At 71.4% G+C, this 53,784-nt stretch carries 53 protein-coding genes (1 of these 53 only partly in view); 20 read left to right on the top strand and 33 right to left on the bottom strand.

What is annotated here, in order from left to right; all coding sequences use genetic code 11:
- The 5 genes from IH80_RS0116575 to IH80_RS0116555 all read left to right on the top strand — a co-directional run.
- The coding region (locus tag IH80_RS0116575) for a thioesterase domain-containing protein (protein WP_030961244.1) at positions 1–898 on the top strand (898 nt) is incomplete at its 5' end.
- 64 nt (positions 899–962) lie between these two features.
- Positions 963–2,237, top strand: a complete 1,275-nt coding sequence (locus tag IH80_RS0116570; RefSeq protein WP_030961243.1) for an MFS transporter — start codon at positions 963–965, stop codon at positions 2,235–2,237.
- 37 nt (positions 2,238–2,274) lie between these two features.
- On the top strand, positions 2,275–3,627 hold the full coding sequence (locus IH80_RS0116565) for a PLP-dependent aminotransferase family protein (protein ID WP_199819268.1): 1,353 nt from the start codon (positions 2,275–2,277) through the stop codon (positions 3,625–3,627).
- 30 nt (positions 3,628–3,657) lie between these two features.
- On the top strand, positions 3,658–4,908 hold the full coding sequence (locus tag IH80_RS0116560; RefSeq protein WP_030961240.1) for a cytochrome P450: 1,251 nt from the start codon (positions 3,658–3,660) through the stop codon (positions 4,906–4,908).
- Positions 4,905–6,026: a hypothetical protein gene (locus tag IH80_RS0116555; protein ID WP_030961239.1), complete on the top strand. Its 1,122-nt coding sequence runs from the start codon at positions 4,905–4,907 to the stop codon at positions 6,024–6,026. The genes IH80_RS0116560 and IH80_RS0116555 overlap by 4 nt, the downstream gene beginning before the upstream one ends.
- Positions 6,027–6,308: 282 nt before the next feature.
- Here the strand turns inward: IH80_RS0116555 and IH80_RS0116550 are convergent, their stop codons facing one another.
- Complete coding sequence (locus IH80_RS0116550) at positions 6,309–6,620, bottom strand: hypothetical protein (protein WP_030961238.1); 312 nt, start codon at positions 6,618–6,620, stop codon at positions 6,309–6,311.
- 849 nt (positions 6,621–7,469) lie between these two features.
- On the opposite strand from IH80_RS0116550, the gene IH80_RS0116545 reads away from it, so the two are divergent.
- A complete protein-coding gene (locus tag IH80_RS0116545; RefSeq protein ID WP_030961235.1) occupies positions 7,470–8,453 on the top strand; it encodes a helix-turn-helix transcriptional regulator in 984 nt (327 codons plus the stop codon).
- A 234-nt stretch (positions 8,454–8,687) separates the two neighbouring features.
- Here the strand turns inward: IH80_RS0116545 and IH80_RS0116540 are convergent, their stop codons facing one another.
- From IH80_RS0116540 to IH80_RS0116505, 8 genes are all read right to left on the bottom strand, one after another.
- Positions 8,688–9,704, bottom strand: a complete 1,017-nt coding sequence (locus IH80_RS0116540; protein ID WP_030961234.1) for a TIGR03842 family LLM class F420-dependent oxidoreductase — start codon at positions 9,702–9,704, stop codon at positions 8,688–8,690.
- A 21-nt stretch (positions 9,705–9,725) separates the two neighbouring features.
- The gene (gene hydA / locus IH80_RS0116535) at positions 9,726–11,126 is read right to left on the bottom strand and encodes a dihydropyrimidinase (protein ID WP_030961233.1); all 1,401 of its coding nucleotides are present in this window, start codon (positions 11,124–11,126) and stop codon (positions 9,726–9,728) included.
- A gap of 12 nt (positions 11,127–11,138) precedes the next feature.
- Positions 11,139–12,434, bottom strand: a complete 1,296-nt coding sequence (locus IH80_RS0116530) for an aspartate aminotransferase family protein (protein ID WP_030961232.1) — start codon at positions 12,432–12,434, stop codon at positions 11,139–11,141.
- Positions 12,431–13,273: a nitrilase-related carbon-nitrogen hydrolase gene (locus tag IH80_RS0116525; RefSeq protein ID WP_030961231.1), complete on the bottom strand. Its 843-nt coding sequence runs from the start codon at positions 13,271–13,273 to the stop codon at positions 12,431–12,433. Before IH80_RS0116525 ends, IH80_RS0116530 begins: the two co-directional genes overlap by 4 nt.
- A gap of 199 nt (positions 13,274–13,472) precedes the next feature.
- A complete protein-coding gene (locus IH80_RS47145) occupies positions 13,473–15,092 on the bottom strand; it encodes a hypothetical protein (protein WP_051809402.1) in 1,620 nt (539 codons plus the stop codon).
- Positions 15,093–15,191: 99 nt separating this feature from the next.
- Positions 15,192–15,572: a PPOX class F420-dependent oxidoreductase gene (locus IH80_RS0116515; protein WP_030961228.1), complete on the bottom strand. Its 381-nt coding sequence runs from the start codon at positions 15,570–15,572 to the stop codon at positions 15,192–15,194.
- A 9-nt stretch (positions 15,573–15,581) separates the two neighbouring features.
- Positions 15,582–15,767, bottom strand: a complete 186-nt coding sequence (locus tag IH80_RS0116510; protein ID WP_030961227.1) for a hypothetical protein — start codon at positions 15,765–15,767, stop codon at positions 15,582–15,584.
- Positions 15,768–15,876: 109 nt separating this feature from the next.
- Positions 15,877–16,128, bottom strand: coding sequence for a helix-turn-helix domain-containing protein (locus IH80_RS0116505; RefSeq protein WP_030961226.1), 252 nt, complete (start codon positions 16,126–16,128; stop codon positions 15,877–15,879).
- A gap of 78 nt (positions 16,129–16,206) precedes the next feature.
- Here IH80_RS0116505 and map point away from each other — a divergent pair, with 78 nt between their 5' ends.
- Positions 16,207–16,974 carry a type I methionyl aminopeptidase gene (map, locus tag IH80_RS0116500; RefSeq protein WP_030961224.1) on the top strand — a complete coding sequence of 256 codons (768 nt, stop codon included), beginning with the start codon at positions 16,207–16,209 and terminating at the stop codon, positions 16,972–16,974.
- A 64-nt stretch (positions 16,975–17,038) separates the two neighbouring features.
- Here map and ggt read toward each other — a convergent pair whose 3' ends face one another.
- Positions 17,039–18,844 (bottom strand): gamma-glutamyltransferase, encoded by a 1,806-nt coding sequence (gene ggt, locus IH80_RS0116495; RefSeq protein WP_030961222.1) that lies wholly within the window; start codon positions 18,842–18,844, stop codon positions 17,039–17,041.
- A gap of 193 nt (positions 18,845–19,037) precedes the next feature.
- Between ggt and IH80_RS0116490 the strand changes: the two genes are divergently transcribed.
- Positions 19,038–19,763 carry a hypothetical protein gene (locus IH80_RS0116490; protein ID WP_030961221.1) on the top strand — a complete coding sequence of 242 codons (726 nt, stop codon included), beginning with the start codon at positions 19,038–19,040 and terminating at the stop codon, positions 19,761–19,763.
- Here IH80_RS0116490 and IH80_RS0116485 read toward each other — a convergent pair.
- The 6 genes from IH80_RS0116485 to IH80_RS0116460 all read right to left on the bottom strand — a co-directional run bounded on the left by IH80_RS0116485 (position 19,723) and on the right by IH80_RS0116460 (position 26,542).
- Positions 19,723–20,982, bottom strand: coding sequence for a cytochrome P450 (locus tag IH80_RS0116485; protein ID WP_030961220.1), 1,260 nt, complete (start codon positions 20,980–20,982; stop codon positions 19,723–19,725). The genes IH80_RS0116490 and IH80_RS0116485 overlap by 41 nt on opposite strands.
- A 66-nt stretch (positions 20,983–21,048) precedes the next feature.
- Positions 21,049–21,591: a hypothetical protein gene (locus IH80_RS0116480; protein ID WP_030961218.1), complete on the bottom strand. Its 543-nt coding sequence runs from the start codon at positions 21,589–21,591 to the stop codon at positions 21,049–21,051.
- Positions 21,588–23,033, bottom strand: coding sequence for a sensor histidine kinase (locus IH80_RS0116475; protein WP_030961216.1), 1,446 nt, complete (start codon positions 23,031–23,033; stop codon positions 21,588–21,590). The genes IH80_RS0116480 and IH80_RS0116475 overlap by 4 nt, the downstream gene beginning before the upstream one ends.
- A 6-nt stretch (positions 23,034–23,039) precedes the next feature.
- Entirely contained in the window at positions 23,040–23,723 is a 684-nt protein-coding gene (locus IH80_RS0116470; RefSeq protein WP_030961215.1) for a response regulator transcription factor, read from the bottom strand.
- A 39-nt stretch (positions 23,724–23,762) separates the two neighbouring features.
- Entirely contained in the window at positions 23,763–25,436 is a 1,674-nt protein-coding gene (murJ, locus tag IH80_RS0116465) for a murein biosynthesis integral membrane protein MurJ (RefSeq protein ID WP_420708784.1), read from the bottom strand.
- A complete protein-coding gene (locus tag IH80_RS0116460) occupies positions 25,433–26,542 on the bottom strand; it encodes a lipid II:glycine glycyltransferase FemX (protein WP_420708791.1) in 1,110 nt (369 codons plus the stop codon). The genes murJ and IH80_RS0116460 overlap by 4 nt, the downstream gene beginning before the upstream one ends.
- A gap of 278 nt (positions 26,543–26,820) precedes the next feature.
- Between IH80_RS0116460 and IH80_RS0116455 the strand changes: the two genes are divergently transcribed.
- Together IH80_RS0116455 and IH80_RS0116450 are read left to right on the top strand one after the other, a co-directional pair.
- Complete coding sequence (locus IH80_RS0116455) at positions 26,821–28,014, top strand: L,D-transpeptidase (RefSeq protein ID WP_030961211.1); 1,194 nt, start codon at positions 26,821–26,823, stop codon at positions 28,012–28,014.
- A gap of 133 nt (positions 28,015–28,147) precedes the next feature.
- Positions 28,148–29,746, top strand: a complete 1,599-nt coding sequence (locus IH80_RS0116450) for a CocE/NonD family hydrolase (RefSeq protein ID WP_030961209.1) — start codon at positions 28,148–28,150, stop codon at positions 29,744–29,746.
- A 43-nt stretch (positions 29,747–29,789) separates the two neighbouring features.
- Here IH80_RS0116450 and IH80_RS0116445 read toward each other — a convergent pair whose 3' ends face one another.
- The 9 genes from IH80_RS0116445 to IH80_RS0116405 all read right to left on the bottom strand — a co-directional run bounded on the left by IH80_RS0116445 (position 29,790) and on the right by IH80_RS0116405 (position 37,488).
- Complete coding sequence (locus IH80_RS0116445) at positions 29,790–30,533, bottom strand: amino acid ABC transporter ATP-binding protein (RefSeq protein ID WP_030961207.1); 744 nt, start codon at positions 30,531–30,533, stop codon at positions 29,790–29,792.
- Positions 30,534–30,639: 106 nt separating this feature from the next.
- A complete protein-coding gene (locus IH80_RS0116440; protein WP_030961206.1) occupies positions 30,640–31,080 on the bottom strand; it encodes a DUF6278 family protein in 441 nt (146 codons plus the stop codon).
- A gap of 73 nt (positions 31,081–31,153) precedes the next feature.
- A complete protein-coding gene (locus IH80_RS0116435; protein ID WP_030961205.1) occupies positions 31,154–31,939 on the bottom strand; it encodes an exodeoxyribonuclease III in 786 nt (261 codons plus the stop codon).
- Between the two features lie 36 nt (positions 31,940–31,975).
- Positions 31,976–32,608 carry an MBL fold metallo-hydrolase gene (locus tag IH80_RS0116430; protein WP_030961202.1) on the bottom strand — a complete coding sequence of 211 codons (633 nt, stop codon included), beginning with the start codon at positions 32,606–32,608 and terminating at the stop codon, positions 31,976–31,978.
- Between the two features lie 189 nt (positions 32,609–32,797).
- Positions 32,798–33,391: a hypothetical protein gene (locus IH80_RS0116425; RefSeq protein ID WP_030961201.1), complete on the bottom strand. Its 594-nt coding sequence runs from the start codon at positions 33,389–33,391 to the stop codon at positions 32,798–32,800.
- Positions 33,388–34,551 carry an ROK family glucokinase gene (locus IH80_RS0116420; RefSeq protein ID WP_030961200.1) on the bottom strand — a complete coding sequence of 388 codons (1,164 nt, stop codon included), beginning with the start codon at positions 34,549–34,551 and terminating at the stop codon, positions 33,388–33,390. Before IH80_RS0116420 ends, IH80_RS0116425 begins: the two co-directional genes overlap by 4 nt.
- On the bottom strand, positions 34,548–35,510 hold the full coding sequence (locus IH80_RS0116415) for an ATP-binding cassette domain-containing protein (protein ID WP_234432263.1): 963 nt from the start codon (positions 35,508–35,510) through the stop codon (positions 34,548–34,550). The genes IH80_RS0116420 and IH80_RS0116415 overlap by 4 nt, the downstream gene beginning before the upstream one ends.
- Positions 35,477–36,511, bottom strand: a complete 1,035-nt coding sequence (locus tag IH80_RS0116410) for an ABC transporter permease (RefSeq protein WP_030961198.1) — start codon at positions 36,509–36,511, stop codon at positions 35,477–35,479. Before IH80_RS0116410 ends, IH80_RS0116415 begins: the two co-directional genes overlap by 34 nt.
- The gene (locus tag IH80_RS0116405; protein WP_030961197.1) at positions 36,508–37,488 is read right to left on the bottom strand and encodes a sugar ABC transporter substrate-binding protein; all 981 of its coding nucleotides are present in this window, start codon (positions 37,486–37,488) and stop codon (positions 36,508–36,510) included. Before IH80_RS0116405 ends, IH80_RS0116410 begins: the two co-directional genes overlap by 4 nt.
- Before the next feature lie 262 nt (positions 37,489–37,750).
- On the opposite strand from IH80_RS0116405, the gene IH80_RS0116400 reads away from it, so the two are divergent.
- A complete protein-coding gene (locus IH80_RS0116400; RefSeq protein ID WP_030961195.1) occupies positions 37,751–38,764 on the top strand; it encodes a Gfo/Idh/MocA family oxidoreductase in 1,014 nt (337 codons plus the stop codon).
- Between the two features lie 133 nt (positions 38,765–38,897).
- Here the strand turns inward: IH80_RS0116400 and IH80_RS0116395 are convergent, their stop codons facing one another.
- Positions 38,898–39,833 carry a DMT family transporter gene (locus IH80_RS0116395; protein ID WP_030961194.1) on the bottom strand — a complete coding sequence of 312 codons (936 nt, stop codon included), beginning with the start codon at positions 39,831–39,833 and terminating at the stop codon, positions 38,898–38,900.
- Between the two features lie 121 nt (positions 39,834–39,954).
- Between IH80_RS0116395 and IH80_RS40885 the strand changes: the two genes are divergently transcribed.
- Positions 39,955–40,323, top strand: coding sequence for a hypothetical protein (locus IH80_RS40885; protein WP_158943496.1), 369 nt, complete (start codon positions 39,955–39,957; stop codon positions 40,321–40,323).
- Positions 40,324–40,333: 10 nt separating this feature from the next.
- Entirely contained in the window at positions 40,334–40,777 is a 444-nt protein-coding gene (locus IH80_RS0116385; RefSeq protein ID WP_030961190.1) for a hypothetical protein, read from the top strand.
- Positions 40,778–40,783: 6 nt separating this feature from the next.
- On the opposite strand, the gene IH80_RS0116380 is transcribed toward IH80_RS0116385, so the two are convergent.
- Positions 40,784–41,407 carry a dihydrofolate reductase family protein gene (locus IH80_RS0116380; RefSeq protein WP_030961189.1) on the bottom strand — a complete coding sequence of 208 codons (624 nt, stop codon included), beginning with the start codon at positions 41,405–41,407 and terminating at the stop codon, positions 40,784–40,786.
- Positions 41,408–41,537: 130 nt separating this feature from the next.
- Here IH80_RS0116380 and IH80_RS46030 point away from each other — a divergent pair, with 130 nt between their 5' ends.
- The 3 genes from IH80_RS46030 (at position 41,538) to IH80_RS46020 (ending at position 42,245) form a co-directional block, all read left to right on the top strand.
- Positions 41,538–41,726, top strand: coding sequence for a hypothetical protein (locus IH80_RS46030; RefSeq protein ID WP_234432262.1), 189 nt, complete (start codon positions 41,538–41,540; stop codon positions 41,724–41,726).
- A gap of 202 nt (positions 41,727–41,928) precedes the next feature.
- Positions 41,929–42,084 carry a hypothetical protein gene (locus IH80_RS46025; RefSeq protein ID WP_234432261.1) on the top strand — a complete coding sequence of 52 codons (156 nt, stop codon included), beginning with the start codon at positions 41,929–41,931 and terminating at the stop codon, positions 42,082–42,084.
- Entirely contained in the window at positions 42,081–42,245 is a 165-nt protein-coding gene (locus IH80_RS46020; protein ID WP_234432260.1) for an integrase, read from the top strand. Before IH80_RS46025 ends, IH80_RS46020 begins: the two co-directional genes overlap by 4 nt.
- A gap of 311 nt (positions 42,246–42,556) precedes the next feature.
- Here IH80_RS46020 and IH80_RS43825 read toward each other — a convergent pair whose 3' ends face one another.
- Together IH80_RS43825 and IH80_RS43820 are read right to left on the bottom strand one after the other, a co-directional pair.
- Positions 42,557–43,321: a barstar family protein gene (locus IH80_RS43825; protein WP_158943494.1), complete on the bottom strand. Its 765-nt coding sequence runs from the start codon at positions 43,319–43,321 to the stop codon at positions 42,557–42,559.
- Positions 43,322–43,356: 35 nt separating this feature from the next.
- Entirely contained in the window at positions 43,357–44,547 is a 1,191-nt protein-coding gene (locus tag IH80_RS43820; RefSeq protein ID WP_158943492.1) for a polymorphic toxin-type HINT domain-containing protein, read from the bottom strand.
- Between IH80_RS43820 and IH80_RS43815 the strand changes: the two genes are divergently transcribed.
- Both IH80_RS43815 and IH80_RS0116360 read left to right on the top strand, forming a co-directional pair.
- Positions 44,539–46,296 carry an FG-GAP repeat domain-containing protein gene (locus tag IH80_RS43815; protein ID WP_158943490.1) on the top strand — a complete coding sequence of 586 codons (1,758 nt, stop codon included), beginning with the start codon at positions 44,539–44,541 and terminating at the stop codon, positions 46,294–46,296. The two genes, IH80_RS43820 and IH80_RS43815, sit on opposite strands and share 9 nt — an antisense overlap.
- A 160-nt stretch (positions 46,297–46,456) precedes the next feature.
- A complete protein-coding gene (locus IH80_RS0116360; RefSeq protein WP_234432259.1) occupies positions 46,457–47,191 on the top strand; it encodes an SDR family oxidoreductase in 735 nt (244 codons plus the stop codon).
- A gap of 273 nt (positions 47,192–47,464) precedes the next feature.
- Here IH80_RS0116360 and IH80_RS0116355 read toward each other — a convergent pair whose 3' ends face one another.
- The gene (locus IH80_RS0116355; protein WP_078906567.1) at positions 47,465–48,253 is read right to left on the bottom strand and encodes an endonuclease/exonuclease/phosphatase family protein; all 789 of its coding nucleotides are present in this window, start codon (positions 48,251–48,253) and stop codon (positions 47,465–47,467) included.
- Positions 48,254–48,400: 147 nt separating this feature from the next.
- Here IH80_RS0116355 and IH80_RS0116350 point away from each other — a divergent pair, with 147 nt between their 5' ends.
- Positions 48,401–49,525, top strand: coding sequence for an NADAR family protein (locus IH80_RS0116350; RefSeq protein ID WP_030961180.1), 1,125 nt, complete (start codon positions 48,401–48,403; stop codon positions 49,523–49,525).
- Positions 49,526–49,749: 224 nt separating this feature from the next.
- Here IH80_RS0116350 and alc read toward each other — a convergent pair whose 3' ends face one another.
- Positions 49,750–50,868: an allantoicase gene (alc, locus tag IH80_RS0116345; RefSeq protein WP_030961179.1), complete on the bottom strand. Its 1,119-nt coding sequence runs from the start codon at positions 50,866–50,868 to the stop codon at positions 49,750–49,752.
- 2 nt (positions 50,869–50,870) lie between these two features.
- A complete protein-coding gene (gene allB, locus IH80_RS0116340; RefSeq protein WP_420708790.1) occupies positions 50,871–52,205 on the bottom strand; it encodes an allantoinase AllB in 1,335 nt (444 codons plus the stop codon).
- Between the two features lie 337 nt (positions 52,206–52,542).
- Here allB and IH80_RS0116335 point away from each other — a divergent pair, with 337 nt between their 5' ends.
- The gene (locus IH80_RS0116335) at positions 52,543–53,346 is read left to right on the top strand and encodes an IclR family transcriptional regulator (RefSeq protein ID WP_030961177.1); all 804 of its coding nucleotides are present in this window, start codon (positions 52,543–52,545) and stop codon (positions 53,344–53,346) included.
- 66 nt (positions 53,347–53,412) lie between these two features.
- Here the strand turns inward: IH80_RS0116335 and IH80_RS0116330 are convergent, their stop codons facing one another.
- A protein-coding gene (locus IH80_RS0116330; RefSeq protein WP_030961175.1) for an ABC transporter ATP-binding protein crosses the window boundary here: on the bottom strand, positions 53,413–53,784 show its 3' portion. 324 nt of this gene lie beyond the right edge of the window; only the last 372 of its 696 coding nucleotides appear in the window; the start codon falls outside the window, past its right edge; it ends in the stop codon at positions 53,413–53,415.

Raw genomic sequence — 53,784 nt, 5'->3', positions numbered from 1 at the left:
CTCCCTCCTCGCCACCCGCCTCATCAGCCGCATCCGCACCACCCTCAAAGCCGAACTCCCCCTCCGCACCCTCTTCGAAGCCCCCACCGTCGCCACCCTCGTCGGCCAGCTGGACCGGGCGCCCGGTGGTACCCCCGGGGACTCCCTGGGCGTGCTGCTCCCGCTGCGCGCCGAAGGGGAGCTGGACCCGCTGTTCTGCATCCACCCGGCCATCGGGCTGAGCTGGGCGTACTCCGGCCTGCTGCGCCACCTGGATCCCCGCCGGCCCGTCTACGGTCTGCAGGCCCGCGGGTTCAGCGAGCCGGATGCTTCGGCACCCGGGCTCGAGGAGATGGTCGAGGACTACCTGCGAGAGATCCGTGGCGTCCGGCCTTCCGGCCCGTACTCCCTCCTCGGCTGGTCCTTCGGCGGCATCGTGGCGCACGCCGTCGCGGTCCGTCTGCAGGAGCAGGGCGAGGAAGTGTCCCTGCTCGCCATGATGGACAGCTACCTGCCGGCCGACGGCTGGGAGAGCGAGCGGCTGTCGTACGACGCTCCGGAGGTCCTGACAGCCATCGCCGAGTCCGTCGGCCACGACCCGGCCTCGCCCGAGAGCCCACTGGCCGGGCTCGGCCCGGACGGACTCCACGCGCTGGTCAAGGTCTTCGTGGACATCGCCCACCTGAGCGACCGCATCAACGCCGGCACGTTCAAGGGCGACATCCTCTTCTTCGCGGCGACCGCCGACAAGGCGGTCGGTGACCCCACTCCCGATGTCTGGTCCCCGCATACGAGCGGCCGGGTCGAAGTGCACGCCATCGACTGTGCGCACGGGGCCATGACCGAGCCCGGCCCACTGTCCGAAATAGGACGGATATTGGCCGCGAAGGCGGCTGCCGTCCCGCACAGCCGTCCATAGGAAAACCCTTCTTAGGAGAAAACCGTTGACGATCACCACAGCTGAGAAGGCGCCACAGGCGCCCATGAGCAGCAACTTCAACAAGGTGTGGGTGGGCAAGATCGCCTCGTCGCTCGGCGACGGCATCCAGCTGGCCGCACTGCCCCTTCTGGCGATTCAACTGACCAGTGACCCCCTGCTCATCGGTGCCGTCGGCGCCGTGGGCACCCTGCCGTGGTTCCTGCTGGGGCTGCCGGCCGGAGCCCTGGTGGACCGGTGGAACCGCAAGACGGTGATGCTGCGTGCGGACCTGTTCCGGCTCGCCGTCATCTCCCTCCTCACGGTCGCCGTACTGACCGATCACGCGAACATCCCCCTGCTGATCGTGGCGGGCTTCGCCCTTGGCTGCGGCGACATCTTCTTCGACATCGCCGCACAGGCCGTCCTGCCGGTGGTCGCCCCCGGGGAACAGGAACTCATCCGGGCCAACAGCCGCATGTCAGCGGCCGAGATCAACGGCGAACAGCTCGCGGGTCCCTCGCTCGGCGGTGTGCTCTTCTCCCTGTCGAACTCCCTGCCCTTCCTCGGGAACGCCCTCTCCTTCCTGGTCAGCGCCGTCTGCGTGGGTTCGCTGAAGGGTGACTTCGCGAACGCCCCGACCGAGCAGCCGGCCCGCCGGAACCTCCGCGCCGAGGTCGCGGAGGGGCTGCGCTGGCTGCTCGGGCACCGGGTCCTGCGCACCCTGTCCGCCACCGCCGCCGTCGGCAACTTCGTCTTCACCGCCCAGATGTCGCTGCTGGTCCTGCTGGCCAAGGAGCAGCTCGGCCTCGGTGAGATCGGCTACGGCCTGCTCCTGAGCTCCACCGCGGTGGGCGCCCTGATCGGCAGCCTGGTGGCTTCCCCGATCGCCAAGAAGGTCCCCGTGGGCACCATGCGCGGGGTCGGCATGACCCTCGAAGGACTGGCAATCGTCGGGCAGGGCCTCACGGGGAGCCCCTGGATCGCCGGGGCGATGATGGCGGTCATCGGCTTCTCGATGAGCGTCCAGATCGTCGTCGTCGGATCTCTGCGGCAGCGTCTCGCGCCGGCGGCGATCCGTGGCCGGGTGCTCTCCGCCAGCCGCCTGATCTCCCTCGTGGGCGCCCCCTTCGGCGGTGTTCTCGGCGGCTACCTCGCCAGCGAGGCGGGTGTGCGGGCGCCGTTCGTCGTAGGCGGCCTCCTGATGGTCCTGGTGGCCCTGGTCACCATGCCCGCGCTCAGCAACCGCTCCATCGAGAGGGCGACCGCCGAAGCCACCGCCGGGGCGAAGCCGGCGGAAGAGCCCACCGACACCCCGTCGGTGCAGGGCGAGTCGAAGTAGTCACGGGATCGCCGGTCCCCCAGCCGAACGAGGATGTATGAACACCAGCGGAGTGGAACTCATGGCCGCCGATCTGAGCACGGATCGACTGCACGCGGCGCTCGGGGATCCGGCGCTCGCCTCCATGAACTTCCTGAACGAGGTGGCCGGCCGGTTCCCGGAAGCGATATCGCTCGCCCCCGGCCGCCCCAGTGAGGACTACTACGACGTCGAGGACCTGCACCGATATCTGCGGAGGTTCTGCGACCACCTGGCGGCCGAGAAGGGTGCGGACGCGGCCTCCGTGCGCCGCACCCTGTTCCAGTACGGCCGGGCCAAAGGCCTCATCAACGATCTGCTCGCCCGGCACCTCGCCCGCGACGAGGGCCTCGACGTCGACCCCGAGTCGGTCGTCGTCACGGTCGGCTGCCAGGAGGCCATGGTGGTGGCGCTCCGGGCCCTCCGCACCGACGAGCACGATGTCGTCCTGACGGTGTCACCGGGCTACGTCGGGCTGACCGGCGCCGCACGGATGGTGGACATGCCCGTGTGGCCCGTCCGGGAGGACGAAGGCGGAATCGACCTCGGCGACCTGGTCGACCAGCTGGAGGCGGTGCGCGCCGCGGGCAAGCGGCCGCGTGCCTTCTACCTCGTCCCCGACTTCGCCAACCCCTCCGGGGCGCGCCTGGACCTGGCGGCCCGGCACGAACTGCTCGCCATCGCGGCCCAGTACGACCTGCTCATCCTGGAGGACAACCCGTACGGCCTGTTCCAGGCCGTGGACGGAGAACGCCTGCCGACGCTGAAGGCCCTTGACACCGGACGGCGGGTCCTCTACCTCGGCTCGCTCTCCAAGACGTGCTTTCCCGGCGCCAGGATCGGCTTCGTCGTCGCGGACCAGCGCGTCCTCGCGCCGGACGGGGGCATCACGCTCCTCGCGGACGAACTGTCCAAGATCAAGAGCATGCTCACCGTGAACACCCCGCCGGTGGCCCAGGCCATCGCGGGAGGAAAGCTGCTGGAGCACGACTGCAGTCTGGTCGAGGCCAACGCCCGCGAGATCCTGCTCTACCGCCGGAACCTGCACCTCGTGCTGGACGGGCTGGCCCGCAGGTTTCCGCACGGCGAGGACCACGGCGTCTCCTGGAACACGCCCTCCGGCGGATTCTTCGTGGTCGTCACCGTGCCGTTCGCCGCCGACGACGCCGCGCTGGAATACGGGGCCGACAAGTACGGGGTCCTGTGGACACCGATGAGCCACTTCTACGGCGGCCGGGGCGGGGAGAACCAGCTGCGCCTGTCCGTGAGTGTGGTGTCCCCGGAGGAGATCGAAGCAGGGCTGGATCGTCTCGCGATGCTCATCGCCGATCTTTCCGGCACGGAAATGCCCGCCGAAACATCCGCGCTCTGATAGCGCATTCCGAAAATCCAGGAGCTTTTCATGTCTCGTAGCGGCGCATTCGCCGACGATCTCAATACCGTGGACCTCACGGACCCGAACACGTTCCTGCGCACCGACATCGAGGAATTCTGGCGGCGGGCCCGGGAAGAGCAGCCCCTGTACCTGCATCCCGCCACGGAGCGCGGAACGGAATTCTGGGTCGTGTCCCGCTACGCGGACGTGATGGCCGTCCTGCAGGACTCCGAGCGATTCAGCTCGAAGCCCGGGAACATGATGTCGTCCCTGCACAAGGCCGGCGGGGATCCGGCGGCCGGCAAGATCCTGGCGCTGACCGACGCGCCCCGCCACAACGCCATGCGCACGATCCTGCTCAGGGCGTTCAGCCCCCGTACCCGCAAGGCCGTGACGGACAAACTGCAGCAGCGGGTCGACGACCTCATCGGTCGTGCCATCGAGTCCGGCACGGGCACCTTCGACTTCGCCAGGGACGTCGCGGAGCGGATCCCCATGGGAATGATCTGCGACCTCCTCGGCTTCCCCGCCGAGGACCACCCGTACCTGCTCGACCTGAGCGTCAAGGCGCTCAGCACGGACGAGGACGGGCTGAGCGAGGAGGACGTCTGGCTGTCCCGCAACGAACTGCTGGTCTACTGCCAGGAGATCATCGAGGCCCGCCGTGAGGACCCGCAGGACGACCTGATCAGCGCGATGGCCACCTGCCGGATCGACGGGGAGCCGATGACCGACGACGAGGTGGTCGTCAACTGCTACGGGTTCATCCTGGCGGGCGACCACACCAGCCGTCTGGCCATGGCCGGCGCCGTGCACGCCTTCGCCCGGTACCCCGAGCAGTGGCGGGCGCTGAAGGAAGGCCGCATCCCGGTCGCCGGGGCGGTGGAAGAGGTCCTGCGCTGGACCACGCCGCCCATGCACACCGGCCGGACCGCAACGGCCGACGTCACCCTGCACGGCCGGAGGATCCGGGCAGGTGACCACGTCATCGCGTGGAACTCCTCCGCCAACCGCGACGAGCGCGCCTTCCGGGACCCGCAGGTCCTCGACTTGGCACGCACGCCCAACAAGCACCTGGCCTTCGGGGCCGGGCGGCACTTCTGCTTCGGCTCCTACCTCGCGCGCGCCGAGATCACCGCCGTACTGAAGTCCCTTTGCGACCGGGCGGAACGGATCGAGCTCGCGGACGAACCCACCCCGCTCCGCTCGACCTTCCTCCGCGGGTTCAGCAGCCTGCCGGTCACGCTCGTACCTGGCACGAAGGAGTCCGCGAAGTGACCGGGACCGACATCCAGACCGGCCGTGCGACCGTCCCGCCCCTGCACCTGCTGAAGGCGGAGCACCTCCCCGTCTCGCGGAGCACCATCAGCGGCATGATGAACCAGCGCGTCGCGGACGCCCTGCGGACGGTCATCGGCATATCCCCGCAGGACTCCGACCGGCAGGCGCTGGCCGCCGTCGACTCCGCCCTGGGCCGCCTGTCCGTGCCGGTCGGTGCCTCCGGCTACACCGACGAGGAGCGGAAGTCCCTGCCGGAAGACCTGTACGAGGAACACGACCGGTTCTTCGGCGCGGTCCGGGTCACCGGGAACCCGGTGGAGACCTTCACCTACACCGTGCTCGAAGCCCTCCGCAGCCAGCTCGGCGACGCCCTGTCCGTCGGGATCAGCCTCAACGGCGGAGAACGGGCCGAACTGCGCGAGGCGTTCTGGACCACCTTCGGCGCGCTGTGGCGGACAGGAGTGGTCGGCACGCCGTTCGAGCACGCGGCGCGGGTCCTGACGCCGGGCCCGGGCGCCGGGCCCGAGGAGGCGGAAGGCGATCCCCTGGTCCGCTGGTGCCTGGGCCACCAGGTGTTCTTCGCGCTCATCCAGGCCCTGATCGTGACAGTCGGCTGCCTCAGGGAGTCCTTGGAGGACGACCCGGACGACGTGGAGGGCGCCTGCCGGCTGCTGGAGGACGCCACCATCCTGATGGTGGGGTCCGGCGCCTCCATGCGGTACGCGGGCGACTTCACCCGCTCCCACTACGCGGACGCGGTGCGGCCCGCGATGATGCCCCCGTACATCAACGCCAAGTTCAGCGGTCTTCAGGTGCGCGACCACCGGGTCCTGCTCAAGCTGATCAACCGGCTGAAGCCGCTGCTCGTGGAGCCCGATCCGGCAGTGGACAAGTCCTACCGGATCCTGCTCGACGCGATGTCGACGGCGTACGACGCGCACATCGACGTCTGCTCCAGGTTCGGCGGTGACCGCGAGTCGAGTCTCCGTACGCCCGGCTCCAAGGTGCCCGCGGTGGAGATCCTCGAACGGTTCCGCACCCGGCGGATCGGCGCCGCCACGCCGGCCTGTCCGATGGGGCACTCAGGTGGCCCGCGTGTGGAGCCGCGTGGCTGAGCGGTGGGGCCCCGGGTCCTTCCGCCCGCGCCGGAGGAGGACGGCGGCGGCGTTCCGGGCCTGCCGGAGCGGGAGGTTGCGCCGCTCCGGGACGCCGGGGCGGGGGACCGTGATCGGCCGGGCGGCGAACCGCGGAAAACGGCTGTGCGCCGCCCGGCCGGCGGTGGTCGACGACCACCTGGCCGAGCGGCGCACAGCCGCAGCGAAGGGTTCTGACAAGGGGGGCATGGGGAGGGGCCACAGCCTGCGGGGCGGGGGTCCGGTCTCCTGCGGGAACGTCAACTAGGCCTCCCTGTGGGGCTCTGGAGTCAAGTCCAGAGCGGAGCACTCGACGACGCTCCAGCCGTGCAGGGCGCCCGCGCGCTTCACGGCGCGGTCGAGCAATCGCCTGGTCTGGGCGGCCGCCCTCTGCTGGTCGTGTGCCAGGACGAAGGCCATCAGGCCGAAACGGCCGGCCTCGTCGTCGACGACCGTGAGGTGCTCCAGGCGGTCCTGCGGTTCGGCCGCCGCCCACAGGACCTCCTCCACAACCACCTCTGCAGGAGGCTTCCCGCCGCCGGGGGCCGGAGTCATGCGGATGAGTACAGCAAGCACGGCGTGGCTCCTCGGGGTCACGGACCCCAGCTGAAGGTGTCGGACGGGCCGGTCACGGTCACCGCGGAAGCCGTGGCGGGACGGGTTGCGGAGCTCGGGGCGGCGGCGAAGACTCCGGCCAGCATAGCCAGGGCACAGAGAGCGAAGACGACAAAACGGCTGTTCCCAGACATGGTGCTGCTCCTCGGAAGGGGGGTGGCTGATTCCCGCCCGTCCGGGCCCCGTTGGGCGCCGTCGACCGGGCGATGACCAGAGCTTGTCCGCCCGCACCCCCTCGCCGTAAGGACCTGGGGCTGGCATGATCCGCGCTGTCACCATGGTGCAAACCCGAAAGCCCACCGAAAGGGACTGACCTCGGCGTTCTCCCACTTGGCAGCGTCGTGCCTGGCCGCGAGATGCCACTCCGCAGCCGGCCGGAGGACATGTCACCATTCCGGACATACACCAGATGTCAGCAAAACCGGCTGAAGGCGCGGGGGCATACCGCTCCAGGGTTCGCGAACCCATATCTTCCGAGCCCCCTATACGGAGGGTTCGACTGCCACTTCGTCAAGGAGTACACGCGGCGAGCACGACTCCAATCGTGCCCCTCAATAGGAAATCAAGTTATGCTCACCCCCGACACCGACCGGACCTTCGGTGTCCGACTGACCTCGGGGGAGTGCAGGACGATGTGTGTAGCGTGCAGAAAAACAGGGGGGACGTTCGCGGACAGGCCATCTGTAGGCGTCCGCACACCCTTTACCGCCGGCTCGCCTCTTGCCGGCCTGCTGCGGCCACGTGGAATCGCGGAACATCGCATACCCCCGATCCCCGTCGTCACCGCACCCGCACGAAAGAGGTGAAGGCATGCTCGAAGCACTCGGCCTGGAGCCCGCCGCAGAAGTCGTATACCGCTCGCTCCTGGACTCCCCCGAGCTGGGGGTCGAAGAGCTCTGCGAACGTTCGGGACTCACCGAGAAGGCCGTCCGGACGACCCTGGACCAGCTTGCCCGCCTGCATCTCCTGCGGCCCGCCGGGCCTGGGGCGGAGGGCCTGCGCCCGGTCGACCCGGGGGTGAGCCTCAGCGCCCTGCATGCCCGCCAGACCGCGACCCTGACCCGGCACCAGAAACAACTCGAAGAGGCCAAGGAATCCATCGCCGCACTGGCCGCCGAGTACGGCAGCTCACGCCGCGAATACCTGCCCGAGGTGGCCGAATGCCTCGACGGCATCGACGCGGTCCGCGACCGGCTGGCAGAACTGGCGGAGAACACCGCGAAGGAATGCCTCTCCTTCGTCATCGGCGGCGCCCAGCGCCCCGAGGACATGTCCGCCGCCAAGGGGCCCGACGAACTGGCCTTGGAGCGCGGCGTCTCCGTGCGCTCCATCTACCAGGACAGTCTGCGCAACGACGCGGCGACCACCGGCTACGTACGGTGGCTGACATCGCTCGGCAGTGAGACCCGTACCGTCCCCGTACTGCCCATGCGCATGATCATCGTGGACCGGAAGGTCGCCGTCGTCCCGCTGGAGCCGGGCAGCCCCCTCAAGGGGGCCCTGGTCCTGCACAGCCCGGGTGCCGTCACGGCCCTCGTGATGCTCTTCGAAGAGGTGTGGAAGAACGGCACCCCGTGGGGCGTTCCGCTGCCGAAGGACCACCGCGGCCTCGGCCCCCAGGAGCGCGAACTGCTGCGGCTGCTCGCCGAGGGCTGCACCGACGAGGTCGCCGCCCGCCACCTCGCCGTCTCGGTGCGCACGGTCCGTCGGCTCGCCGCCGACCTGATGACCCGCCTGAACGCCCACAGCCGGTTCGAGGCCGGCGTGCTCGCCGCCCGCGAGGGATGGGTGTGACCACCGGTGCCCCCTCGGCCCCCGGGGCACTCGTCCGTGTCCGGCCGCGCCCCGTCCTCGCCCTGACCGCCTGACGGAGGACCGGGGGTACCGCCGCTGCGGCAGCCGTGGACCCGCTGCCACGCACGCTCCCCGACGGCACTGCCTCGCCGGGCGGCCCGTTCGGCCTCCCGCACCGAGTGAAGCCCCGGGCGGGAGACGGCCATGCGTACGGGACGGGCGCGGGCGCGGCAGTCAGTCGCACAGCGCCGGGATGATGTGCCGGCCGTACGCGTCGATCGTCGCCTCCTTCGCGTCGTGCATGTCGTAGACGGCGAACTGGTCGACGCCCAGGTCCCGCAGGGCGCGGAGCTTGTCGACGTGCGCCTCGGCCGGGCCCAGCAGACAGAAGCGGTCGACGATCTCGTCGGGGACGAAGTCGGTGGAGGGGTTCCCGGCGCGGCCGTGGTGGCTGTAGTCGTAGCCCTGGCGGGCCTTGACGTACTCGGTGAGCTCCTCCGGGACCATCGAGGAGTGCTCACCGTAGCGGGATACCAGGTCAGCGACGTGGTTGCCGACCATCCCGCCGAACCAGCGGCACTGATCGCGGGCGTGGGCCAGGGCCTGCGGGGAGTCGTCCGCCGTGACGTACGCCGGGGCGGCCACGCAGAGGGTGATCGCGTCCGGGTCGCGGCCGGCCTCGGTGGCCGCCTCGCGGACCGCGTGGATCATCCATTCGGTGAGGTAGGGGTCGGCGAGCTGGAGGATGAAGCCGTCGGCCTTCTGCCCCGCCAGGGCGAGGGCCTTCGGGCCGTACGCGGCCATCCAGACGGGCAGCTTCCCGTCCTTGATCCAGGGGATGCGGATGGGGTTGCCCTCGACGGACGCCTCGCGGCCCTCGGCGAGGTCGCGGATGACGTCCATCGCCTCGCCGAGCCGGGCCAGGGTGTTGGGTGCGCGGCCCGCGACGCGCATCGCGGAGTCGCCGCGCCCGATCCCGCAGACGGTGCGGTTGCCGTACATGTCGTTGAGGGTGGCGAAGGTGGAGGCGGTGACCTCCCAGGTGCGGGTGCCCGGGTTGGTGACCATCGGGCCGACGTGCAGTTTCTGCGTGTTGGCCAGGATCTGGCTGTAGATGACGAACGGCTCCTGCCACAGCACGGCGGAGTCGAAGGTCCAGCCGTAGCGGAAGCCGTTGCGCTCGGCGCGCTTCATGAGGCTGATGACCTGGGAGGCGGGCGGGTCGGTCTGCAGGACGAGGCCGAAGTCCATGGGGCGGCTCCTTGACGCTCTTTACAGGTACTGGCAGGTGGAGCGGTGGACGAAGGCCCCGTGGCCGGCCCGGCCGGTGTACTCGCGCCGGTCGATGACGAGTTCGCCGCGCGAGAGCACGGTGTCGACGCGTCCGGTGATCCGCTTGCCCTCGTACGCCGAGTAGTCCACGTTCATGTGGTGCGTCTCGGCGGAGATGACCTGCTCGGCGTGCGGATCGTAGAGGACGATGTCGGCATCGGAACCGGGGGCGATGGTGCCCTTCTTCGGGTAGAGGCCGAACATCCGGGCCGGGGTCGCGCAGGCGATCTCGATCCAGCGGCGGCGGCTGATGTGGCCGTCCACCACGGCCTGGTGCAGGAGGTCCATGCGGTGCTCCACGCCCGGCAGCCCGTTGGGGATCTTCGAGAAGTCCCCGCGGCCGAGTTCCTTCTGGCCCCGGAAGCAGAAGGGGCAGTGGTCGGTGGAGACCACCTGGAGGTCGTTGGTCCGCAGCCCCCGCCACAGTGCGGCCTGGTGCTCGCGGGGCCGCAGCGGGGTGGAGCAGACGTACTTGGCGCCCTGGAAGTCCGGCTCCTCCAGGTTGTCGGTGGACAGGAACAGGTACTGCGGGCAGGTCTCCCCGAAGACGGGGAGCCCCTTGTCACGGGCGGCCGCGAGTTCTGCGACCGCCTCCTCCGCCGAGACGTGGACCACGTACAGCGGGGAGCCGGCGACCCGGGCGAGCTGGATGGCGCGGTGGGTGGCCTCCGCCTCCAGGAGCACCTTGCGGACCTCGCCGTGGTGGCGCGGGTCGGTCTCCCCGCGCGCCAGGGCCTGTTCGACGAGGACGTCGATCGCGATGCCGTTCTCGGCGTGCATCATGATCAGCCCGCCGTTGGAGGCGCCGCGCTGCATCGCGCGCAGGATCTGGCCGTCGTCGCTGTAGAAGACGCCCGGGTAGGCCATGAACAGCTTGAAGGAGGTGACGCCCTCCCCCACGAGGAGGTCCATCTCCTTCAGGGTGCCCTCGTTGACGTCCGAGAGGATCATGTGGAAGGCGTAGTCGACGGCGCAGTTGCCGTCGGCCTTGGCGTACCAGGTGTCGAGTCCTTCGCGCAGGGAGTGGCCCACGCTCTGCACCGCGAAGTCGACGATGGTGGTCGTGCCGCCCCAGGCGGCGGCTCGGGTGCCCGTCTCGAAGGTGTCCGAGGCGGAGGTCCCGCCGAAGGGCAGCTCCATGTGGGTGTGCGCGTCGACGCCGCCCGGGATGACGTACTTCCCGGAGGCGTCGATCGTGCGGTCGGCCGTCCAGGCGCCGGCGGCCGCGGAGCCGTGCGCGGCGAGCGCGGCCACGCGGCCGTCCTCGATCAGGACGTCCGCGTGCAGTTCGTCGGCGGCGGTGACGACCAGACCGCCGCTGATCAGAGTGCGGTTGCTCATGGGAGGTTCCCCCTACTCCACGCTGCGCAGGGCCTGTTCGAGGATCGAGGCGCCCTCTTCCGCCTCGGCGACGGTGAGGGAGAGCGGCGGCGCGATGCGCAGCACGCTGGTGTTGTGACCGCCGCCCTTGCCGAGCAGCAGGCCGCCTTCGCGGGCGGCCTCCAGGACGGCGGAGGCGGCGTCCGGGTCGGCCTGGTCGGTGCCGGGCCTGGTCAGTTCGATGCCGGCCATCAGGCCCCGGCCGCGGACCTCCCGGACGGCGGGGACGGTGGCGGCGATACCGCGCAGCCGCTCCAGGAGCAGGCCGCCGACGCGGCGGGCGTTGCCCTGGAGGTCGTGCTCCAGGAGGTAGCCGAGGTTGGCGGCGCCGGCCGCCATGGTGACCGGGGAACCGCCGAAGGTGGAGATGGAGTTGGAGTCGAGGCAGTTCATCACCTCGGCGCGGGCGACGACGCCGCCGATGGACATGCCGTTGCCGATGCCCTTGGCGAAGGTGAGGATGTCCGGCGGGCCGTTCTGGGCGTGGGCCTGCCAGCCCCAGAAGTGGTCGCCGGTGCGGCCCCAGCCGGTCTGCACCTCGTCGCTGATCCACAGGATGCCGTGGCGGTCGAGGACCTCGCGGAAGGCGCCGTACAGGCCGTCGGGCGGGGAGGTGAAGCCGCCGACGCCCTGGATCGGCTCCGCGATCAGGGCGGCCACTCCCCCGCGGGCCTGGCCCAGTACGTCCTCGAGGTCCGCGACGGCCGCGGCGGTGAAGGCGGTGTCGTCGAGGTGGGCGAAGGGGCCCCGGGTGCGGACCGCGCCGTGGACGTAGTACGTCTGCAGCGGGGACAGGCTGGTCGGGGACCAGCCCCGGTTGCCGGTGACGGAGACGGTGGAGAAGGACCGGCCGTGGTAGCTGTTGCGCATCGCCAGGATCTGGTTGGAGCGGCGGTACGTCGTCGCGAGCAGCAGGGCGGTGTCGTTGGCCTCGGTGCCGGAGGTGGTGAAGAAGACGCGGGCGTCGGGGATGCCGGACAGGGCGGCCACCCGCTCGGCCAGCTCGATCATCGGCCGGTTGAGGTACAGGGTGGAGGAGTGGATGATCCGTCCGGCCTGCTCGGAGACGGCCTTGGTGACCTCGGGCAGGGCGTGGGCGGTCATGGTGGTGAGGATGCCGCCGAAGAAGTCGAGGTAGCGGTTGCCGTCGGCGTCCCAGACGTGGCGTCCTTCGCCGTGGGTGAGCTCGATGGGGTTCTGGTAGTAGAGCGCGAGCCAGTCGGGCAGGACGGTGCGGTGGCGGTTGCGGAGCGGGGTGGGGTCGGTCACGGCTGTACGAGCCCTCCGTAGGCGTCGGGGCGGCGGTCGCGGTAGAAGGCCCACTGGTCGCGGACCTCCTTGATGAGGTCGAAGTCGAGGTCGCGGACGAGGAGTTCCTCGTCCTTGTCGCTGGCGACGTCCCCGACGAACTGGCCGCGCGGGTCGACGAAGTAGCTGGTGCCGTAGAAGTCGTTGTCGCCGTACTCCTCCTGGCCGATGCGGTTGATCGCGGCGACGAAGTACTCGTTGGCGACGGCCGCGGCGGGCTGTTCCAGCTGCCAGAGGTGGGCGGAGAGGCCGCGGTGGGTGGCGGAGGGGTTGTAGACCAGCTGGGCGCCGGCCAGGCCGAGTTGGCGCCAGCCCTCGGGGAAGTGGCGGTCGTAGCAGATGTAGACGCCGATCCGGCCGACGGCGGTGTCGAAGACGGGCCAGCCGAGGTTGCCCGGGCGGAAGTAGTACTTCTCCCAGAAGCCCTTGACCTGCGGGATGTGGTGCTTGCGGTACTTGCCGAGGTAGGTGCCGTCGGCGTCGATGACGGCGGCCGTGTTGTAGTAGAAGCCCGCGCTCTCCAGCTCGAAGACCGGGACGACGATCACCATGCCGGTCTCGCGGGCGAGGTCCTGCATGCGGCGGACGGTCGGGCCGTCGGGGACGGCCTCGGCCCAGCGGTAGTGCTCGGGCTCCTGGACCTGGCAGAAGTAGGGGGCGTTGAACACCTCCTGGAAGCCGATGACCTTCGCGCCCTCGGCGGCGGCCCGGCGGGCGTACTCCTCGTGCTTGGCGATCATCGATTCGGTGTCTCCGGTCCAGGTGGCCTGGACCAGCGCGGCGCGGACGACTTGGGCCATGAGCTGCTCCTTGCGACGGGAACGCCGGTTCTACGCACGTAGACGGAGTGCGTAGGGAGTAGAACGTAGGCCTCGTCACTGCGCGGGGCAAGACCGCCTTGCACAGTTGGAGTAGTCGGTCACGTTACGTCGCTGGGCGGTCGTTTGCGGTCAGCAGACGGGACTTTGACGACATGAACCCGGGAGCATCCGCGCCCCCTCAGGGGGTGACGATGCCGGCCACGCGGAGGGCGTGGACGAGGTCCCGGTGGCGGGCCCCGGGGAGTAAGCCGGCCACGCGGAGCAGCAGCGGGGCGAGCCACTGGGGGTCGTGCCGGGCCAGGGCGGCGGCCTCCTCGGCGGTACGGACCCGTACGAAGGCTCCGAGCAGGGCTTCGGCCTCACGGGTGCGGCCGGCCGTGCCGAGGGCGAGGGCCGCGTCGGCGACCTCGGCGGCGGGGCGGGCCACGCCCTGCCGCAACAGGGCGTCGCGATCGGCCTCCCGGCCGGCGTCACCGAGGGCGGCGGCGGCCGCAGCGAGCCGGTCGGGTGGCAGGGAGGCCGCCTCCCACAGCAGCGTCGTCCAGTCGGCGGCCAGGCCGGCGCGGGTCAGCTCGGCGGCCAGGTGGGGCAGCTGCCCGGCGGGCCAGGCCGCGGCCTGGCAGAGCAGGGCGTGTGCCTCCCCGCTGCGGCCCTGCGCGCGCAGCGCGATCAGCTCGGCGGCGACGGCCCGCGGCGAGCCGGTCGGCAACGCGGGCGCGGGCGCGGGTACGGGTACGGGCGTCGGTGCGGGTACGGTCGCCCGCTCGGGCCGCGGCCGGCCGAACCGGGCGCCACGCGGGGCGCCAAGGGCTTCCGGGCTCCCGGGCCCGCCGGGAGCCTCGGCGTCCGGGTGGCCCGGGGGCGGTGTGAAGGCCGGGGCCTCGGGAGCCGCCGACCCGGCGTACCGGGCGCCCCCGGCCCGCCGCGTCCCGCGCAACCACCGCCCCTCGGCCCGCCCGACGGGCTGCAGCACACCCGCCTCCCGGCCCGGGGCGCCGTCATCGTCCGCGGAGGGCGGTTCCGCAGCGCGAGCCTGGCCCCCGCCCTCCCCCGGCGCCTGCCCGGGCACACGCGGAGCGCCGCCGTCGGCCGGGCTCCCGGCCCAGGGGCCACCCCACGACACAGGCCCCGGCCCAGCATCCGGCTGCGCGGGTGCGCCGGGCCGGGGCCGGGCCTCCGTGCGCGGGTCCGCCCAGGCCCGGGCCGCGCTCTGCGCCGCCACCTCGGCCGCCGCCTGCGCGGGTGCGCCGGGGCGGGGCTGGGCCTCCGGGGGCTGGACCGCCTGCGTCGGGGCCGTCGACCGGGGCCCCGCTTCGGTCGCCGGCCGCGCAGGTGGGCCGGGGTGAGGGGTGGAGTGCAGGGCGGTGAGGCGGGCCGCCAGGTCTTCGTGGCGGGCCGCGGCGCGGGCCATGTCGTCCTGGGCCCAGGACAACTCCCTGGTCAGGGCTTCGGTCTCGGCCCGGTCGGCGGTCCCGCCGAGCCGGGCGGTCAGGCGGCGCAGGGCCTCCTCCGACTCGGCCCGCTGTGCGGCCGCAGCCGCCAGCAGGGTCCGCAGTTCGTCCGCACCCCCCGGGAGCCGGTCCCACACGGCCACGGCCGCCGCCCGCAGCCTCGCCGCGTATCCGGTCTCCCGCGCCGCGAGCTCCGCGCCGCCCGACCCCGCCAGGTCCCTCAGCAGGGATTCCACCACGTCCCACGGAGGTATCGCCGCCCCGTTCAGGCAGGCCCGCATGCCCTCCGGGTCCCGGCGCAGGAACTCCCCGTACCAGCCTGCCCCGGCATCCAGCCTCTGCGTCAATCCCCGCAAATATCCGGAGAGTTGACTGATCGCCAGTGAAGTCGCGGTCTCCATGACCGCATTGGACCCCACCCGTGTTACGGGCGGGCTACGGGAATCTCAAAGCTTGACGGCGATCGCGGTGTGCGGCCGCTTCCCGCGCCGCACCAGAGCGGCGGGCACGTCCACCATCCAGAACTGCCAGGTGTACTTGCGCGACATCAGCCTGCGCACCCGGCGCAGGCCCTCCTCGTCGAGCAGCCGGGCCCGCCCCTCGACCACGGGCGCCCCTTCCTCGACGCGCCCCCGCACGTCGCACGGGGCGACGGTGACCCGCCCGTCGTTGCGGATGCGCTTGACCTTCCAGGAGTCGCTGCGCGTCCAGACGTACAGCTCACCCCCGTCGGCGACCGCCCACACCGGGGTCGCCACGGCCGTGCCGTCCTTGCGGAAGGTGGTGAGGCTGACGTACCGCGCGCTGCCGAGCTCCTGGAGACCCATACCCGGACCCTAGCGTGACGGGGCGGCGTCCGCGCCGTCCGGGTCAACGGCTCCCTGGCGGGCCCGTCCGTCCGCTTCGCGGAGGGGACCGGGCCGGTCGTCGGGCAGGGTGCAGGCCGCCAGCAGCAGGCCTCCCGCGAGGAGGGCGCCGGCGGCTGCGAATCCGAGTCGTTTGGCTGCGTCCGTGGCTGACACGCCTTCACGCCTGCCCCGCACGCGGCAAGTCCCACCGCCGATTGGTCCGTTCGGCCTCGACTCCCGCCCGAACGGCACGACGGGCCGCCCCGCCGTCGGCAGCGGGGCCTCAGGCCGGCACGGCCGCGCAGCGCCTGAGCAGCTCGTCCAGCGAGAGCCCGAGCGCCTCGGCGAGGGCGGCGACCGTGAAGAAGGCGGGCGTGGGCGCCCGGCCGGTCTCGATCTTGCGCAGGGTCTCGGCGGAGAGCCCGGCCCCGGCCGCGACCTCGACCATGCTGCGGGCGCCGCGGGCCTCGCGCAGCAGGGCGCCGAGGCGCTCGCCGCGCTCGCGCTCTTCGGGGGTGAGAGGGGTACGGACCATGGGCCCATCCTACCCGGACGGCCAATAGTTATCCCGGTAAAGTAATCCCGTTACAGTTATACCGGTATAGTTATTGGCATGGTGGAACTGAAGACAGCACCCGAGATCGAGAAGATGCGCGCCGCGGGCCGGATCGTCGCCCGCACCCTGGCCGCCGTACGGAGGGCCGCACACGTCGGCACGGCGCTGTCGGAGCTGGACGGGGTGGCCCGCGAGGTGCTCCGCGGCGCCGGCGCGACCTCACCCTTCCTCGGCTACCGGCCGCGGTTCGCGCCGGTGCCCTTCCCCGCAGTGGTGTGCGCCTCCGTCAACGACGCGATCGTGCACGGCATCCCCGACGGCTACCGGCTGCACGACGGCGACCTCGTCAGCATCGACTGCGGGGCGAAGCTCGGCGGCTGGGTCGGGGACGCCGCGGTCAGCTTCACCGTCGGCCGTGCCCGTCCCGAGGACCTGCGGCTGATCGAGACGTCCGAGGCGGCCCTCGCGGCAGGCATCGCCGCCGCCGTGCCGGGCAACCGGATCGGGGACATCGCCCACGCCGTCGGCACGGTCTGCCGCGCGGCCGGGTACGGCGTGCCCGACGGCTTCGGCGGCCACGGGATCGGCCGCAGCATGCACGAGGACCCCGGCGTGCCGAACGAGGGCCCGCCGGGGCGCGGCATGAAGCTGCGCCCCGGCATGGTCCTCGCCATCGAGCCGATGCTGATCGCGGGCGGTACGGACGACTACCGGTGCGACGGCGACGGCTGGACCCTGCGCACCGTCGACGGCACCCGCGCCGCCCACTCGGAGCACACGGTCGCGGTGACCGCCCGCGGTCCGCGGGTCCTCACCGCGTCCTGAGTTCCGCCGGGGGGGGGTGCGCCGGTCGGACCCCGCGAGCCCGGCAGGACCGACGACCCGCCCCCTACGGCCTGCCGTGCGGGTGGACGACCATCGCCGAACCGCCGCCGCGCCGGGAGGTCTCGGCCGCCGCCAGCCACCGGCCGTCGGGCAGCCGCTGGACGCCGGTGGCGGCGCCGATCTCCGGGTTCTGCCGGAAGCCGTGGCCCAGGGCCTCCAGCCGGGCGCGCAGCGGGCTGTTCCACAGGCCCGGTTCCAGCTCGGTGGTGGTCTGGTTGCGCTGGCTGGCCCGCGGCGCGGCGATCGCGTCGACCAGCGGCAGGCCCCGGTCCAGGTGGCCGGTGAGGGTCTGCAGGACGGTGGTGATGATGGTGGCTCCGCCGGGCGAGCCGACCGCGAGCACCGGCCGGCCGTCGTCGAGCACGATCGTCGGGGACATGGACGAGCGCGGGCGCTTGCCGGGGCCCGGCAGGTTCGGGTCCGGGACCCCCGGCGCCGCCGGGGCGAAGGAGAAGTCGGTGAGCTCGTTGTTGAGGAGGAAGCCGCGGCCGGGGACGGTGATGGCGCTGCCGCCGGTGGACTCGATGGTGAGGGTGTAGGAGACGACGTTGCCCCAGCGGTCGGCGACCGTCAGATGCGTGGTGTTCTCCCCCTCGTACGTGGTCGGCGCGGCCTGTCCGGTGGTGGCGCAGGGGACCGGGTGGCGCGGGTCGCCGGGGGCCAGCGGGCTGGTCAGGGCCCGGTCCGGCTCGATCAGGCAGGCGCGGGAGTCGGCGAACCGCTGGGAGAGCAGTGCTCGCGTCGGTACGTCCACGGCGGCCGGGTCGCCGACCCAGCGGCCGCGGTCGGCGAACGAGATCCGGGAGGCCTCGATGAAGTGGTGCAGGTACTGCGTCTCGGACAGCTTCGAGAGGTCGGTCCGTTCCAGGATGTTCAGGGCCTCGCCGACCGTGGTGCCGCCGGACGAGGAGGGCGCCATGCTGTAGACGTCCAGGCCGCGGTAGCCCACCCGGGTGGGTTCCTGCCGCTTGGTGCCGTACGCGCGCAGGTCACCGGCGGTCAGGTCGCCGGGCCGGACCCGGCGGGTGGCGGCGGGGTCCACCGGGGGCGTGCGGACCGTGCGGACGATGTCCTCGGCGATGGGGCCCCGGTAGAGGGCGCCGGTTCCCTTGCGGGCGAGTTCGGCGTAGGTGTCCGCGAGGTCGGGGTTCTTGAAGGTGGAGCCGACGACCGGCAGGGAACCGCCGGGCAGGAACAGCTTCGAGGTGTCGGGGAAGTCCCTGAAGCGGGCCTCGTTGAGCTCGGTCTGGGCCCGGAAGGTGGCGTCGACCGTGAAACCGTCGCGGGCCAGCTTCTCGGCGGGCCGCAGGAGTTGGCGCAGCGGGCGGCTGCCCCAGGCGTCGAGGGCGCTCTTCCAGGTGGCGGGGGTGCCGGGGACGCCGACGCCGAGGCCGCTGGTCTGGCCCTCCGCGAAGGGGATCGGCTGCCCGTTCTCCTGGAACAGGGTCTCGGTGGCCGTGGCCGGTGCGGTCTCCCGGCCGTCGATGGTGTGCACCCGGTGCGAGCGGGCGTCGTAGTAGACGAAGTAGCCGCCGCCTCCGATGCCCGCCGAGTAGGGCTCGGTGACCCCGAGGGCCGCGGCGGTGGCGACGGCCGCGTCCACGGCGTTGCCACCGGAGCGCAGCACGGCGATCCCGGCGGCCGAGGCGTCCGCGTCGACGCTGGCGACGGCGCCGCCGTAGCCGGCGGCGACCGGCACCTTCGCCGGCGGGGCGGGGGCCGCCGCGGCGGGCGGGGCGACGCCGGTCGTCACGAGTGCGGCGGCGACGGTCAGCAGCGGTAACGTGCGGGCGACGGCGGGACGGTGCATCCGGACCTCCATTGGCAGCGTGGGCCGAGCCTAGCGCCGGGCCCGTCGCCCCGTCAGGGCGTCTGCCGGGGCGCGCCGTCGAGCGGTGCCCCGTCCGGCGGGGCGCGCCGCCGGACGGGCGGCAGGGGCACCGGAGGGCGCAAGGGGCACCGGGCCGGTGAACCCCGCCGCCGGCACCGCTAGCATCCCGCGCATGAACGACGACGTGCGCAACATCGTGCTCGGGGTGATAGCCACCGCCGTCAGCGGCGGGTTCGGCTGGTTCTCCCGGACCTATCTCTGGCGGCGCGCGCTCCGCCGCAAGCAGGCGTTCTTCGGGCTGCCGACGGGCTCCGACTGCCTGTTCGTGGTCAACCGGCAGATGGGTGGAAAGGATTCCTCACTGCACCGCAACGACGCCTTCGCCCTGCTGGAGATCTCCGCCCTGATCAAGGACTGCGGGGCGAACATCCAGATCGTCACGCACGACACCGCCCGTCAGGGCTTCGGCGACCGGGCCGAGTTCTGCGTCGGCGGGCCCACGTCCAACGCCCGCACCACGGCGCACCTCGCCTCCATGCTGCCGGGCATCACCGTCAACATCGACTCCGAGCAGCACGAGGACCGGGGAGCGATCCAGGTGGGCGGCGAGACCTACCGGTGGCGCAAGGGGCTGGAGGAGCACGTGGTACTGGCCCGGCTGGCGGGCGGGGAGGGTGGCCGGCCGGTGTTCCTGCTGTCCGGGCAGACCGCGGTCAGCAACCAGGCGGCCGCCCGGTACCTGAACCGGCACCACACGCAGCTGGCGCGCAAGTACGGGGTGGAGTCCTTCTGCCTGGTGCTGAAGGTCGTCAACTCCGACGCCTACGGGCCGGACGTGACCGAGCTGGTCGCTGACGTCACCCGGCCGGCCCGGACACCCGCATCGGCAGCCGCGTGATGCCGTTGATGAAGTTGGACACCAGCCGCCTCGGCGGGCCCGCGAGTTCCGGTACGGGCATGGCCGCGCACCACTCCTCGTAGAGGGTGCGCAGCTGGAGGCGGGCGAAGTGCGCGCCCAGGCAGACGTGCGGGCCGTCCCCGAAGGACACGTGCGGGTTGGGTGTGCGGCCGAGGTCCAGGCGGCCGGGGTCGGTGAAGACGCGCTCGTCGTGGTTGGCGGAGGCGTGGAGGACGACGACCTTGTCGCCGGCCCGGACCGGCTGCCCGGCCAGTTCGTGGTCGACGGCGGCGGTGCGCCGGAAGCTGAGGACCGGGGGGTGGACGCGCAGGAGTTCGTCGACGGCGCGGTCCACGGGGACGTCGCCCGTCGCGAGCCGGCGGTATGCGTCGGGGGCGCCGGCGAGGGCGAGCAGACCGCCGGGGGCGGCGCTGCGGACGGTGTCGTTGCCCGCGACGGTGAGCAGGAAGAAGAACATCTCGAGTTCGGCGGGATCCAGCCCGGCGGTGGCGAGGGCGGTCATCACGTCGTCGCCGGGGTGGTCGCGTTTGTGTGCGGCGAGTTCGCGGGCGTAGGCGAACATCTCGCCGAGCAGGGCCGGGGAGCGCGGGTTGAGGGGGGTGCCGTCGGGGCCGAGGAGTGGTGCGGGGGCGTCGTCGGGGTCCTGGTAGCCGATGACCCGTACGGTCCATTCGAGGAGCAGGGCCCGGTCGGCGGGCGGGACGCCGAGCAGGTCGGTGAGGTTGAGCAGGGCGTACTCGTCGGTGACGGTGCGGACGAGGTCGGCGGCGCCGTCGTCGGCCGCGTCCCGGGCGGCGGCGAGCAGCGTACGGGCGCGTTCGCGGACCCGTGCGGCGAAGGCGTCGACGCGGGCGGGGGTGAAGGCCCGGGCGACGAGCCGGCGCAGCCGGCCGTGCCCGGGGGGATCCTGGTTGAGCATGGTCCGGCGCAGGAAGGGCAGGTCGGCCGGGTCGGGGTCGCGGATCTGGGTGGCGCCCAGCCAGGAGGAGTACGTGCGGTGGTCGCGCAGGACGTGGACGACGTCGGCGTGCCGGGTGACGGCCCAGAAGCCGGGGCCGGCGGGCCAGCCGGCGATCTCGGGCTCCGGCTGCCAGGCGACGGGGTGCCGGTCGCGCAGCAGCCGGTAGCGCTCGTGGGGGACGCCGACGGCGTAGACGCGGGGGTCGAAGACGTCGGGGATGTCCGCGGCGTGGTCCATGCGGCCACCGTGACGGGTGGGCGGCCCCGCCCGCAAGGGTGAGGCCGCGGGCGGATGCGCGCCGCGTCAGCGCCGCGGGTTGCAGTCGGCGGCGGGGAGGGTGGTGTCGGTGCCCTGGATGGCGACCGGGGTGAGGGTGTCGGGCACGGCGGAGACGCCGAAGGTGCACACCAGCTGCTTGCGGGCCAGGTCGGACAGGCCGGCGACGGGGAACGGCACACTGAGCGTGATCCCCTTGTCCGGCTGGTACGTGCTCACCGCCACCCTCTCCGAGTCGGCGCCGGACGCGGGCACCTGGGGCAGGGCCGTGGTGAGGCCGGCCGCCGAGGCCGCACCGGTGGGGCCGTCCAGCAGGATCCGCAGGAGCGGCACGGGCGCGAGCATGTAGTCGGTGCCGATCGAGAAGGGGACCGGGACGACCCGGTCGCCCTCCTTGGAGACGTAGTAGAGGGTGGCGGCGTTCTTGCTGCCGGGCACCTTGACGGTGGCGGCGTGGCCGCTCTCGATCACCCCGGTGCGTTTGATCCCGCATCCGGCGAGCAGCAGGGCGCAGCCCGTCAGGGTGGCGGCCGCAGCCGCCGCGCGGGATCTCGTCGTGCGCCCCGTCATGCGCGGGCCTCCAGCGGCATGTCGAGGGTGAAGAGGGCGCCGCCCGCCGGCCGGTTGGCCGCCCGGAGGGTGCCGCCGTGCAGGCGGACGTTCTCCAGGGTGATGGCGAGTCCGAGGCCGCTGCCCGCGGAGCGGGTGCGGGCCGCGTCGGCCTTGAAGAAGCGGTCGAAGATGTGCGGCAGCACCTCGGGGGCGATGCCGGGCCCGCTGTCGGCGACGTCGATGAGGAGCCGCTCGCCCACCGTGCCGGGTGCGGTCCGTACGGTCACGCGTACGGGGGCGCCGCCGTGCCGCAGGGCGTTGCCCACGAGGTTGGCGAGGACCACGTCGAAGCGGCGCGGGTCGAGCCGGGCGCGCACCCCGTCGGGCAGTTCGGTGACGACGCGTTCGTCGTCCCAGTGGCGTCGTTCGAGGGTCTTGCGGACGGCTTCGGCGATGTCCACGTCGTCGAGGTTGAGCTCGGCTGCCCGGGCGTCGAAGCGGGAGATCTCCATCAGGTCCTCGACGAGGACGGCGAGTTTGCCGGTCTCGGCGCTGACCAGGTGCAGGGCCTTGGCGGTGTCGGCGTCGAGGCGCGCGGCGTCCTCGTCGAGGACCTCGGTCACGGCGAGCATCCCGGCGAGCGGGGTGCGCAGTTCGTGGGAGACGTCGGAGGCGAAGCGGCGGGCGCGGGTCTCGGCCTCCTGGAGTTCGCGCACGGACTGTTCCAGGGCGCGGGCGGTCTCGTTGAAGGTGCGGGCCAGTCCGGCGAGTTCGTCGGCGCCCCGGACCTCGATGCGGGTGTCGAGGCGGCCGCGGCCGAGTTTCTGGGCGGCGCGGCGCATGTCGCGGACCGGTCGCAGCACGCTGCGGGCGGCCAGCAGTGCGGGGACGACCGCGATGGCCAGGCCCGGGACGGCGCCCTGCTGGGCGGCCTCGACCATGGCCTCGACGGTCTGCTTCTCGGTGGCGAGCGGGACGCTGGCGTAGAAGACGACCCCGGTGGATTCGGTGTATCCGTTGTGTTCGAAGACGGCGGGGACGCCGATGGTGAGCCAGGGGTTGCCGCGCTGGTCCTCGACGCGCTGGAAGGCGGCGTATTGGTTGCTGCGGACCCGGTCGCGCAGGCTGTCGGTGATCACGGTGGACGTGGGCGTGCCGGGGTTGGTGGAGACGCGTACGCCGCCGTACTCGCCGAAGATGATCCAGGGGTGGGGTTTGCCGCGTTTGCCGAGCTCGATGACGATGCGCTGGAGCTCCTGCTGTTCCAGGGGGAGGCGGATCTCCTGCTGCTCGACCTGGTCGCGCAGGGTGCTGACGGCGGTGTCCTGGGTCTGTTTGAGGATGGCGTTGCGGGCCTGCTGGTAGGTCAGGGCCGCGGTGGTTCCCGCGCTGATGGCGGCGACCAGGAGGAAGGCCGCTATCAGCCGGGTGCGCAGCCCGAGGGGTGCTATGCGTCGCACCGCGGCCTACAGGGGGCCGAAGCGGTAGCCGAAGCCGCGCACGGTCTGTATGTAGCGGGGGCTGCGGGCGGGGTCCTCGATCTTGTGGCGCAGCCGGCGGACGCAGGCGTCCACGAGCCGGGCGTCGGCGTGGTAGCTGTGGTCCCAGACGTACTCCAGGAGCTGCTGGCGGGAGAAGACCTGCTCGGGCGAGGCCGACAGGTGCAGCAGGAGTTTGATCTCGCTGGGTGCGAGGGCGACGCGTTCGCCGTTCTTGGCGATGGTCAGCCCGGCGCGGTCGATGGAGAGTTCGCCGTGCGTCTCGATGCCGGGGCGGGTTCCCACCGGGTCGCTGAGCCGGCGCAGCACGGCCTTGATGCGGGCTTCGATGACCTCGGTGCGGGCGGGTTTGACGATGTAGTCGTCGGCGCCCGCCTCCAGGCCGATGACGATGTCGAAGTCGTCGCCGCGTGCGGTGAGCATGATGATCGGCACTTCGCTGGTCTGGCGGATGCGGTGGCAGACCTGTACGCCGTTGATGCCGGGCAGCATCAGGTCGAGCAGGACGAGTTCGGGGTGGAAGGTCGCCATCAGGGCGAGTCCCTCCTCCCCGGTCTCGGCCGCCCGCACCTCGTGGCCGCGGCGGCGCAGGCCGAGGCCCACCCCTTCGCGGATGGAAGGGTCGTCCTCGATCAGCAGTACGCGTGGCATCCGGTCAGTATCCCAGGGCGATCTTCGGCTTCTCCTCCGCTACCGGCCGGCCTTGCGCCGCAGGGAGTCCAGCAGGTCGGTGATCTCGGCCAGGCGCAGGGGCCGGGCAAGGAGGACGACGACCAGGGCGAGGGCCGCGGTTCCCGCTCCGACCGCGGCGAAGTCGCCGAAGCGTTCGGCGGCACGGGCCGCCGCGTACGCCGCCGCGGCCGCGGGTGCGCAGGCCGTCAGCAGCCGCAGGTGGGTGCGTACGGCGCTGGCGCGGCGTTCGCTTCGGCTGCCCGTGCGCGGGCCGAGCCTGCGGGAGAGGGCGTACCCGGTCGCGGCGGCGCCCGCGAGGAAGGCGACGGAGGAGGCGGCGGCCATGCCGGTGACCGCCCAGCGCGGGGAGAGCAGGAGGTAGGCGGCGGCCGACAGTCCGGCGTTCAGGGTGACGATGACGAGGTTGAGGAAGAAGGGGGTCCGGGTGTCGGAGAGGGCGTAGAAGCCGCGCGAGAGGACGTACTGCGCGGAGAAGGCGACCAGTCCGGGGGCGAAGGCCGCGAGCATGCCGGCCATGACCTCGATGTCGGCGGCGCCGGTGCGTCCGTAGCCGAAGACGCTGCCCATCACCCAGGGGGCGAGGGCGGCCATGACGGTGGCGGCGGGGACGACGAGGGCGGCGCTGGAGCGCAGGGCGTAGGAGACGTCGCGGCGGACGGCGCCGAGGTCGCCGTCGGTGGCGGCGGAACTCATCCGGGGCATCAGGGCCGTCACGAGGGAGACGGTGATGATGCCCTGCGGGACGATCCACAGCTGGTAGGCGTTGCTGTAGGCGGTGTAGCCGGCGCCGCCCGCGAGGCCGGCGTCGACGGCGCGCTGGCCGGTGGTGGTGGAGAGCCGGGTGACGACCCAGTAGGCGATCTGGTTGGTGAGGACGAGCAGGACGGTCCAGCCGGCGTTGCGCAGGGGGCGGCCGAGGCCGCTGCCGCGCCAGTCGAAGCGGGGGCGCCAGCGGAACCGGGCCGCGCGCAGCGAGGGGATCAGGGCGAGGGCCTGGACGACGATGCCCGCGGTGGTGCCGAGGCCCAGGAGCCGGGTCTCGGCGGCGGTGAGGCCGGTGGCGCCGTCGTGGGAAACGTACAGGAACAGCCCGAAGACGGCGATGATGACGACGTTGTTGAGGACCGGGGTCCACATCATCGCGCCGAACCGGCCGCGGGAGTTCAGGACCTGCCCGAGGAGGGTGAAGAGCCCGTAGAAGAAGATCTGGGGCAGGCAGTACCGGGCCAGGGCCACGGTGGTGTCGGCCTGGGCGCCGCTGTATCCGGTGTACGCCGAGACGATCAGCGGGGCGGCGATCACGGCGGCGGCGGTGAGGACGACGAGGGCCGCGGTGCAGGCGGTGAGCAGCCGGTCGGTGTAGGCGGCGCCGCCGTCGGCGTGTTCCTTGGCGGCCCGGACCAGCTCCGGTACGAAGACGGCGTTGAGCGCGCCGCCGACGAGGAGGATGTAGATGATGTTCGGGACGGTGTTGGCGACGGCGTAGCCGTCGCCGAGCAGTCCGGTGCCCAGGGCCGCGACGACGACGGCGGAGCGGATGAAGCCGGTGGCGCGGGAGACGATCGAGCCGGCCGCCATGAGCGCGCCGCTGCGCAGCACCGAGGTCTTGCGCGGTGCTGCGCCGTCGGTGCCGGGGCCGGGGCCTGCCTGTCTGGTGTCGGTGGCCGTCACCGGCGGGCCAGGTAGGCCTGGAACGCCTTGTAGAGGGTCGCGTTGGCGACTCCGTCCATCGGGATCTCCCATTCACCGAGCGTTTCGACGACCTGTCCGCCGGTGCCGAGCTTCCAGCGCAGCAGCCCGAAAGAACGTTCGTCGGGGTCAAGGGTGGAGGGTACCCCGCGCATGTCGTACTCGTCGGCGCCGAGGGCGTGTGCGTCGCGCATCATGCGCCACTGCAGGGCGTTGCTGGGCCGTACTTCACGCCGGTGGTCGGCGGAGGCGCCGGTCTGGTACCAGACCCTGCCGCCGGTGCTGATCATGGTGTGGGCGGCGAGGATCTCGCCGCCGTGGACGGCCAGGTAGAGCCGCATCCGGCCGGGCTGCTCCTCGTTCAGGACGCGGTACTGCTGCTCGTAGTACGCGAGGGAGCGGCCGAGCCGGAAGCCGTCGCGCTCCTCGGTGATCCGCAGCAGCCGGTAGAACTCGGGCAGGTCGGCGGCGGTGCCGAGGACGGTCTCCACGCCGGCCTTGCCGGCCTTGCGCACGTTGCGCCGCCATTCCTGGTTGAGGCCGGACCACAGGTCGTCGAGGCTGCGTCCGGCGAGCGGCACGCGGAAGACGTGGCGGGGCTGGGCGTCGCCGTCGTCCTCGCCTCCGCAGCGCTTCCAGCCGCGGGTGCGCAGCCGGTCGGCCAGGGCTGCACCCACCGGGTCGACCTCGGTGGCGAGGACGTCGGATATCTGACGGCCCGTTGCGGTACCGGCTTTGACGGTGGCCGCGTCCCAGCGGCGGTAGGCGGGGCTGGGGCCGATGCGGACGGCGAAGGCGCCGGCGGCGCGCAGGTGGCGCATGAGCGGGTCCAGCCAGCGGTCGATGCGCGGGTCGGACCAGTCGGCGACGGGTCCTTCGGGCAGGTAGGCGAAGTATTTGCGGGTGCCGGGGAATTGCCGATAGAGAACGAGTCCGGCACCTTCGATCTCGCCGCCCGGACAGTGCCATCCGACCATTTCCGAGCGCCAAAGGTCCTTCACCCGGCCCCATGACGGGTGCTGGAGAAAGCTGGCCGCCGGGGTCCTGGAGAGGAAGGACTGGTATTCGGGGACGGACAGGGCGCGCACCTGGAGCTCGTGGTCCTGGTCCTGCCGGGCGGGGGTAACGAGCAGTGCGCACACGGCTGACGGCCTTCCTGATCGTCCTGAGCGGTCGTTCACAGGACTCTCACAGCCACCCGTGACCGAAGTGCGCGGCGAATGTGACCGGATGATGACCGTTTCGCTGCGGTCCGCGTCACAAGGGAAAGGGCGAACTTTTCCGTGGTTTGTGCAACCTAAAGTCGTCCCGTTCCCATCCTCTTTTGCGAACGTCCATCACCACCACGACTCGAAGGGGCCCTTCGTTGAGCCGCACACGCCGCACCGCCATTGCAGGCACCGCACTCCTGGCCGCCGCGCTGACCGCCTGCTCGGGCGGGAGTGACGGTGGCAGCGACGACAAGGGCAAGGCCGAGTCGAAGCCGAAGGCGCCCATGGCGGTCTCGGTGAACCTCACGGGTGACCAGGTCAAGGCGGGCCAGCCGGTGACGGTGACCGTGGCCGAGGGCAAGCTGGCCCAGGTGAAGGTGACCGACGCCAAGGGTGCGGAGCTGCCCGGCAAGATAGCCGACGACGGGAGGACCTGGACCTCGGAGCGCAACGCGCCCGCGGGCGCGGAGTACAAGGTCGAGGCGCAGAACACCGAGAGCCAGAGCGCGACCACGCAGTTCAGGACCAGTGCCGCCGACAAGGTGAACAAGGTCTCGATCAACATCCCCAAGGGCAGCACGGTGGGCGTGGCGATGCCCGTGTCGCTCGTCTTCGACAACCCGGTGACGAACAAGGCCGAGGTGGAGAAGCAGCTCAAGGTCACCACCTCGAACAACACCGAGGGCTCCTGGGGCTGGATCAAGGACCACTCCGGCAACGACCGCGTCGACTGGCGCCCCAAGGACTACTGGAAGTCCGGCACCGACGTGAAGGTCGAGATGAACCTGAACGGCGTGGACTCCGGCAAGGGCGGGGGGATGTTCGCCCGGGACTACACCACCGAGTTCAAGATAGGCAAGGACCGCCGGGTCCAGGTCAGCCTCGACACCAAGAAGCTGACGGTGACCGAGGACGGCCAGACGCAGAAGACGATCCCGATCTCGGCCGGCACCCCGGGCGGCAAGAAGGCGTCCTGGTCCGGAAAGATGGTGATCATGTCGAAGGAGGGCACCATCCGGATGGACTCCCAGACGGTGGGCCTGGACAACGCCTACGACAAGATGGTCGATTACTCGATGCGGCTCACCTGGTCCGGCATGTACGCGCACGCCGCACCGTGGAACGAGGCCAACTTCGGCCGGACCAACAGCAGTTCCGGCTGTGTGGGGATGAGCGACGCCAACGCCAAGGAGTTCTTCGCCCAGTCCCAGATCGGCGACGCCTTCGAGGTGGTCGGCGCGGGTTCCAAGGGCAACGCCGACATCGGCAACGGCTACGGCGAGTGGAACCTCTCCTGGGACGAGTGGAAGGCCAAGAGCGCCCAGTCCGCCGCCCCGCAGAACGGCTGACCTGCGGACCTTCCTCGCTGACTCTCATTCAATTGTTACCACCACGTAACTTACCGACGGGTTACCTTCGGTAAGTCGCTCCCGTTACCGTCGGGTCACTTTCAGGACTCCCGGTGCACGCGAGGAGCGACCCATGGAACGCACCACCACCGCCGCAGCCGTGGCGGCACTCCTGGCGGCGACCGCCCTGGGCCTGGCCCCCCACCAGGCCCAGGCGGCTCCCGCGCCCGCCGCGGCGACCGCTGCCACCACCGCGCAGACCGCCGCCGCGGACCTGCGCTTCCACGACATCCCCGGCTCCGGCGGCATCACCCTCAAGGGCAACGTCTTCACACCCGACGGCGCCCCGGCCGGCCGGAAGCATCCGCTGATCGTGCTGCCCACCAGCTGGGGCATGCCCCAGATCGAATACGTCGCCCAGGCCAAGAAGCTCGCCGACTCCGGCTACGTCGTGGTCAGTTACACCTCCCGCGGCTTCTGGCTCTCCGGCGGGCAGATCGAGGTGGCCGGTCCGCCGGACATCGCCGACGTCTCGGCCGTCATCGACTGGGCCCTCGCCCACACCCCCGCCGACGCGGACCGCATCGGCCTCGGCGGGGTCTCGTACGGCGCCGGCATCACCCTGCTGGCCTCCGCGCACGACCCGCGCGTCAAGGCCGTGGTGGCGATGAGCGGCTGGGCCGACCTCATCGAGTCCATCTACTCGGGCCGCACCCAGCACCGCCAGGCCGCCGGGCTGCTCGGCGCCGCCGGCTACCTCACCGGCCGCCCCGGACCCGAACTCCAGTCGGTCCTCGGCGACTTCCTCGGTTCCCGGCTGGACCGCGAAGCGCAGATGATCGAGTGGGGCAGGAAGCGGTCGGCCGCCGAACAGGTGGACCGGATCAACGCCAACGGCGCCGCGATCATGCTCGGCAACGCCTGGGGCGACACGGTCTTCCCGCCCAACCAGTACGCGAAGTTCTACGAGCGGCTGACCGGCCCCAAGCGGCTGGAGTTCCGCCCGGGCGACCACGCCACCGCCGAGGGCACCGGCCTGCTCGGCCTGCCCAACGACACCTGGACCAACGCCCACCGCTGGTTCGACCGCTACCTCAAGGGCGAACGCAACGGCGTCGACACCGAGGCCCCGGTGCAGATCAAGTCCCGTGGCGACGGCGGCTATGAGGGCTACGCCGACTGGGCGTCGGTGGGCTCCGGCGGCACCGAGAGGTTCGCGCTCACCGACAGCGAGCACCTCTTCGCGAACGTCGACTCCGGGGCCAACGGCGGCGTCGTGATCCTCTCCAGCGTCCTCGACCAGTTCTTCAAGGCGCCTCCCGTCGCCTCGATCCCGCTGCTCCCCCGCTCCTTCGCCGCCGTCTGGCAGTCGGGGCGCCACGACGAGGCACGCCGTATCCGCGGCACCGTCAGGCTGCACACCACCGTCACGCCCACCAAGGGCGACGGCACCTTCGTCGCGTACCTCTACGACGTCGGCCCGCTCGGCATCGGCAAGCTGGTCAGCAACGCCCCGTACACCTTCCACGGCAGGACCCCGGGCCGGGCCTTCGGCGTGGACCTGGAGCTCTTCTCCACCGCCTACGACGTGCCCGCGGGCCACCGGCTCGCCCTCGTCGTCGACACCGTCGACCCGCTCTACATCGAGCACAACCCCACCGGCGTGCAGCTGACCTTCTCCTCGCCCCCGGGCGACCCCAGCTACGTCTCGGTGCCGCTGCGCGAGCAGTGACCCACGGCGGCGGCCGGGCCGGGACGGCCCGCTCCCGGGTCCCTCAGTGCTTGAGGATCTTGGAGAGGAAGTCCTTGGCCCGGTCGCTCTCCGGGGCGGTGAAGAACTCCTCGGGGCTCCGGTCCTCGACGATCCGGCCGTCCGCCATGAACACCACGCGATTGGCCGCGGAGCGTGCGAAGCCCATCTCGTGGGTGACCACGACCATGGTCATGCCCTCCTGGGCGAGCTGCCGCATGACCTCCAGCACCTCGTTGATCATCTCCGGGTCCAGTGCGGAGGTGGGCTCGTCGAAGAGCAGGGCCTTGGGGTCCATGGCGAGGGCGCGGGCGATGGCCACGCGCTGCTGCTGTCCGCCGGAGAGCTGGGCGGGGAACTTGTCGGCCTGGTCGGCGAGGCCGACCCGTTCCAGGAGCTCCCGGGAGCGCCGGTCCGCCTCGCGCTTCCCCCGCCCGCGGACCTTGACCTGCGCGAGGGAGACGTTGGCCAGGACGGTCTTGTGCGCGAAGAGGTTGAAGGACTGGAAGACCATCCCCACCTCGGCGCGCAGCCGGGCCAGCTCCTTCCCCTCGGCGGGCAGCGGCTCCCCGTCGATCAGGATCGTGCCGGACTCGACGGCCTCCAGCCGGTTGATCGCCCGGCACAGGGTGGACTTCCCGGAGCCGGAGGGTCCGATGACCACCACCACCTCCCCGCGGCCGACGGTGAGGCTGATGTCCCGCAGCACGTGCAGCGGTCCGAAGTGCTTGTTGACGTCCCGCAGCTCGATCAACGGATCGACGGCCATGCGCTGCCCTGCCCACTCGGTGTCGGATGCCGGTCAGCGCAAACTATCCAGCGGCGAAGGGCACTTCGCCGCGACACGCCGCCCGCCGCCGCGGGCGCCGGTGCTGTCAGCCCTCCGAGGCCTCCGCGTACGCCTGGCTGAGCTCGGGGGAACCGGTCATCGCCCAGGACACCCCCGACTCGATCACGTTCAGCTCCCGGCCGGAGGCCAGGCGGATCGCCGGCTGGCCGTTGGGCCACACCTGCCAGGCGGATCCCGGGACGGTCCGGACGATCACGGTGCCGAGGTAGAAGCCCGCGTCGTTGCCCAGCCAGGGCACCACTTCGGGGTCCCGCCGCCAGCGGGGCATGAGCTGGTCGAGGGCCTCCAACGAGGCCGGACTCCCGTCGAGTTCGAGCCCGGCCGCCCGTGCGTGGACCCGCAGCATCTCGCACTCCGCGAACAACTCGGCGACGCCCTCGGGATCGTCCACGAGGGCGGCCGCGAGCCCCGCACCCTGTTCCGTTTCACGCCGGTTCAGCCAGTTGTCCAGGAAGGGGATGTTCATACCGCCCAGCGTCGCACCAGGATCCGCCGGTGGCCACAGGGCGCGCCTGGGCCGTTTCGGCGGCCCCGTCGGCCTACCGGTCGAGATCGAGGTCGACGACGACCGGTGCGTGGTCGGAGGCGCCCTTGCCCTTGCGCTCCTCGCGGTCGACGTAGGCGTCGGTGACGGCCTTGGTGAAGGGCTCGTTGCCGTAGACCAGGTCGATGCGCATGCCCTTGTTCTTGGGGAAGGCGAGCATCCGGTAGTCCCAGAACGTGTACGGGCGGTCGTACTTCAGGGCGCGCGGGACGACGTCCGAGAGGCCGGCGGCGCGCAGCGCCTCCAGGGCGGCCCGCTCGGCCGGGGTGACGTGGGTGAGTCCCGCGAAGACGGCCGGGTCGTACACGTCCTCGTCGGTCGGGGCCACGTTGAAGTCGCCGAGCACGGCGAAGGGGCGCGGGCCGGCCGCGTCCTCGGCGACGGCCGTGGCCAGGGAGCGGAACCAGTCCAGCTTGTAGCCGTAGTGGTCGTGCTCGACCTCGCGGCCGTTGGGCACGTACACCGACCAGACCCGGACCCCGCCGCAGGTGGCGGAGATCGCCCGGGGCTCCTGGACGCCCTCGTAGTCGGGGCCGCCGGGCAGGCCGGTGACCACGTCGTCCAGGCCCACCTTGGAGAGGAGGGCCACGCCGTTCCAGCGGCCGGTGGCGTTGACCGCGGCCTCGTAGCCCAGCTCGCGCAGCTGCTCGTGCGGGAACTGCTCCGCCGAGCACTTGGTCTCCTGGATGCACACGACATCGGTGCCGGAGCTCTCCAGCCAGGCCAGCAGGCGCGGCAGCCGGGCGGTGATGGAGTTGACGTTGTAGGTGGCGATACGCATACCCGCCAACCTACCGCCCGGCACCGACAGCGACCGTTACAGCTCGGCGCTGTCCCCGGCGGTGAGCCGCCCGTGGTCGGTGCCGCCCAGCTTGTCCAGGGCGAAGTCGTAGATCGGCCGGGCGATGTCGGCGAGGTAGGCGTCGTGGATGTCGAGGGCCCGGCGCGGCTCGACCTCGCGGAGGTAGTCGATCACCTCGGAGACCTTGTTCCAGGGGGCGTGCACCGGCACCATCAGGGTCTCCACCGGGACCCCGGGCACGGTGAGCGCGTCGCCGGGGTGGAAGAGAGACCCGTCGACGAGGTAGCCGACGTTGGTGACCCGGGGGATGTCCGGGTGGATCACGGCGTGCAGCTCGCCGTGCACCTGCACCTCGAACCCGGCCGCGGTGAAGGTGTCGCCGTGGCCGACGGTGTGCACCCGGCCCGGGTAGGCGGGGGCGAGCCGTTCGGCGACGCTGCGCAGGGTCCACAGCCCGGCCGCCGGGTTCGCGTCGAGGGCGGCCCGCAGCCGCCCCTCCTCGAAGTGGTCGGGGTGTTCGTGCGTGACCAGCAGGGCGTCCGCACCCAGGCCCGCGTCCGGTTCGCTGAAGGCGCCCGGGTCGATGACGAGCGTGCGCCCGTCCTTCTCCAGCTGGACGCAGGAGTGCAGCCGCTTGGTGAGCTTCATGATCCCAGGCTAGGGGGTGCTCGTCGATCAGGCCGGATCGGGGAGCGGGGTCCGGTGCCGCGGACCGCAGGGCGGACGAGGGAGGCGACGCGGAGCGCCACCGACCGGGGAGGACGCGGCGAGGCGCGGTGCCGGGCCTCGCGAGCCCGGCATTTCTGATCGGGGCCCCCTGGCGCCGCGCCCGCCGGGTCACGGGGTGGTCGTGGAGACCACGTAGACCTTGGGGTGCTCGGGGTCCGTGAGGTCCACCGTGATGTCCCGGCTGGGGCGCGGGTCGTCCTGCTCCAGGCTGGTCCCGTACCAGGTGGCGCGGGGGCTCCAGCTCCAGCCCGCGACCTCGGAGTCGTGGGGGGAGATCGTGACGTCCCCGGCGACCAGCTGGGCGCGGCTGGTGCCGACGGAGGCGAGGAAGGCGTCCAGGTCGGCCGGGGTCACCGCGAACTGGGTGAAGAGCCGGCTGGTGCGCCAGTTGTTGGTCTCCAGGAAGCCGACCTTCCACGCCTTCGCCGGGATCGGCACCTCGTAGATGCTGCGCTGCACCCTGGAGGGCCAGCCCGGGCGCACCGTGGACGCGCCGACCTTGGCGGCCTTGTCGCGTCCGCTCTCCCGGCTCTGCTGGGTGGAGATCGCGAGGTAGCCCGCGGGTACGCCGATCAGCAGGACGATGATGATGGCGGTGATCCAGCGGCGCTTGACGACGTGTCTGCGGTCCTCGGGGGTGGGCTGCGGCGTGCCGCCCTCGTCGGGGGCGGAGGCCTGGTGGGGCAGGGTGGGCGGGTTCACGACTGGTCCTGGTCCTCGGGTGCGGCGGTCTCGCGCCTGCGGCCCAGCTGCGCGTAGCGCTCGTAGCGCTCGACCCGTCGGCGGGTGGCGCGGCGGAAGCGCCGGGCGACGAGCCGGGCGAGGTCGGCGGCGCCGACCATGCCCGCCTCGGGGCCGAGCTGGGCCTTGGCGATACGGGCCTCGGGGCGGTAGCCGCGACCGGTGAGGTGGCGGCGGAAGGCGTCCCGGGCGGGGCCGATCAGCAGGTCGTCGGCGGCGCTGACGCCGCCGCCGATGACGAAGCAGGACGGGTCCAGGGCGGCGGCGAGGTTGGCGATGCCGACGCCGAGCCACTGGCCGATGTCCTGGAACAGCTCGACGCACATGGCGTCGCCCTCGCGGGCCAGCTCGGTGATCAGCGGCCCGGTGATCTCGGAGACGTTCCCGCCGACCCTGGCGATGATGTTGTACGCGACCGGGGAGTCCGCGGCGGCCAGTTCGCGGGCCTCGCGCACCAGGGCGTTGCCGGAGCTGTACTGCTCCCAGCAGCCGCGGTTGCCGCAGGGGCAGCGGTGGCCGCCGGGGACGACCTGCATGTGGCCGAACTCGCCGGCGACCCCGTACCGGCCGCGCTTGACCTGGCCGCCTTCGAGGATGGCACCGCCGATGCCGGTGCCGAGCGTGATCATGACGAGGTGGTCCTCGCCCCGGCCGGCGCCGAAGCGCCATTCCGCCCAGGCGGCGGTGTTGGCGTCGTTGTCGACCATGACGGGGACCGCGAGACGGGACTGCAGGGCGTCGCGCAGGGGCTCGTCGCGCCAGGCCAGGTGCGGTGCGAAGAGGACCCGGGAGCGGTCGGCGTCGACCCAGCCGGCCGCGCCGATGCCGACCGCGTGCACGTCGTGCCGGTCGGAGAGGTCCAGCACGAGCTCGACGATGGTGTCCTCGACGACCTTGGGGCTCTTGGACTTGTCCGGGGTCTCGGTGCGGATCTTCTCGAGGATGACGCCGTCGGCGTCGACGACCCCGGCCATCACCTTGGTGCCGCCGATGTCGATGCCGACGGTCGGGACGCGTGGCGCGGTCAGGTGCGACCGCCGCTCACGGGTCCCGATGGTGCGCAGGACGGTGCCTCGCGCCGACCCCCGGTGGGTGAGCGTGAAGTCCCGGTACGTGCTCATCGAGTCGTGTCGTCCCTCTCGGGTGCGGTGGTGCGGGAAGCCCGGTCGGCCGGGCCCGCCGGTCCGGTGCGGCCGGCTCCGCGGGCCGTGGCGTCCGTGACGCCCGGTCCCGATTCTGCCACTCGCTCCAGTTCGTGGCTCAGTTCGTCGAGCTCGGAGCCGCCCGCCATCTGGCGGGTGAGCTCGTCCAGGGTGATCGAGTCACGGGTGTGACTGCCCGCCATGGCGCCGCGCTTGAGCAGCACGAAGCGGTCCCCGACCAGGTACGCGTGGTGCGGGTTGTGGGTGATCAGGACCACACCGAGACCGGCGTCGCGGGCCGCGGCGACGTACTTGAGGACCACGCCGGACTGCTTGACCCCGAGGGCCGCGGTCGGCTCGTCGAGGACGAGGACCTTCGCCCCGAAGTAGACGGCGCGGGCGATGGCCACGCACTGCCGCTCCCCGCCGGACAGGGTGCCGATGGGCTGGTCCACGTCGCGCAGGTCGATGCCCATGCGCAGCAGTTCGTCGCGGGTGGTGCGGCGCATGAACTCCACGTCGAGGCGGCGCAGGGGGCCGCGGCCCTTCGTCGGCTCGGAGCCGAGGAAGAAGTTGCGCCAGACCGGCATGAGCGGGACCACGGCCAGGTCCTGGTAGACGGTCGCGATGCCGAGGTCGAGGGCCGCGCGCGGGTTGGCGAGCACGGTCTCCTCGCCCTCGATCTCGAACGTGCCGGCGTCGTGCCGGTGCAACCCCGCGATGATCTTGATGAGGGTGGACTTGCCGGCGCCGTTGTCGCCGAGGACGCAGGTGATCTCGCCCCCCGAGACCTCCAGGGAGACGTCCTGGAGGGCGCGGATGTTGCCGTAGAACTTGCTGACGGCGGTCAGCCTGACCAGGGCGGTCGTCGCGTCCGGGGCCGCGGTGGTGGTGCTGTCGGTGGTCACTTGCTCGCCTCCGCCCGCTTGCGGACCCATGCGTTGAGCAGCGTGGCCAGCAGGAGCATCGCGCCGAGGAAGAACTTGAACCAGTCCGGGTTCCACTGGGCGTACACGATGCCGTTGCTGGTCATGCCGAAGATGAAGGCGCCGACCGCCGAGCCGATGGCGGAGCCGTAGCCGCCGGTCATCAGACAGCCGCCGATGACCGCCGCGATGATGTAGAGGAACTCGTTGCCCACGCCCTCGCCCGACTGGACCACGTCGAACGAGAAGAGGATGTGCTGGCCGGAGATCCAGGCGCACAGGGCGACGCCCATGTACAGGCCGATACGGGTCTTCACGACGGGCACGCCGACCGCGCGGGCCGCGTCCGCGCCGCCGCCCACGGCGAAGATCCAGTTGCCGGCGCGGGTGCGCAGCAGGATCCACGTGGCCACGGCGACCAGAGCCAGCCACCACAGGACGGTGACCTGCAGGGTGACCGGGCCGATCTCCCACTTCGAGGCGAAGACGGCGCGGGCGGAGGGGAAGCCCTCCATGTCGGCGATGGACTTGGTGGAGACCGTGCCGCTGATCAGCTTGGTGAAGCCGAGGTTCAGTCCGGTGAGCATCAGGAAGGTGCCGAGCGTGATGATGAAGCTGGGCAGCTGGGTGCGGGTCAGCATGAAGCCGTTGAAGAAGCCGATGGCCAGGGTGACCAGCAGGGACACTCCGACGCCGACCCAGACGTTGGCGGTCATCTGGTAGCTGAACATCGAGCTCACCAGAGCCGAGGTCGTGACCATGACACCCGCGGAGAGGTCGAACTCGCCGCCGATCATCAGCATCGCCACGGGGGCCGCCATGATCCCGATGGTGGAGGCCGAGTACAGGATCGTGCTGAGGCTGGAGGCCTGGAGGAAGGTGGGGGCGGCGATGGAGAAGAAGACGAAGACGGCGACGGCCCCGACCACCGCGCCCAGCTCGGGCCGCCCCAGCAGGCGGCGGACGAGGGAGGTCGGCGCGAGCCGTTCGTCCACGGCGGTGGCGGCGCTCATCGGCTGCCCCGCTCGATGTACTCCTCCAGCTCGGCGGCCTCGGCGGCGGTGACGATCTGCGGTCCGGTGAGCACCGGGCGGCCGCCGCCGAGCACGTCCGCGTTGTAGCGGTAGAGCCAGAGCAGGTCGACGGCCTCGTACCCCTGCAGGTAGGGCTGCTGGTCCACGGCGAAGCCGAGGGCGCCGGACTTGAGGTCGCGGGCCACCGAGTCGTTGAGGTCGAAGGTGTCGACCTCGGCCTTGCTCCCGGCGGCCTCCTTGGCCTTGACCGCGGTGGGGGCGAAGGGTGCTCCGAGGGTGAGGATCGCGTCGATGGACGGGTCCGCCTGGAGCTTGGCCTGGATGGCCGCCTGCACGGAGGGCATGTTGGTGCCCTCGACGTACAGGTTCTCCATCGTTCCGGAGAAGGTCTTCTTCGCGCCGGCGCAGCGCTGCTCGTGGCCGACGTTGCCCTGCTCGTGCAGGACGCAGACGGTCTTCTTGCGGCCGCGCTTGCCCAGCTCCGTGCCGACCGCCTCGCCGGCGATCGTCTCGTCCTGGCCGATGTGGGTGAGCGCCCCGTACGCGGCGGACTGGGCGGACCCGGAGTTGACCGTGATCACCGGGATGCCGGCCTTGACGGCCTTGGCGACGACGTCCTTGAGGGCTTCCGGCTTGGCGAGGCTGACGATGATCCCGTCGACCTTCTGGTCGATGGCGTTCTGCACGAACTGCGCCTGCTGCTGTGCCTGGTCGTCGTGGGCGTAGACGAAGTTGATGTTGTCCTTCGCCGCGGCCTCCTTGGCGCCCTTCTGCACGATGTCCCAGAAGGTGTCGCCGTCGCCCGCGTGGGTCACCATCGCGAAGGTCCAGCGCGGGGTGGAGACGGCGGGGCGGCCCGCCTCGGCGGCCTTCGCCCGCTCCTCGGCGCGCTTGCCGCCGGTGCTGCTGCACCCTGCGAGCGAGGCCCCCAGTACCGCCGCGAGCACGGCGCCCACGACGCGTACCCCTGTCCGAACCCTAGCCACGTCGCCGCGCCCTTCCCTCGTCCGTCTCGTCCGTCGTCCCGGCTGTCATGCCGTCCGTCACCATTCGGTCATTCCGGTTTCAGCCGCCCAGTATCCGCCACAGTGGACCATGAAGGGCCATCGGGGCATGCACCCGCAGATCGACACGGCGGGATCGCAGATCAGCACGGGAAATCCTCAAGATCGATGCGAGCGGATTGACAGGTTCCCCCGACGGGGCCAGGTTGAGTCCATGCGCATCGGGCTCATCGGAACTGGCCGGATCGGCTCGTTCCACGCGGCGGCGCTCGCCCGCCACCCGGAGGCGGGCTCGCTCCTGCTCGCCGACTCCGATCCCGCGCGGGCGGCACGCCTCGCCGACCGGCTCGGGGCCACGGCCGCGCCCTCCGTGGAGCAGGTCTTCACCTGGGGCGTGGACGCGGTGGTCGTGGCGTCCTCCACCGACGGGCACGCGGAGCTGGTCGTACGGGCGATCCGCGGCGGCCTGCCGGTGTTCTGCGAGAAGCCGGTCGCCCCCGACCTGAACCGCACCCTGTCCGTGCTGCGTGAGGTGTCGGCCCTGGGCGGGCTGCTCCAGGTGGGCTACATGCGCCGCTTCGACGCGGGCTACCTCACGGCCCGTGAGCTGGTCCGCTCCGGCGCCCTGGGCCGGCTGCACACCGTACGGACGATGACGGCCGATCCGGCGCCGCCGGCCGCCGACTACCTGGCGACCTCGGGCGGCCTCTACCGGGACTGCATGGTCCACGACTTCGACATGGTGCGGTGGGTGACCGGGCACGAGGTGGTGGAGGTGTACGCGGCCGGGTCGGACGCCGGTCCGCCGCAGTTCCGGCAGACGGGGGACGTCGACACGGCGGCCGCGGTCCTCACCCTGGACGACGGGACGCTGGTCACGTCCACCGGGACCCGGTGCAACGGCGCCGGCTACGACGTGCGGATGGAGCTGGCCGGGGAGCGGGACCAGGTCTCCGCGGGACTGGACGACCGGACGCCGATCGCCTCGACCGAACCGAACGGGCCGCCGCCCGCGAGCAAGCCGTGGACCGGCTTCCTGGAACGCTTCGGCCCCGCGTACGAGGCCGAACTGAACGCCTTCGTGCACCTGGTGCGCGGCGAGGGCGAGAACCCCTGCGACGGGCGGGAGGCCCTGGCCGCGCTGCGGGTGGCGGAGGCCTGCGAGCTGTCGCGGCGGGAGCGGCGCCGGGTCCGGCTGGAGGAGCTCCCGGACCTGCCGGATCGGTGACCGGATCGGTGACCGGATCGGCAGCCGGTTGGGTGACCGGTTCGGTGAGCAGGGCATCCGGCCACCCTACGGCGGTGATCCCCGGCTGACTGCGGCGCTTTCCGGACACGCTCGGGTCATGCTCGCGGCACGCTCAGGCGGGGTCGGCGGTGAGCGCGCGCCGCCCCCAGGCGGTGCCGGCCAGGACCAGTACGACGCCGCCGTAGCCGAGGGGCCCCAGGTGCTCGCCGCCCACGGCGATGCCCGCGACGGCCGCCCACAGGGGCTCGGTGCCGAGCAGCAGGCCGACCCGGGAGGGCGAGGTGCGGCGCACGGCCCACATCTGCACGAAGAAGGCGAAGAGGGTGCAGAAGACGGAGAGGAACGCCAGGCCCGCCCACTGGGCGGGCCCGAAATCGGCCGCGGCGGCCCAGGGGCTCGCGCCGGTCCCGGGTACGGCGGCCAGCAGGGCGAAGACGAGTACGGCCCCGCCGAGCTGCACGGTGGTCAGCGACAGCGGATCGGCACCGCGGACGCCCTCGGACCGGGCCATCAGCAGCACGTGCAGGGTCCGGGCGAGAGCGGCGCCGAGGATCAGCAGGTCGCCGAGGCCGGGCGCGGTGAAGCCGGCGCCCTGGGTGAGCAGCACGACGCCGAGGACGGAGGCTGCGGCGGCCCCGAGGAAGGAGGCGGAGGGTGCCTTCCGCTTCACGGCGGCGTCGGCGAGCGGAGTGAAGATCATGGTCAGGCTGATGATCAGCCCGGCGTTGGTGGCGGAGGTGTGGACGACCCCGTAGGTCTCCAGCAGGAAGATCCCGCCGAGTACGAGCCCCAGCAGCCCGGCGCCGCGCAGCTGGGCGGGGGTGAGCGCGCGCAGCCGCGCCCACCCGGCGACGACCAGCACGGGCAGCACGAGTGCGAACCGCAGCACGAGCACGGCGATCACGGTGTGCGCGGTGGTGATGCCCTTGGCGGCGAGATAGCTCCCGCCCCACACGACGGCGACGGCCAGCACGGGCAGATCGGCGAGCCAGGCCCGGCGGGGTGCGGCGTGCAGGGTGGGCGAGGCGACGGCCACGGAGGTCTCCAACGTCACTCGGGAGGTGGAGACATCGGCGGCTCGCACGGTTGCGGGGCACACCGTACCGGAGCCGATCATGCGGGGCGACCCGTTTCCGGGCGTCGCACCTCTGCCCCGTAGAGTCGGGCGCATGGCTGATCTTTACGCCGTGGACCTGGCGTTCGACCTGCTCGACACCACGCCCGACGCCGTACTCGCGGAGGTGCGCCGCCACCTGACGGGGGACGGCCTGCTCTCGCCCCGCGGCCCGGCCTGGCACATCGGCGGGATGCTCGTGGGCGAGTTCGGCCCGGCGGAACGCGACGGCTGGGCCCTGACGGCCCGCCAGGAGATACCCGAGGACCAGCTCCCGGCCCTGGAGGACCTGCTGCTCCTCCTCACCCCGCACATCCGCCCGCCGGGCCCGGTCGGCCGCATCCGCCACCACGCCCACGAGTCCCCGGACCTCCTGGTCCTGCGCGAGGGCCGCGTGGTCCAACTGGCCCTGGACCGGCGGTAGCGACATGGACATGGCTGAGATCCGGGACGAGGAGCAGCTGATCGCGCGGGGCTTCCGGCGCGTGTACGCCGAACTGGAGCGGTACGACGGGCCGCGCGCGGGCCTGGCCGACGTGGACGGCAGCCCGCACTACTTCCAGGGCCACGACTACGACCACGCCGAGGAGTACCTCGTGTGGCCCGCGAGCGAGGAGACGGCAGCCCTGGAACGCGAGCAGTGGGCGATCTTCGCCGAATGGAACCAGCGCTACGAAGCCGGGGAGGCCGGTGCGGAGAGCCATCCGGGCCACGGCGGCATCGACGCCCGCTACGACGAGCTGACCGGGCTCCTCGCCCCGCACCGCCGGCCGCCCGCCGGTGCACGGCGGCTGATCGGTGAGCTGGGATACGACGGCGGTGCCCGCTACCGGATCGACGGGCTCGACCACTGGTTCCGGTGGCACCCGGCCGGGTGAGGCCGGTCAGGCGCCGACTGTGCCGAAGGAGGCCCGTCCTGTGGGCCGGTAGGTGTGGATGGCCGTCCCGACCGGCGTCGTACGGGAGGCCGTCAGCTCGTAGGCCGTCGGCAGCCCGCCGGTGGGGAACAGCCTCCTGCCGCCGCCCAGCACCACGGGGAAGACCAGAAGATTGATCTCGTCGACGAGGTCGCGGGCGAGCAGCCACTGCGCGAGCTGCCCGCTGCCGTGCACCTGGAGCTCCCCGTCCCCGTCCAGGGCATCCTTGACCCGGACGATCTCGCTCTGCAGGTTCTCCCCGTCGAGCACGGCCGCCGGTCCCCAGGCCGGCTCCTTCAGGGTGGTCGAGGCCACGTACTTGGGCAGCCGGTTCAGCCCGCCCGCCACGGGGTCGGCGGGGTCGTCGTGCTCCGGCCAGTAGCCTGCGAAGATCTCGTACGTCTTCCGCCCGAGCAAGAAGGCCCCGGCCCGCCCGAACACCTCGGTGATGAACTCCCCCATCCCCTCGTCGACGTACGGCGCGGCCCACCCCCCGTACTCGAACCCGTCGCTGCGGTCCTCGTCGGGCCCGCCGGGCGCCTGCATCACGCCGTCCAGCGTGACGAAGGTGGTCAGTGTCAGCTCGGCCATGTCCCTGCGCTCCTCGCTCGATGGTCTCTACGGGTTCAGCCTCCCGCCCCCGCCAGAACTCATCGCGCCGCCACGCTCCCAACGGCTCGATCGGCTCAGTGCTGAGGACCCGACGAACACCGTCCGCGAGGTGCGATCCCGCGCAACGTCGCCCGCAACGTCCGCACCGGCGCACCCCGCCCCCAACCGCTTCGAACCCCTCAGCGCCGACGAAGCCCACCAATCCTTCGGGGCCACGCGCGGACACTGGTTGCACGCGCTGTTCGAACTCGCCCTTCACGCCGGACTCCGCAAGGACGAACTCCCCGGCCTGCGCTGAAACCTCGACGCGGGCACGCCGCAATCCGCCGAACCCTGCAACACACCAACGAACGCGGGCTCACCAGCAGTCCACCAAAACGCGAGCCTCCGAGCGCCGCATCGCCCTTCGCGTCCGCTGCGTCCAGTTGCTGAAGCTCTACTAGGAGCAGCAGAAGCGCGAGCGTGAGGCCACGGGCACCACGTGGCAGCACGACGGGCACGTGTTCACCACCACGCAGGACAGACCGATCGACCCGACCAACCTCACCCGCACCTTCACCACGCTTCTCCGCAAGGCCGTCCTCTGCCGCACATCCGCTTCCCCGACCTCCGGCGCGGCCACGCTGCTCCTTAAACAGGCCTCGAACTCGTCGTGATCAAGGAACTCCTCGGCCACGCCCACATCGGCGTCACCGCTGGCGTCTACGCCCACGTACGCCTCCACCTCCAGCGCCAAGCCATCCACAGCCTGGGCAACGCCCTCGGCCCGACCGAGGAAGAGCCCGAAGACCCACCCGCCATGGCAGCCGTCCGCTGACGTTGCCGTCGAGGCACCCAGAGACTCCAGCGGGGCATTAATTCCAACCCATTCCCCGATAGCGAAAGCCTCCCGTCCGGAGATATTCCCAGAACAATCAACCAGCCCAGGAACAGGTCAAATAGGGAACTCGGTAGAATGGGTCCGGACATCGGGATCAACGAATCCCCGAAAGGGCATAGCCCTTTCGGGGATTCGTTGATCCGTCACGAATTAATCTCTAATCCCACGCGGCCACGAGATCGGCAGCGACACAAGGAAGCATAGGTTGCCGGAATTCGCCGGCCTCAAGCACCGAGGAGGCGCGCACACTATCCAGGAACGACGTCAACATTATTCTGCGACAGAATCCCAAGAAGCAAATCGAATTTGGAAGTTGGCCCGTCAGCAATATCCATTAGCGCAGACAAGGAAGAACGCGCGACAGGGATGTTCCGCCAAATCAGCCGGACCGGAGCGCCTTGGAGATAATCCTCGAGAGACTCTTCCAATTCGGTAAAGCTCTGCCCCATATACCCTCCTGGGCCGCGGAAAGCCTCGCCAATCGCACAGAAGAAGCTCGCGACATCCTTGATTTCATCACCTCCCATAACGATCTCTCGAGGGGGAACCGAACACTCCTCCTTAGAAGCAGATTCGGCGTACCTGAGCCCAGCTACTTCTAGCCACGCTTCGCGGGATCCGACCTGAAGCGTGCACCATTCACCACGCCGCGGTGGGGAAACGCGGAACCTGTCCCACAACCTGCGGGCCTCGGCATGCGGAGGCAACCCCGTTTGTGCCGTGACGACTAGATATTCCGGCGTATCTCCGGCTACTAGCTTCGCGCCCCACAGCGGGTAGCGCCCCATGGGCCGACCTTCAGTGTCGAGGACAATTACCTCGATGTCGCCACTAAGCGTTTCGATCGGCGCGCCTAGGGTCGGCCGCACAAGCCTGAAGGTGACTCGGGCGTTCTCGGCTTCAAGGAACGCGCCGAAGTCGTCGTCGCTGTAGCGTCCGACAAAAAACCCTTCCAGATCGCAGGCGAGTACGGATGCGTCACTTTCCTCGAACCGGACAGAATATTTCACCAACAACGTCGCCCACCTTCCACCGGGAACACGTCGAATCAACAGGGAGGAAAAACGCTGATCTTCGCGTACTTGACTATCGGGTCCGTGTAGCCGTACTCCCCAAAGCGGTTCGGGCCGACGATCCTGTATGTATTGCCCCTCCCGGGAACCTCCCATTCGAGCGAGCCCTGGAAACCCGACTGCGCGTGAGGACCCCACTTGGCCGCGTGCCTCGCCGATTCGCGCCCTTGATAGATCTTTTGAGTAGGATCCGTGGCGCTTACCGTGCGTGGGGTCCCCTGCCCGGCCTTAATCCTGGCAAGCTCGTCTGCAGCCCACCCAGGAACATTGTTGTCGTTGTGTACCAGCACCGGCGTTACGCCGGCGAGCACATAGTACGTGTGGAGGTCGGCGACGGTGAGATTGTAGGTCTCGTTGAAGGCTTCATAGGCACGGACTGCGGCTATCACCACCGATGAACCATCGTCGGCACGAAGGGTCTCGCCCGCCTTCAGCTCCTCGGCGTCCTTCCAAACCCGGTCCGACTCTGACCAGAACGGGTGATGTCCCGTCGCCGTGATGGATTTGACCCCATCAGATGTCTGGACGGTCAGATCGACGTAAGCCTTGTCAGCCTCCGTGTAAATCGTTGCAGTGATGGTCTTGCCCGGTGTCTCACCAGTCTCGGGGTCAGTGGCGAGAACTTCATCCCCTTCCGACAAATCTTCAATCGGCTTACTCGTACCGTCAGCCATCAGTACGCGTGTTCCAGTGACAAAGCTGTTGCACGACCTGGGCTTTACCGAAGTCGATTTCTTCAGCGCCCCCGTACGCGACGCCGCTCCTGCTGCAAATATTTCACCGATCACCTGAGTGTCGGGCTTTTCATATATGTCAGAAGAAACCAGCTCGCCCGTTTCCAGGGCTTCCAGCGGTCCGTTGCATGTCAAGAAATCGCAGTAGTGGCCGTTGAAGTACTCGAGCTCCTCTTCCGAAGCCCCGAGGGTCCACATTTTGTACGAGATCTGCGAAGTGACGGAACCATTGCTCGGATCGTACAGGCGCTGTATGCGGGCTCGCTCCTTACCCGTAGTGCTCTTGTAGTTCCGCAGGAAGTCCTTCTTGCCGGACAGGTAATTGGCACGAGTCCGCTGGAAGGTGTTCCACGTGTTCTGGCGGATGTTGTTAGCAACAGCTCGTGCCCGGACAACTGGGTGGCCCCCGATATCAAGGGCCTCGTGGCGCACGCCGCGGCAAGCGGCTGGGGAGCCATGTCCCTCGGTTTCGCCGCCCCGAACGAGTCGGACCCGTACTACTGGAAGAAGTTCATCGCCAACGGCGAGACCGCCCCGTACATCGAGGTCGTGTTCAACACTCCCCCGAACATTCCCGTCGCGGCGAACATGAAGACCTTCCCCGGCGGCCCGTGCCTGACCAGTGGTGCCGGCACCGCCATCGGCAAGACGAACGTCACCTTCCAGGTCCAGGGCACCGACCGCGACGACCAGTCCGACCAGTCCGACCAGTCCGACCAGCAGAACCTCCACGAGCTGCAGATCGAGGTGTGGGAGGCCGACTTCCCCTCCAAGCAGATCTACAACAAGTGGCTGCGCGTCAACAGTGATGGCTTCGTCACCGCGGAAGTGCCCTTCGGTGACTTCACCGACGGCAGGAAGTACTACTGGCTCTCCCGCGCCAAGGACAAGGACGGCAAGTGGTCGCCCGGCAGCGGGCCGCTCGATTCCGGAGGCGGGGGCTGGTGCACCTTCACGGTCAGCCACACCGTGCCGCCCAACCCGGCCGTCAACTCGACGGACTTCCCGCCGAGCGGTAACGGCACCGATTGGAGCCTCAAGGAGGCCGGCACCCCGGACCAGGCACTGCACATCTCCGGCAACGGCGCCAAGGCCGGTGACGTCCGGGAGTACCAGTGGAGCCTGAACCGTCCGCTCTTCGACAAGAAGGTCACGCCGGAGGCCGGCGGTGACAAGGCGACCATCAAGATGCAGGTCGACACCACCGGTCCCAACGTCCTCTACGTCCGCACGGTCAGCCTTTCCGGCAACGTGTCCGGCCACACCGCGTACGAGTTCCTCGTCAAGGCGAGGCCCGGGCTGGACAAGCCCGGCGACGTCACGGGCGACGGCCACCCCGACCTCCTGGCCGTCAACGGGAACGGAGACCTGCTCACCTACGCCGGCGACTCCTCCGGTGACACCGATGCCCACATCCTCGCCACGCTGAACAACGGCGAGCGCGTCAGCGGCCATTGGAAGGACGCGCAGACCGGCACGGCGGCGCTGATCGGCCACTCCACCGACTGGTTCCCCGGCGACGGCCTGACCGACGTCATCGCGCGGATGCCCGACGGCAAGCTGTACGTCTACCCGGGCATCGGCACGGGCCAGTTCGATGTCGGCCGCCGCATGGAGATCCTGCTCCCCGCGGGCGCGCCCGACCCGGCGACCCTCCGGCAGATCGTCGTCACCGAGGACATCGACGGCGACGGCTCCGCCGACATGTTCGCCATCGCCGGTGACGTGCTGTGGCTGTTCTCGGGATACTCCGGCGCCAGCTTCACCTCGTTCAAGCAGGTGGCCACTACGGTCTGGGCCTCCCGTGACATCGTCGGCGTCCGGGACGTCTCCGGGGACAAGATCCCCGACCTGCTCTACCGCGACGACCTCAACCCCAACCGCGGTCTGGTGCTCCGCAAGGGCAAGCCGGGTGCGAACGGCGGCGTCGACCTCGTCTCCCTCAAGGACGGGGCGAGTGCCCTGGGCGGCCAGGACTACGGCTACGCCACCACGGGTTGGGGCAAGTCCGCCGTGCCGAAGATCCTCGGCACGCCCGACGCCAACGGTGACGGCATCCCGGACATCTGGGCCGTGGACAGTGCCGGCAAGCAGCGGCTCTACTCGGGCGGGACCACCGCGGTCGGCGGCCCGACCGGTGTGGACGAGGACGCCTGGAACACGTACCTCACCATCGGATAGCAGCCACCTCGCACAGCCAGGGCCCCGCCGGATATCGCATCCGGCGGGGCCCTGCCGTTGGCCGGCGCCCCCGGAACGCGGGGTCGGATTCCTGCCAGCGGTGGGGCCTCGAGGGCCATTTGATTGAACCCGCAACCAAGCGATGCGGGAGGAAGAGACCATGGACAGGAACGTGGTGGCGCTCGTGACCGGGGGGAGCCGGGGGATCGGGGCGGCGGTCGCGGTGCGGCTCGCCGAGGACGGTGCGGACGTGGCGATCACGTACGTCAGCGATGCCGAGGCCGCGGCCGGTGTGGTCAAGGCGGTGGAGGCACTGGGGCGGCGGGCCGTCGCGCTGCGGGCGGACGCGGGGGACGCGGCGGAGGTCGCGAACGCCGTCGGGGAGACCGTACGGCGGTTCGGGCGGCTCGACGTGCTCGTCAACAACGCCGGGGTGGGGGCGGTCGGACCCCTGGAGGAGGTCGGGCCGGCCGAGGTCGACCGGGTGCTCGGCGTCAACGTGCGGGGGGCGTTCCTCGCGGCCCGGGCGGCCGCGGGGCGGATGCGGGAGGGCGGGCGGATCATCACCATCGGCAGTTGCATGGCGCAGCGGGTGCCCGGGCCGGGCGGGGTGCTGTACGCGATGAGCAAGGCCGCGACGATCGGGCTGACGAAGGCCCTGGCGCGGGAGCTCGGTGGGCGCGGGATCACCGCGAACCTCGTGCATCCGGGGCCGGTCGACACCGACATGAACCCGGCCGACGGACCGTACGCGGGCCCGCAGGCGGCCATGACGGCGCTGGGCCGGTTCGGGAGGGCGGAGGAGGTCGCGGACGTGGTGGCCTTCCTCGCCGGACCGGGCGCGGGCTACGTCACGGGGGCGGAGTTCGCGGTCGACGGCGGCCACGCCGCGTAGCCCTCGCCGGGCGTGCGGACGGTTCGAACCGGGTGCCCCTCTGTCCCCCGCCCGGCTCCGCCCGGCCGGAACCGGTCCGGACCGGCCCTGCCCAGACCGGCCCCAGGCGTCCGGGCCCGGGCAGGGCGGGCCCCCAGGCCGGGCGGGCCCGGGCAGAGGGCCCGGGTTGGGGGTCGGCCCGGGCTACTCCCCCGGGCCCGGCGGGCCGGACGGCGGACCCCAGGGCCCCCGGCCGGGCCGAACCGGCCCGCCGGGGCCCGGGGTCGGCGGCCGTTACCGGGTCCGGTTCAGGTCGGCGTGCAGCAGGTGGTGGTCCGAGTGCGGGCTGGGGCGGACGTGGTGGCTGCGCGGGGTGATGCCGCGCAGGAAGACGTAGTCGAAGGTGCTGTTCCAGTCGGTGGTCACCGCACAGGCGTCGGCGGCGGCGGAGGCGGCCGCGGGGCGGCAGCCGGGGTCCGCGTCCGTGGCCAGGGCCCACATCGGGGCGAGTTCGGGGGCGTGCGGCGCGGCGTTGAAGTCACCGAGGACGATCGCACGGTCGTGACGGGCGACTTCCGCCGCGAGCACCCTCACCTGGGCCGCCCGCACCTCCGCCTGCCGGCGCTCGGCGAGGTGGGTGTTGAAGACACGGACGGGCCGGCCGCCCACCAGTGTGGTGACGGCCAGGTATCCGCGGTCCTCGGAGCCGCCGTCGGGGTACTCCACGCTCACCCGGTCCGTCATCGGCGCTGCCGAGAGGATGGCCTGACCGTAGCCGCCCGGCCGCCACGGCAGCCCGCCGCAGCGGTTCCAGTTCCGCAGGACCGACCCGTACTCCACCCGGTAGACCAGCCCGTAGGCCTCCTCCAGATGGTCACGGATCTGCTCGACGTCCCGCACGCACGCCTCCTGCAGGCCGATGACCTGCGGTGCGTACGCGGCGATCTCCGTCGCGCGGCCGTAGTCGTGTCCGCTCCCGCCGCACGGATTGCAGATGTTCCACGTGGCGACCCGGTCCGGGACGGCCTCCGCGGTGAGGGGGACGCCACCGCTCGGTGCGGCGGGGCCGAGGAGCAGCAGCATGCAGACCGCGGCCGTCGCGCCCGCCGCCCACCGTGCGCCCCTTCTCAGCACCGTCGCCTCCCCGGAAGTGGACGCACATCATCACACGACGCCCCCGGCACACCCCTCGGGGTGCTTCCCGGCCCGTCCGTCCGGCATCATCGCGCCATGATCGGCAATCGGATCACCCATCGCACCGCGGACGGCGTCCGCATACCCGGCACCTGGCGGCACGCGTTCATCTGCAACGGCGGCTCCTACTTCCTCACCGACCTCTTCATCTACGCCGACGGCCTCGTCGACTGCTGGGAGCTGGTCACCCTCGAGGAGTTCGAGCAGAAACTCCGCTGCGGATGGGTGGCCACCAGCCTTCCGGAGGGCGGGAACGCCTCCGCGCACCACCTGGCCTCGTGGACGTTCGGGGATCCGTACACCTGGATGACGCCGGACCTGCTGCTCGCCGAAGTCCGCGACACCGTCGACGAGCTGAACGGCCGCCCCGACTCCACCGCCCGCTGCCTCGCCGCGGTGGACGTCTTCATGGCGGACCGTACGGAGGACAACCGGGCCGCCGCCCGGGCCGCCTACCTGGCCGTCCCCGAGACCGTGCGGCACTACGCGCTCGGCGACATGGACCACAAGGACCGCCCCCTGCGGGTGCTGGTGGCCGGGCCCGGCGGCCGGACCCCGGACGAGCACGCGGAAACGGTCACGCAGGAGGAGTACGACAGCGCCGTCGCCTACTTCGAGGAACGCGAGCAGTGGCGCGCGAAGGCCTCGTCGCGGGTGCCCGCCGACGGACCGGCCACGTCCTTCGCCCCCGCGGTCAAGATCTACCACTCGTACCCGCAGCGCGCGCTCGAGGACCCGGGCAAGCGGGCCCTGCGCAACGACTACCCGGCCCCGATCACCGTCGGCGGCGTCACCTATCCGTCGGTGGCGCACGCCTACTGGGCCCGGTCCGTCGCCGAGCCGGCGGCCCGGATGGCGGTCGTGGCGGCGGAGTCGGGCGCGAAGGCCCGTACGGTCGCGGCCGCGGCGCCGCGGCGCGAGGGCTGGGAGCGGGTCCGGACGGCGGTCATGGCCGCTCTGCTGCGCGCCAAGTACGAGCAGCACCCCGACCTCGCGGCCATCCTGCTCGCCACGGGTGACGCGACCGTGCTCTACGACGACGCCGACTCGGGCTTCTGGGGGGACAACGGGGGCCGGGGCCGCAACTGGACGGGCCGCCTGCTGGAACTCGTCCGTTCCGAACTGCAGGCCGGACCGGCCGGGCAGGCCCTCGTCGACTGACGCGGGACCGCGGGACGTACCCGGCGGGACGGCGTAGCGGGAGGGGCCGGGGCGCGGGCCCGGCCGCGCCGACCGCCGGACCACCGCCGCCGGGGACCACCGTCGTGGGTCGTGAACCGCGACCGGCCGCGAACCACCGCCGGGGCGCACCGTCACGCGGTGCGCCCCGGCGGGACGTGCGGGCCCCGGGGGTGTCGGCCCCCGGGGCGGTCAGGGGTACCGGGTCAGCCGCCCAGCTCCTGGTGGCGGGCGGTCAGCGCCGCCGCGCCGGCCTCCGTCAGCGAGCCGAAGAGCCGCAGGCGGGAGAAGCCGCCGTCCGGGAAGATGTCGATCCGTACGTGGGTGCCCACCGCCGGGGTGTCCAGGACGAAGCGGTGGTTGGTGTCGGGCTGCAGGCGGGTGCGCGGCAGGAACTCCGTCCACTCGCCCTCCTCGCCCGTCTTCACCGACAGCGAGGCCCAGCCGGCCGAGTTGCCCTTGAGGTACGCGGTGTCGATCTCGACGGCGCGGATCTCGGACTCGGCGGCGAGCTGGTAGCGGATCCAGTCGTTGCCGTTGTCGCGGCGGCGGGCGGTCTCCCAGCCGTCGTCCATCTTGCGGGAGCGGCCCGGGTTGATGGTGTTGGTCGGCGGGGAGTAGAAGCGGTTGGAGGCGTCCTGCACGGAGCCGCCGTTCTCCAGCGCCACCACGTCGAAGGAGCCGAGCGCCGCGAGCCACTTCGGGTCGGGCAGGACCTCGCCGTGGACGCGCAGGCGGGCGATGCCGCCGTCGGGGTGCTGGTTGACGCGCAGGTGCGTGAAGCGCTGCTCGGTGTCGACTTCGAAGCCGTTGGCGGCGTGGCCGCCGACCGCCGTGCGGGGCACGAGGGTCGTCCACTTCACGTCGTCGCCCTGGAGCTCCTCCGGGGTCGGCGCGAGGGCGCCCTCCCAGTTGGTGGCCTCGATGGAGACGGCCTGCGGCATGTTGCCGCGGAAGTGGGCGGTGTCGACGACGATGCCGCGGATGACGCCCGGCGCGCCCAGGCGCACCAGGGCCCAGTCGTGGTCCTCGGGGGTCGGCCAGGGCTGGGTGGCGGAGACGCCGCGTCGGCGGCGGGTCTCCCAGCCGTCCATGACCTTGCCCTTGTGGCCGAAGTCCTCGGGGTCGAAGTGGGCGGCCTCGGAGATCAGCAGGTTCTCGCGCTGGGCGAAGAACTCGTCGTTGGCGGCGATGACACCGGCGCCCAGCTCACGGGCGGCGAGGTTCGCGTACTGGGTGAAGGGGAAGTCCGCGGTGCGGTAGTCCGCGTACGGGTCGCCGCCTCCGTACGGGTTCGCGTTGCCGGTGAAGGAGGGAATCGCCACTGTCAGTTCTGCCTTTCGAGGAGGAGGCCCGTGGGCTCGGTCGGGGTGCCGTGGTCGGCGATCTGCGTGCCGCGCAGCCAGGTCGACTTCACGACGCCGTGCAGGGTCTTGCCCGCGTACGCCGTGACCTGGTTGCGGTGGTGGAGTGCGGCCGGATCCACGGTGAACGTTTCTTCGGGGGCGAGCACGGCGAAGTCGGCGTCACGGCCGGCCTCGATCGCGCCCTTCTGCGCCAGCCCGGCGAGGGCGGCCGGGGCCGCGGACATCCAGCGGACGACGTCCTCCAGGGTCCGGCCGCGGCGGCGCGCCTCGGTCCAGATGGCGGGCAGGCCGAGCTGGAGGGAGGAGATGCCTCCCCACGCGGTGGAGAAGTCGCTGGTCTTCAGGTCCGCGGTGGAGGGCGAGTGGTCGGAGACGATGCAGTCGATGGTGCCGTCGGCGAGCGCGTCCCACAGGAGGTCCTGGTTGGCGGCCTCGCGGATGGGCGGGCAGCACTTGAACTCGCTCGCGCCGTCGGGCACTTCCTCGGCCGTCAGGGTGAGGTAGTGCGGGCAGGACTCGACGGTGATGCGGACGCCCTCGGCCTTGGCGGCGGCGATCAGCGGCAGCGCGTCGGAGGAGGACAGGTGCAGGACGTGGACGCGCGCGTTCAGCCGCTTGGCCTGGGCGATCAGGTTGCCGATGGCGGTGTTCTCGGCGTCGCGCGGCCGGGAGGCGAGGAAGTCGGCGTACTTGGGGCCCGGGACGACGGGGGCGGCGTCGAGGTGGTGCGGGTCCTCGGCGTGGACGATCAGCAGGCCGCCGAAGCCGGTGATCTCGGCGAGGGAGGTGGCCAGCTGCTCCTGGTCGAGTTCGGGGAACTCCTCCACGCCCGACGGCGACAGGAAGCACTTGAAGCCGTAGACGCCGGCGTCGTGCAGCGGAGCCAGGTCCTTGACGTTGTCCGGGAGGGCGCCGCCCCAGAAGCCGACGTCCACGTGCGCCTTGGTGCGGGCGACCTCCTGCTTGACGCGCAGGTTGTCGACCGTGGTGGTCGGCGGGAGGGAGTTGAGCGGCATGTCGAGGATCGTGGTGATGCCGCCGGCGGCGGCCGCGCGGGTGGCCGTCCAGAAGCCCTCCCACTCGGTGCGGCCCGGGTCGTTCACGTGGACGTGGGTGTCGACCAGGCCGGGGAGCAGGACGTCGTCGCCGAAGTCCTGCAGCCGGGCTCCGGCCGGTACCTCGGCGTCGTGTGCCAGCACGGCCGTGATCTTCCCGTCGGCGACGGCGACCGAGGCGGCGCGCGTCCCCTCGGGGGTGATGACGCGCGTCGAGCGCAGTACCAGTTCCACAGCCACGTCGGCCACCGGAACCTCCCCATCTACTTCCACAGAGCGAAATTCAACGTTCTGTTGACGGAGTCTTCCCGGCGATCCGGGAGCAGTCAAGAGCGCCCGGACGGACCGCTGACGCACCGGGACCGCAATTGGATGTTTCCACAGCATGGAATTAAGATTTCGCTATACAGAATGTAGCTATCGCCACCGGGAGTCGGACGGATAACTTCCCGAGGACGTCCGCCACCAGGACAAACCACCTCTGACCGGCGGCGACGGCCCCGACCCCAGCACTGGGGCCGACGCCGACCGCCGGGTAGGCTGCTCCCTTGCCTGCCAGCACCGAAAGGACCGCGCCGTGCCGACGTCCAGCGCCAGCACCACCGACGCTTCCTCAAAGACCCCTGCCGCCAGCGGTGGCGTCCAGTCCCTTGAGCGCGCCTTCGATCTGCTCGAACGCATGGCGGACGCCGGGGGCGAGGTCGGCCTCAGCGAACTGTCCGCCGCCAGCGGCCTGCCCCTGCCCACGATCCACCGCCTGATGCGCACGCTGGTGGCCTGCGGGTACGTACGCCAGCAGCCCAACCGACGGTACTCCCTCGGCCCCCGCCTGATCCGCCTCGGCGAGTCCGCGTCGCGCCTGCTGGGGACCTGGGCGCGCCCCTACCTCGCCCGTCTGGTCGAGGAGACCGGCGAGACGGCGAACATGGCCCTGCTCGACGGGGACGAGATCGTCTACGTCGCCCAGGTGCCGTCCAAGCACTCGATGCGCATGTTCACCGAGGTCGGCCGCCGGGTGCTGCCGCACTCCACCGGCGTGGGCAAGGCACTCCTCGCCCACACCCCGGCCGACGAGGTACGGGCCCTGCTGGCCCGCACCGGGATGCCGGCGGCGACCGAGAAGACCATCACCACGCCCGAGGGCTTCCTGGAGGCGCTGGAGCAGGTCCGCAGGGCCGGCTACGCGGTCGACGACAACGAGCAGGAAATAGGAGTCCGCTGCCTGGCCGTGTCGGTGCCGAACTCGCCGACCGCCGCCGCGATCTCCATTTCCGGCCCGGCCGGCCGCGTCACCGAGGCCGTGGCCGAGTCCTTCGTCCCGATCCTCCAGAACGTCGCCGCCGAGCTGTCGGTGGCCCTGTCCAACCAGACCCCGGCGTAGACCGTACGAAGAGGCCCCGGTGGTCCCTCGCTCCGAGGGGCCGCCGGGGCCTCGCCGTACCCGCGCTCAGGGCGCCCGCAGCGGCTCGGGGCCCGAGGCCGTCAGCCGGCCGTCCGCCATCGTCGCCGTACGGTCCATCCGCTCCAGGTGGGCGCGGTCGTGCGTGACCAGCACGGTGGCGGTGGAGCGCTCGCGCGTCAGCGTAACCAGCAGGTCCAGCACGGCCGCGCCGCGCTCGTGGTCGAGGGCGCTGGTCGGCTCGTCGACCAGCAGCACGGCGGGCTCGTTCATCAGCGCGCGGGCGATGTTGATCCGCTGGCGCTGGCCGCCGGAGAGCTGGTGGGGGCGCTTGTCGGCCTTGTCGGCCAGGCCCACCGCGTCCAGCAGCTCCAGCGCGCGCCTGCGGACGGCCTTCGCGGGCCGTCCCGCCACGTGTGC

This window comes from Streptomyces sp. NRRL S-378, from assembly GCF_000720645.1.
Lineage (GTDB): Bacteria > Actinomycetota > Actinomycetes > Streptomycetales > Streptomycetaceae > Streptomyces.
This window is presented reverse-complemented; position numbering and strand designations above follow the sequence as displayed.

What these genes read in the sequence shown, in the direction of transcription:
- IH80_RS0116570 (WP_030961243.1), top strand. Translation starts at nt 963, where the DNA reads ATGAGCAGCAACTTCAACAAGGTGTGGGTGGGCAAGATCGCCTCGTCG.
- IH80_RS0116565 (WP_199819268.1), top strand. Translation starts at nt 2,275, where the DNA reads ATGAACACCAGCGGAGTGGAACTCATGGCCGCCGATCTGAGCACGGAT.
- IH80_RS0116560 (WP_030961240.1), top strand. Translation starts at nt 3,658, where the DNA reads ATGTCTCGTAGCGGCGCATTCGCCGACGATCTCAATACCGTGGACCTC.
- IH80_RS0116545 (WP_030961235.1), top strand. Translation starts at nt 7,470, where the DNA reads ATGCTCGAAGCACTCGGCCTGGAGCCCGCCGCAGAAGTCGTATACCGC.
- IH80_RS0116540 (WP_030961234.1), bottom strand. Translation starts at nt 9,704, where the DNA reads ATGGACTTCGGCCTCGTCCTGCAGACCGACCCGCCCGCCTCCCAGGTC.
- hydA (WP_030961233.1), bottom strand. Translation starts at nt 11,126, where the DNA reads ATGAGCAACCGCACTCTGATCAGCGGCGGTCTGGTCGTCACCGCCGCC.
- IH80_RS0116525 (WP_030961231.1), bottom strand. Translation starts at nt 13,273, where the DNA reads ATGGCCCAAGTCGTCCGCGCCGCGCTGGTCCAGGCCACCTGGACCGGA.
- IH80_RS0116515 (WP_030961228.1), bottom strand. Translation starts at nt 15,572, where the DNA reads ATGGGTCTCCAGGAGCTCGGCAGCGCGCGGTACGTCAGCCTCACCACC.
- IH80_RS0116505 (WP_030961226.1), bottom strand. Translation starts at nt 16,128, where the DNA reads ATGGTCCGTACCCCTCTCACCCCCGAAGAGCGCGAGCGCGGCGAGCGC.
- map (WP_030961224.1), top strand. Translation starts at nt 16,207, where the DNA reads ATGGTGGAACTGAAGACAGCACCCGAGATCGAGAAGATGCGCGCCGCG.
- ggt (WP_030961222.1), bottom strand. Translation starts at nt 18,844, where the DNA reads ATGCACCGTCCCGCCGTCGCCCGCACGTTACCGCTGCTGACCGTCGCC.
- IH80_RS0116490 (WP_030961221.1), top strand. Translation starts at nt 19,038, where the DNA reads ATGAACGACGACGTGCGCAACATCGTGCTCGGGGTGATAGCCACCGCC.
- IH80_RS0116485 (WP_030961220.1), bottom strand. Translation starts at nt 20,982, where the DNA reads ATGGACCACGCCGCGGACATCCCCGACGTCTTCGACCCCCGCGTCTAC.
- IH80_RS0116480 (WP_030961218.1), bottom strand. Translation starts at nt 21,591, where the DNA reads ATGACGGGGCGCACGACGAGATCCCGCGCGGCGGCTGCGGCCGCCACC.
- IH80_RS0116470 (WP_030961215.1), bottom strand. Translation starts at nt 23,723, where the DNA reads ATGCCACGCGTACTGCTGATCGAGGACGACCCTTCCATCCGCGAAGGG.
- IH80_RS0116450 (WP_030961209.1), top strand. Translation starts at nt 28,148, where the DNA reads ATGGAACGCACCACCACCGCCGCAGCCGTGGCGGCACTCCTGGCGGCG.
- IH80_RS0116445 (WP_030961207.1), bottom strand. Translation starts at nt 30,533, where the DNA reads ATGGCCGTCGATCCGTTGATCGAGCTGCGGGACGTCAACAAGCACTTC.
- IH80_RS0116440 (WP_030961206.1), bottom strand. Translation starts at nt 31,080, where the DNA reads ATGAACATCCCCTTCCTGGACAACTGGCTGAACCGGCGTGAAACGGAA.
- IH80_RS0116435 (WP_030961205.1), bottom strand. Translation starts at nt 31,939, where the DNA reads ATGCGTATCGCCACCTACAACGTCAACTCCATCACCGCCCGGCTGCCG.
- IH80_RS0116430 (WP_030961202.1), bottom strand. Translation starts at nt 32,608, where the DNA reads ATGAAGCTCACCAAGCGGCTGCACTCCTGCGTCCAGCTGGAGAAGGAC.
- IH80_RS0116420 (WP_030961200.1), bottom strand. Translation starts at nt 34,551, where the DNA reads ATGAGCACGTACCGGGACTTCACGCTCACCCACCGGGGGTCGGCGCGA.
- IH80_RS0116415 (WP_234432263.1), bottom strand. Translation starts at nt 35,510, where the DNA reads ATGGGTCCGCAAGCGGGCGGAGGCGAGCAAGTGACCACCGACAGCACC.
- IH80_RS0116410 (WP_030961198.1), bottom strand. Translation starts at nt 36,511, where the DNA reads ATGAGCGCCGCCACCGCCGTGGACGAACGGCTCGCGCCGACCTCCCTC.
- IH80_RS0116400 (WP_030961195.1), top strand. Translation starts at nt 37,751, where the DNA reads ATGCGCATCGGGCTCATCGGAACTGGCCGGATCGGCTCGTTCCACGCG.
- IH80_RS40885 (WP_158943496.1), top strand. Translation starts at nt 39,955, where the DNA reads ATGGCTGATCTTTACGCCGTGGACCTGGCGTTCGACCTGCTCGACACC.
- IH80_RS0116385 (WP_030961190.1), top strand. Translation starts at nt 40,334, where the DNA reads ATGGCTGAGATCCGGGACGAGGAGCAGCTGATCGCGCGGGGCTTCCGG.
- IH80_RS0116380 (WP_030961189.1), bottom strand. Translation starts at nt 41,407, where the DNA reads ATGGCCGAGCTGACACTGACCACCTTCGTCACGCTGGACGGCGTGATG.
- IH80_RS0116360 (WP_234432259.1), top strand. Translation starts at nt 46,457, where the DNA reads ATGGACAGGAACGTGGTGGCGCTCGTGACCGGGGGGAGCCGGGGGATC.
- IH80_RS0116355 (WP_078906567.1), bottom strand. Translation starts at nt 48,253, where the DNA reads ATGCTGCTGCTCCTCGGCCCCGCCGCACCGAGCGGTGGCGTCCCCCTC.
- IH80_RS0116350 (WP_030961180.1), top strand. Translation starts at nt 48,401, where the DNA reads ATGATCGGCAATCGGATCACCCATCGCACCGCGGACGGCGTCCGCATA.